The sequence below is a fragment of the Sulfurimonas limnophila genome (assembly GCF_059705345.1).
The window spans coordinates 2,129,094-2,183,458 of the sequence record NZ_AP046127.1; the positions used below are offsets into that span (position 1 = coordinate 2,129,094).

At 36.2% G+C, this 54,365-nt stretch carries 50 protein-coding genes, 1 tRNA gene and 2 rRNA genes (1 of these 53 only partly in view); 27 read left to right on the forward strand and 26 right to left on the reverse strand.

The annotated features are described in order from the left end of the window. From AC6H33_RS10845 to AC6H33_RS10855, 3 genes are all read right to left on the reverse strand, one after another. Nucleotides 1-1,021: ribosomal RNA gene (locus AC6H33_RS10845) — 23S ribosomal RNA — on the reverse strand (it extends 1,867 nt beyond the left edge of the window). Between the two features lie 312 nt (nucleotides 1,022-1,333). Beyond that, nucleotides 1,334-1,410 (reverse strand) — tRNA-Ile (locus tag AC6H33_RS10850). A gap of 240 nt (nucleotides 1,411-1,650) precedes the next feature. Beyond that, nucleotides 1,651-3,172: ribosomal RNA gene (locus AC6H33_RS10855) — 16S ribosomal RNA — on the reverse strand. Together the 16S and 23S rRNA genes with 1 tRNA gene alongside form the textbook arrangement of a ribosomal RNA operon. Nucleotides 3,173-3,683: 511 nt before the next feature. On the opposite strand from AC6H33_RS10855, the gene AC6H33_RS10860 reads away from it, so the two are divergent. Together AC6H33_RS10860 and AC6H33_RS10865 are read left to right on the forward strand one after the other, a co-directional pair. Continuing rightward, a complete protein-coding gene (locus tag AC6H33_RS10860; RefSeq protein WP_497604907.1) occupies nucleotides 3,684-4,382 on the forward strand; it encodes a Bax inhibitor-1/YccA family protein in 699 nt (232 codons plus the stop codon). Beyond that, complete coding sequence (locus AC6H33_RS10865; protein WP_497604908.1) at nucleotides 4,375-4,773, forward strand: thiamine-phosphate pyrophosphorylase; 399 nt, start codon at nucleotides 4,375-4,377, stop codon at nucleotides 4,771-4,773. The genes AC6H33_RS10860 and AC6H33_RS10865 overlap by 8 nt, the downstream gene beginning before the upstream one ends. A 132-nt stretch (nucleotides 4,774-4,905) precedes the next feature. Here the strand turns inward: AC6H33_RS10865 and AC6H33_RS10870 are convergent, their stop codons facing one another. The 5 genes from AC6H33_RS10870 to soxC all read right to left on the reverse strand — a co-directional run bounded on the left by AC6H33_RS10870 (nucleotide 4,906) and on the right by soxC (nucleotide 9,393). After that, on the reverse strand, nucleotides 4,906-5,928 hold the full coding sequence (locus AC6H33_RS10870) for an MBL fold metallo-hydrolase (protein ID WP_497604909.1): 1,023 nt from the start codon (nucleotides 5,926-5,928) through the stop codon (nucleotides 4,906-4,908). A 123-nt stretch (nucleotides 5,929-6,051) separates the two neighbouring features. Then, entirely contained in the window at nucleotides 6,052-6,345 is a 294-nt protein-coding gene (soxZ, locus tag AC6H33_RS10875; protein ID WP_497604910.1) for a thiosulfate oxidation carrier complex protein SoxZ, read from the reverse strand. A gap of 52 nt (nucleotides 6,346-6,397) precedes the next feature. Next, nucleotides 6,398-6,850 (reverse strand): thiosulfate oxidation carrier protein SoxY, encoded by a 453-nt coding sequence (gene soxY, locus AC6H33_RS10880; protein WP_497604911.1) that lies wholly within the window; start codon nucleotides 6,848-6,850, stop codon nucleotides 6,398-6,400. A 40-nt stretch (nucleotides 6,851-6,890) separates the two neighbouring features. Beyond that, a complete protein-coding gene (locus AC6H33_RS10885) occupies nucleotides 6,891-8,042 on the reverse strand; it encodes a c-type cytochrome (RefSeq protein ID WP_497604912.1) in 1,152 nt (383 codons plus the stop codon). Between the two features lie 13 nt (nucleotides 8,043-8,055). Further along, a complete protein-coding gene (gene soxC / locus AC6H33_RS10890; RefSeq protein ID WP_497604913.1) occupies nucleotides 8,056-9,393 on the reverse strand; it encodes a sulfite dehydrogenase in 1,338 nt (445 codons plus the stop codon). A 280-nt stretch (nucleotides 9,394-9,673) separates the two neighbouring features. Here soxC and AC6H33_RS10895 point away from each other — a divergent pair, with 280 nt between their 5' ends. Beyond that, the gene (locus AC6H33_RS10895; RefSeq protein ID WP_497604914.1) at nucleotides 9,674-10,120 is read left to right on the forward strand and encodes an MOSC domain-containing protein; all 447 of its coding nucleotides are present in this window, start codon (nucleotides 9,674-9,676) and stop codon (nucleotides 10,118-10,120) included. Here the strand turns inward: AC6H33_RS10895 and AC6H33_RS10900 are convergent. Genes AC6H33_RS10900 through AC6H33_RS10915 form a run of 4 tightly spaced genes read right to left on the reverse strand, consistent with a single transcriptional unit; the run spans nucleotide 10,102 to nucleotide 13,262 of the window. Then, on the reverse strand, nucleotides 10,102-10,794 hold the full coding sequence (locus tag AC6H33_RS10900) for a methyltransferase domain-containing protein (RefSeq protein ID WP_497604915.1): 693 nt from the start codon (nucleotides 10,792-10,794) through the stop codon (nucleotides 10,102-10,104). The two genes, AC6H33_RS10895 and AC6H33_RS10900, sit on opposite strands and share 19 nt — an antisense overlap. Next, nucleotides 10,791-11,588, reverse strand: coding sequence for a metal ABC transporter permease (locus tag AC6H33_RS10905; protein ID WP_497604916.1), 798 nt, complete (start codon nucleotides 11,586-11,588; stop codon nucleotides 10,791-10,793). The genes AC6H33_RS10900 and AC6H33_RS10905 overlap by 4 nt, the downstream gene beginning before the upstream one ends. A gap of 1 nt (nucleotide 11,589) precedes the next feature. Then, the gene (locus AC6H33_RS10910; RefSeq protein WP_497604917.1) at nucleotides 11,590-12,354 is read right to left on the reverse strand and encodes a metal ABC transporter ATP-binding protein; all 765 of its coding nucleotides are present in this window, start codon (nucleotides 12,352-12,354) and stop codon (nucleotides 11,590-11,592) included. Next, nucleotides 12,351-13,262: a metal ABC transporter substrate-binding protein gene (locus tag AC6H33_RS10915; protein WP_497604918.1), complete on the reverse strand. Its 912-nt coding sequence runs from the start codon at nucleotides 13,260-13,262 to the stop codon at nucleotides 12,351-12,353. The genes AC6H33_RS10910 and AC6H33_RS10915 overlap by 4 nt, the downstream gene beginning before the upstream one ends. Nucleotides 13,263-13,370: 108 nt before the next feature. Here AC6H33_RS10915 and secG point away from each other — a divergent pair, with 108 nt between their 5' ends. The 9 genes from secG (at nucleotide 13,371) to murU (ending at nucleotide 21,560) form a co-directional block, all read left to right on the forward strand. Beyond that, nucleotides 13,371-13,784: a preprotein translocase subunit SecG gene (gene secG, locus AC6H33_RS10920; protein WP_497604919.1), complete on the forward strand. Its 414-nt coding sequence runs from the start codon at nucleotides 13,371-13,373 to the stop codon at nucleotides 13,782-13,784. A 128-nt stretch (nucleotides 13,785-13,912) separates the two neighbouring features. After that, complete coding sequence (gene frr / locus AC6H33_RS10925) at nucleotides 13,913-14,434, forward strand: ribosome recycling factor (RefSeq protein ID WP_497605998.1); 522 nt, start codon at nucleotides 13,913-13,915, stop codon at nucleotides 14,432-14,434. Nucleotides 14,435-14,438: 4 nt separating this feature from the next. Continuing rightward, a complete protein-coding gene (gene pyrE, locus AC6H33_RS10930; protein WP_497604920.1) occupies nucleotides 14,439-15,047 on the forward strand; it encodes an orotate phosphoribosyltransferase in 609 nt (202 codons plus the stop codon). A gap of 25 nt (nucleotides 15,048-15,072) precedes the next feature. Then, nucleotides 15,073-16,179, forward strand: coding sequence for a glycoside hydrolase family 3 protein (locus AC6H33_RS10935; RefSeq protein WP_497604921.1), 1,107 nt, complete (start codon nucleotides 15,073-15,075; stop codon nucleotides 16,177-16,179). Then, on the forward strand, nucleotides 16,179-17,648 hold the full coding sequence (locus tag AC6H33_RS10940; RefSeq protein ID WP_497604922.1) for a sodium:solute symporter: 1,470 nt from the start codon (nucleotides 16,179-16,181) through the stop codon (nucleotides 17,646-17,648). The genes AC6H33_RS10935 and AC6H33_RS10940 overlap by 1 nt, the downstream gene beginning before the upstream one ends. Beyond that, a complete protein-coding gene (locus AC6H33_RS10945; RefSeq protein ID WP_497604923.1) occupies nucleotides 17,641-18,747 on the forward strand; it encodes an anhydro-N-acetylmuramic acid kinase in 1,107 nt (368 codons plus the stop codon). The genes AC6H33_RS10940 and AC6H33_RS10945 overlap by 8 nt, the downstream gene beginning before the upstream one ends. Then, nucleotides 18,740-19,681 (forward strand): aminoglycoside phosphotransferase family protein, encoded by a 942-nt coding sequence (locus AC6H33_RS10950; protein WP_497604924.1) that lies wholly within the window; start codon nucleotides 18,740-18,742, stop codon nucleotides 19,679-19,681. Before AC6H33_RS10945 ends, AC6H33_RS10950 begins: the two co-directional genes overlap by 8 nt. Nucleotides 19,682-19,749: 68 nt before the next feature. Beyond that, on the forward strand, nucleotides 19,750-20,874 hold the full coding sequence (locus AC6H33_RS10955) for a Wzz/FepE/Etk N-terminal domain-containing protein (RefSeq protein ID WP_497604925.1): 1,125 nt from the start codon (nucleotides 19,750-19,752) through the stop codon (nucleotides 20,872-20,874). A 23-nt stretch (nucleotides 20,875-20,897) separates the two neighbouring features. Beyond that, entirely contained in the window at nucleotides 20,898-21,560 is a 663-nt protein-coding gene (murU, locus tag AC6H33_RS10960; protein ID WP_497604926.1) for an N-acetylmuramate alpha-1-phosphate uridylyltransferase MurU, read from the forward strand. On the opposite strand, the gene AC6H33_RS10965 is transcribed toward murU, so the two are convergent. Continuing rightward, nucleotides 21,547-21,693: a hypothetical protein gene (locus AC6H33_RS10965; RefSeq protein ID WP_497604927.1), complete on the reverse strand. Its 147-nt coding sequence runs from the start codon at nucleotides 21,691-21,693 to the stop codon at nucleotides 21,547-21,549. The two genes, murU and AC6H33_RS10965, sit on opposite strands and share 14 nt — an antisense overlap. Before the next feature lie 74 nt (nucleotides 21,694-21,767). Between AC6H33_RS10965 and AC6H33_RS10970 the strand changes: the two genes are divergently transcribed. Continuing rightward, nucleotides 21,768-22,754 carry a lytic murein transglycosylase gene (locus tag AC6H33_RS10970; protein ID WP_497604928.1) on the forward strand — a complete coding sequence of 329 codons (987 nt, stop codon included), beginning with the start codon at nucleotides 21,768-21,770 and terminating at the stop codon, nucleotides 22,752-22,754. 12 nt (nucleotides 22,755-22,766) lie between these two features. Here AC6H33_RS10970 and AC6H33_RS10975 read toward each other — a convergent pair whose 3' ends face one another. The 5 genes from AC6H33_RS10975 to AC6H33_RS10995 all read right to left on the reverse strand — a co-directional run bounded on the left by AC6H33_RS10975 (nucleotide 22,767) and on the right by AC6H33_RS10995 (nucleotide 27,646). Then, complete coding sequence (locus AC6H33_RS10975) at nucleotides 22,767-23,009, reverse strand: high-potential iron-sulfur protein (RefSeq protein ID WP_497604929.1); 243 nt, start codon at nucleotides 23,007-23,009, stop codon at nucleotides 22,767-22,769. A gap of 89 nt (nucleotides 23,010-23,098) precedes the next feature. Beyond that, nucleotides 23,099-23,935: a D-hexose-6-phosphate mutarotase gene (locus AC6H33_RS10980; protein WP_497604930.1), complete on the reverse strand. Its 837-nt coding sequence runs from the start codon at nucleotides 23,933-23,935 to the stop codon at nucleotides 23,099-23,101. Continuing rightward, nucleotides 23,922-25,181, reverse strand: a complete 1,260-nt coding sequence (locus tag AC6H33_RS10985) for a sugar MFS transporter (RefSeq protein WP_497604931.1) — start codon at nucleotides 25,179-25,181, stop codon at nucleotides 23,922-23,924. The genes AC6H33_RS10980 and AC6H33_RS10985 overlap by 14 nt, the downstream gene beginning before the upstream one ends. Nucleotides 25,182-25,191: 10 nt before the next feature. Next, entirely contained in the window at nucleotides 25,192-26,025 is an 834-nt protein-coding gene (locus AC6H33_RS10990) for an HAD-IIB family hydrolase (RefSeq protein ID WP_497604932.1), read from the reverse strand. Between the two features lies 1 nt (nucleotide 26,026). Further along, the gene (locus AC6H33_RS10995) at nucleotides 26,027-27,646 is read right to left on the reverse strand and encodes a cation:proton antiporter (protein WP_497604933.1); all 1,620 of its coding nucleotides are present in this window, start codon (nucleotides 27,644-27,646) and stop codon (nucleotides 26,027-26,029) included. A gap of 154 nt (nucleotides 27,647-27,800) precedes the next feature. Here AC6H33_RS10995 and pyrG point away from each other — a divergent pair, with 154 nt between their 5' ends. The 5 genes from pyrG to AC6H33_RS11020 all read left to right on the forward strand — a co-directional run bounded on the left by pyrG (nucleotide 27,801) and on the right by AC6H33_RS11020 (nucleotide 36,099). Then, a complete protein-coding gene (gene pyrG / locus AC6H33_RS11000; protein WP_497604934.1) occupies nucleotides 27,801-29,429 on the forward strand; it encodes a CTP synthase in 1,629 nt (542 codons plus the stop codon). A gap of 12 nt (nucleotides 29,430-29,441) precedes the next feature. Then, nucleotides 29,442-31,055 (forward strand): single-stranded-DNA-specific exonuclease RecJ, encoded by a 1,614-nt coding sequence (gene recJ / locus AC6H33_RS11005; RefSeq protein WP_497604935.1) that lies wholly within the window; start codon nucleotides 29,442-29,444, stop codon nucleotides 31,053-31,055. A 245-nt stretch (nucleotides 31,056-31,300) separates the two neighbouring features. After that, the gene (locus tag AC6H33_RS11010) at nucleotides 31,301-32,776 is read left to right on the forward strand and encodes an NAD(P)/FAD-dependent oxidoreductase (protein WP_497604936.1); all 1,476 of its coding nucleotides are present in this window, start codon (nucleotides 31,301-31,303) and stop codon (nucleotides 32,774-32,776) included. 122 nt (nucleotides 32,777-32,898) lie between these two features. Further along, complete coding sequence (locus AC6H33_RS11015; RefSeq protein ID WP_497604937.1) at nucleotides 32,899-33,873, forward strand: MBL fold metallo-hydrolase; 975 nt, start codon at nucleotides 32,899-32,901, stop codon at nucleotides 33,871-33,873. An 84-nt stretch (nucleotides 33,874-33,957) separates the two neighbouring features. Then, nucleotides 33,958-36,099: a WD40 repeat domain-containing protein gene (locus AC6H33_RS11020; RefSeq protein WP_497604938.1), complete on the forward strand. Its 2,142-nt coding sequence runs from the start codon at nucleotides 33,958-33,960 to the stop codon at nucleotides 36,097-36,099. Here AC6H33_RS11020 and fliI read toward each other — a convergent pair. From fliI to rsmA, 4 genes are all read right to left on the reverse strand, one after another. Beyond that, a complete protein-coding gene (gene fliI, locus AC6H33_RS11025) occupies nucleotides 36,083-37,393 on the reverse strand; it encodes a flagellar protein export ATPase FliI (protein WP_497604939.1) in 1,311 nt (436 codons plus the stop codon). The genes AC6H33_RS11020 and fliI overlap by 17 nt on opposite strands. 27 nt (nucleotides 37,394-37,420) lie before the next feature. Continuing rightward, nucleotides 37,421-37,960 carry a GTP cyclohydrolase I FolE gene (gene folE / locus AC6H33_RS11030; protein WP_497605999.1) on the reverse strand — a complete coding sequence of 180 codons (540 nt, stop codon included), beginning with the start codon at nucleotides 37,958-37,960 and terminating at the stop codon, nucleotides 37,421-37,423. 192 nt (nucleotides 37,961-38,152) lie between these two features. Next, entirely contained in the window at nucleotides 38,153-40,096 is a 1,944-nt protein-coding gene (locus AC6H33_RS11035; protein ID WP_497604940.1) for a ribonuclease J, read from the reverse strand. Continuing rightward, nucleotides 40,080-40,871: a 16S rRNA (adenine(1518)-N(6)/adenine(1519)-N(6))-dimethyltransferase RsmA gene (gene rsmA / locus AC6H33_RS11040; protein ID WP_497604941.1), complete on the reverse strand. Its 792-nt coding sequence runs from the start codon at nucleotides 40,869-40,871 to the stop codon at nucleotides 40,080-40,082. Before rsmA ends, AC6H33_RS11035 begins: the two co-directional genes overlap by 17 nt. Nucleotides 40,872-41,071: 200 nt before the next feature. Between rsmA and hisF the strand changes: the two genes are divergently transcribed. Genes hisF through rlmN form a run of 3 tightly spaced genes read left to right on the forward strand, consistent with a single transcriptional unit; the run spans nucleotide 41,072 to nucleotide 43,452 of the window. Then, complete coding sequence (gene hisF / locus AC6H33_RS11045) at nucleotides 41,072-41,830, forward strand: imidazole glycerol phosphate synthase subunit HisF (protein WP_497604942.1); 759 nt, start codon at nucleotides 41,072-41,074, stop codon at nucleotides 41,828-41,830. 9 nt (nucleotides 41,831-41,839) lie between these two features. Then, the gene (locus AC6H33_RS11050; RefSeq protein WP_497604943.1) at nucleotides 41,840-42,385 is read left to right on the forward strand and encodes a phosphorylase family protein; all 546 of its coding nucleotides are present in this window, start codon (nucleotides 41,840-41,842) and stop codon (nucleotides 42,383-42,385) included. Next, nucleotides 42,382-43,452, forward strand: coding sequence for a dual-specificity RNA methyltransferase RlmN (rlmN, locus tag AC6H33_RS11055; RefSeq protein WP_497604944.1), 1,071 nt, complete (start codon nucleotides 42,382-42,384; stop codon nucleotides 43,450-43,452). Before AC6H33_RS11050 ends, rlmN begins: the two co-directional genes overlap by 4 nt. Nucleotides 43,453-43,961: 509 nt before the next feature. Here rlmN and AC6H33_RS11060 read toward each other — a convergent pair. Beyond that, nucleotides 43,962-44,867: an RluA family pseudouridine synthase gene (locus tag AC6H33_RS11060; RefSeq protein WP_497606000.1), complete on the reverse strand. Its 906-nt coding sequence runs from the start codon at nucleotides 44,865-44,867 to the stop codon at nucleotides 43,962-43,964. Nucleotides 44,868-44,958: 91 nt separating this feature from the next. On the opposite strand from AC6H33_RS11060, the gene purB reads away from it, so the two are divergent. The 6 genes from purB to AC6H33_RS11090 all read left to right on the forward strand — a co-directional run bounded on the left by purB (nucleotide 44,959) and on the right by AC6H33_RS11090 (nucleotide 52,376). Next, a complete protein-coding gene (gene purB / locus AC6H33_RS11065) occupies nucleotides 44,959-46,290 on the forward strand; it encodes an adenylosuccinate lyase (RefSeq protein WP_497604945.1) in 1,332 nt (443 codons plus the stop codon). Nucleotides 46,291-46,414: 124 nt separating this feature from the next. After that, nucleotides 46,415-48,778 (forward strand): ribonucleoside-diphosphate reductase subunit alpha, encoded by a 2,364-nt coding sequence (locus tag AC6H33_RS11070; RefSeq protein ID WP_497606001.1) that lies wholly within the window; start codon nucleotides 46,415-46,417, stop codon nucleotides 48,776-48,778. Then, entirely contained in the window at nucleotides 48,760-49,149 is a 390-nt protein-coding gene (locus AC6H33_RS11075) for a hypothetical protein (RefSeq protein WP_497604946.1), read from the forward strand. The genes AC6H33_RS11070 and AC6H33_RS11075 overlap by 19 nt, the downstream gene beginning before the upstream one ends. Nucleotides 49,150-49,241: 92 nt before the next feature. Next, a complete protein-coding gene (locus AC6H33_RS11080) occupies nucleotides 49,242-50,627 on the forward strand; it encodes a Do family serine endopeptidase (RefSeq protein WP_497604947.1) in 1,386 nt (461 codons plus the stop codon). Between the two features lie 14 nt (nucleotides 50,628-50,641). Continuing rightward, nucleotides 50,642-51,064, forward strand: coding sequence for a thioredoxin TrxC (trxC, locus tag AC6H33_RS11085; RefSeq protein WP_497604948.1), 423 nt, complete (start codon nucleotides 50,642-50,644; stop codon nucleotides 51,062-51,064). 34 nt (nucleotides 51,065-51,098) lie between these two features. Next, nucleotides 51,099-52,376 carry a citrate synthase gene (locus tag AC6H33_RS11090; protein WP_497604949.1) on the forward strand — a complete coding sequence of 426 codons (1,278 nt, stop codon included), beginning with the start codon at nucleotides 51,099-51,101 and terminating at the stop codon, nucleotides 52,374-52,376. A 19-nt stretch (nucleotides 52,377-52,395) separates the two neighbouring features. Here the strand turns inward: AC6H33_RS11090 and ppnP are convergent, their stop codons facing one another. The 3 genes from ppnP to ruvC all read right to left on the reverse strand — a co-directional run bounded on the left by ppnP (nucleotide 52,396) and on the right by ruvC (nucleotide 54,264). Beyond that, on the reverse strand, nucleotides 52,396-52,707 hold the full coding sequence (ppnP, locus tag AC6H33_RS11095; RefSeq protein ID WP_497604950.1) for a pyrimidine/purine nucleoside phosphorylase: 312 nt from the start codon (nucleotides 52,705-52,707) through the stop codon (nucleotides 52,396-52,398). 30 nt (nucleotides 52,708-52,737) lie between these two features. Next, the gene (locus AC6H33_RS11100) at nucleotides 52,738-53,703 is read right to left on the reverse strand and encodes a DUF438 domain-containing protein (protein ID WP_497604951.1); all 966 of its coding nucleotides are present in this window, start codon (nucleotides 53,701-53,703) and stop codon (nucleotides 52,738-52,740) included. Between the two features lie 81 nt (nucleotides 53,704-53,784). Next, complete coding sequence (ruvC, locus tag AC6H33_RS11105) at nucleotides 53,785-54,264, reverse strand: crossover junction endodeoxyribonuclease RuvC (protein WP_497604952.1); 480 nt, start codon at nucleotides 54,262-54,264, stop codon at nucleotides 53,785-53,787. Nucleotides 54,265-54,365: the final 101 nt, after the last annotated feature.

Here is a 54,365-nt window from a genome sequence, read left to right on the forward strand (position 1 = left end):
CTTTTCCACTTAGACAAGACTTTGGGACCTTAGCTGCTAGTCTGGGTTGTTCCCCTCTTGACGACGGATTTTATCACCCACCGCCTGACTCCCGAGGTTACACATGAAGTATTCGGAGTTTGATAGGGTTTGGTACCGCGGTAAGCAGCCCTAGCCCTGTCAGTGCTCTACCCCTTCATGCTACTGCTCGAGGCTATACCTAAATATATTTCGGAGAGAACCAGCTATCACTGAGTTTGATTGGCCTTTCACCCCTATCCACAAGTCATCCCGAGACTTTTCAACGTCAATGGGTTCGGTCCTCCACTGGCTCTTACACCAGCTTCAACCTGCTCATGGATAGATCACTCAGTTTCGGGTCTGCAGCATCTGACTAATTCGCCCTATTAAGACTCGCTTTCGCTACGGCTTCGCGTTCGCTTAACCTTGCCAGATACCACAACTCGCAGGCTCATTATGCAAAAGGCAGTCCGTCACACTTATAAATAATAGTGCTCCGAATGATTGTAAGCCATAGGTTTCAGGTTCTATTTCACTCTGCTCACCGCAGTTCTTTTCACCTTTCCCTCACGGTACTTGTTCGCTATCGGTCTAGTAGTAGTATTTAGGGTTGGAGGGTGGTCCCCCCATATTCAGTCAAGATAACACGTGTCCCGACCTACTCGTTCCTTAGTCTAGTACCATATAAATGTTTTCGCCTACAGGAGTATCACCCTCTATGCTCACTCTTTCCAAAGTGTTCGGCTAACAAATATATTATCACTAAGTGCCCTAATCCCGTTTCGCTCGCCGCTACTATGGGAATCTCGTTTGATTTCTTTTCCTTCAGGTACTGAGATGTTTCACTTCCCTGAGTTCGCTCCCCGTAGGGTAACATGATTCGCACCATGCTGGGTTGCCCCATTCAGAAATCCCCGGATCAAAGCTTCTTGGCAGCTCCCCGAGGCTTATCGCAGCCTAGTACGTCTTTCATCGCCTCTACTAGCCAAGGCATCCACCTATGGCCCTTAATATCTTTTTTTCTAATTTGCGTTCACTACCTTACTTAATGTAGGGCAGTATCCTGTTTAATTGTAGTTATTTAGTTGATATATTTATAATTGATTGCAGAAATGTAAAGATTGCTCTTTTTAATCTCTAGTTATCTTCTTATAACTATATGTTGACTTTAACAATAATAATTTAATGAACTTTTTGGTGTAAAACCAAATCTAAATACTCTATTGAGTACTTGGATTTAGTTTTTGGGTTTTTAAGATGAGTTGTGTTTAATTAGATTGCGAAGCATACTGTAGTATGTAAGCAAGCTAATTAAGCGCAAATCGCTTAAAAATGGTGGGTCTAAGAGGATTTGAACCTCTGACCTCACCCTTATCAGGGGTGCACTCTAACCAACTGAGCTATAGACCCATTTCTTTTGAACTCTTTTTATTTTACTCTTCGTTAGAACCTTTCATTCATTCGTCACATACTCTAGTATGCTCCTCACTCATTCAAGAACCTGCCTCAATTAAAACAAAAATCTTTTCAAAACTATATATCAATGAACAATGATCACTGAAAACTAAGCAAGTAAAAGACTAAAATAACTGTTTCTCTTGTGAGATTTTCTTGTATGTCAATTCAAATGAATGATTGACTCTACTCTAGAAAGGAGGTGATCCAACCGCAGGTTCTCCTACGGTTACCTTGTTACGACTTCACCCCAGTCGCTAATTCCACCGTAAGTGGTAGCCCCCCGAAGGTTAGCTTCCCAATTTCGGGTGAAATCAACTCCCATGGTGTGACGGGCGGTGAGTACAAGACCCGGGAACGTATTCACCGTAGCAATGCTGATCTACGATTACTAGTGATTCCAGCTTCATGCTCTCGAGTTGCAGAGAACAATCCGAACTGAGAGACGCTTTAAGTGATTGGCTCCACCTCGCGGTATTGCAACACTCTGTACGCCCCATTGTAGCACGTGTGTAGCCCTGGCCGTAAGGGCCATGATGACTTGACGTCGTCCTCACCTTCCTCCTTCTTGCGAAGGCAGTCTCCCTAGAGTGCCCAGCTTAACCTGCTGGCAACTAAGGACGAGGGTTGCGCTCGTTGCGGGACTTAACCCAACATCTCACGACACGAGCTGACGACAGCCGTGCAGCACCTGTTTTCAAGCTCCCCGAAGGGCACTCCTGCATCTCTGCTGGATTCTATCAATGTCAAGGCCAGGTAAGGTTTTTCGCGTATCTTCGAATTAAACCACATGCTCCACCACTTGTGCGGGTCCCCGTCTATTCCTTTGAGTTTTAATCTTGCGACCGTACTCCCCAGGCGGAACACTTAATCTGTTAAGTGCATCACCGCCCTGACAAGCAGGGCGACGACTAGTGTTCATCGTTTAGGGCGTGGACTACCAGGGTATCTAATCCTGTTTGCTCCCCACGCTTTCACGCCTTAGCGTCAGTAATGTTCCAGGAGATCGCCTTCGCTTTAGGTATTCCTAGTGATATCTACGGATTTTACCCCTACACCACTAATTCCATCTCCCCCTCCCATACTCTAGGTTGCCAGTTTCAAGTGCAGTTCTACAGTTAAGCTGTAGGATTTCACACCTGACTTGACAACCCGCCTACGCGTCCTTTACGCCCAGTGATTCCGAGTAACGCTTGCACCCTCCGTATTACCGCGGCTGCTGGCACGGAGTTAGCCGGTGCTTATTCATATGCTACCGTCATTTTCTTGACATATAAAAGGAGTTTACACACCGAAATGCGTCATCCTCCACGCGGCGTTGCTGCATCAGAGTTTCCTCCATTGTGCAATATTCCTCACTGCTGCCTCCCGTAGGAGTCTGGTCCGTGTCTCAGTACCAGTGTGGCGGATCATCCTCTCAAACCCGCTACCCGTCATTGCCTTGGTGAGCCATTACCTCACCAACTAACTGATAGGATATAGTCTGATCCCAAAGCGAAAAGACATTTCCCTCTCTAACTTATGTTAAAGAGGTGTATCTAGTATTAATCACCGTTTCCAGTGGCTATCCCAGTCTTTGGGGTACATTAACTATATATTACTCACCCGTGCGCCACTCGTCAGCAAACTAGCAAGCTAGTTCCTGTTACCGTTCGACTTGCATGTGTTAAGCACGCCGCCAGCGTTCACTCTGAGCCAGGATCAAACTCTCCATAATTGGTTTGTTTAATCTTTGCCCAAGAATTAAAATTCATTGGCTTTGTTGCCACTTATATAAATATATGTGGACTTTGTAAAGTATCTATTACTATAGATACCCAGTTGGGTATAAATAGAATAGACGGTTGTTGTTATTTAGTTTTTATAAGTAAACTTACTCGACTTAAATAATAACTAGTTTTAGTTATTAAAGTCTATTTACTTGCTTAGTTTTCAATGATCTCAAACTACCGTTATAAGCCTCTACTTGAAGCCTAGATACCTAAAGTTTAGGTCTCTGTGTTTGTGGATGGGAATTATAGACAAAACAATCTTTATTGTCAATACTTTTAGAAATGAATTTAGAAAGTTTTTTTCTAATGTTTAGTTTTTTGTACTATTTTAAGTTTTATACATTAATAAAATATATAAAAAAGTTATGTTGCTATCTATTAACTCTTTATATATAGAATTCTCTAACATACAAATAATATTATTTATTTTGTATTGCATATATATAAGGAATAAACATGGGACTTTATAATCGTGACTACGCAAGAGAGAATGCATCTAGCTTCAGCACTCATGCTAAGAGCGACGCACAGATTGTATCTTTTGTAAAAGAGACATACAAACTTTTTGCTGCTTCAATGATGGCTGGTGCTGTTGGTGCTTATGTTGGTGTACCTATGGCTGGAACTATTGCAGCTAATTTTTTCCCTTTACTAATTTTAGAAATTGGGCTTTTGATAGGACTACACTTTGTAAAACATAAACAAGGCATCAACCTTATGGTTATGTTTGGCTTTGTTTTTATGACTGGCTTAATGCTATCTCCTCTGCTTTCACATACGCTTGGAATGAATGGCGGTGGTGCAATAGTTGGAAATGCTTTTGTTATGACATCTGCTATATTTGGTGCAATGAGTTTTTATGCTATTAAAACAACTAAAGATTTTTCAGGCTATGGCAAGCCATTAATGATTGCTCTTGTTGTTATAGTTCTGTTTTCAATAGTTAACTTATTTATGGGAAGCCCATTAATATCTATACTTATATCTGGAGCTGCTGTTATTCTCTTTAGTATATTAGTAACATACGATACTCAAAATATAATCAAAGGTGCTTACGAAACTCCAATTGATGGAGCAATTGCTCTTTATTTAGACTTCTTAAATATATTTACTTCTCTTTTACATCTATTTGGTATATTTGGAAACGATGACTAACCAACTCTCGCCCGAGCTTTATCGGGTGATTGATGCAAATATAAATCGCCTAAAAGAAGGCATTAGAGTTGTTGAAGACATTATGAGATACAAAAACAACAACAAAGAACTCTCCCACAAACTAAAAAATCTACGACATCTTGCAACTATAAAAGAATCTCTGGAGCTATTAAAGTATCGTGATAGCGTAAATGATGTACTACGTAAGACAATAAAAAGTGAGATGAACAGATTTAATTTGAATGATATAATTTTTGCCAACTTTAAAAGAGCTCAAGAGTCTGCAAGAGTACTAGAAGAGTTATATAAGCTTTACAGCGAAGAGTATAGTGAGAACTTTAAACATATCAGATATGAATTGTATAGTCTAGAAAAAGAAGTTCTTTCTTAAGCAACTTAGCAGTAGCTAAATCAAGTGTTACATCTGCTATTTAAATTGGTAAATTAAAATTGATATTTTTAGGCGAGGGGTTATGAATGATAACTTGCTTAAAAGCAAGTTATCACTAGAGCTAATTAAATATTAATTAAGCCCCATATCATACTCTTGGTATGCTCTAGATACATTTACTGCATTTAGAAGATCATATAATTCTTTGTCTTTAAACTCTGCTAAAGGCACTTTCTCAACTATTTCCGTACTGTCAACACCATCTTCGATAGCAGCTTCAATTCTCTCTTTTGTTAAGCTAAAGTACTGAACAGACTCATCAGTAGCTGTTTTATCTATAATAAATCCATGTCCAGGAACTAAAGTAGTCCACTCTTTTGAATTAATTGTTTCAAGTGCAGCAAGTTGGCCCTCAACTGAACCATCTCTGTTTGACGTAATTCTTCCATTCATAACAAGGTCACCTGCAAGAATAACTTTATTATCCGGCATATAAAGGAAATAGTCTTCCTCTGAGTGTCCATTTCCAACAGAAACGTACTCAAAATTTACACCATCTACTGTAAATTTAATAGGCTCTTTTTCTTCATACCACTTATCAACAGGAATAATTTTAGTGCCCCTGATTGCATTTTCTGCCAGAGTCATAAACATTCTAGTTTTATCACCAGCCTTATAGTTCTTATTTATAGCTTCAGGCCCTATTATTTCTGCACCATGAACTTCTTTGTAGTAGTTGTTTCCTAACCAGTGATCATCATGCTCATGACTTAAGATAACTTTTGATACTGGAAGTTTTCCAGCAATTTTACTCATAGCTTCGTATGCTTGTTTTGCATATATATATGATGGTCCAGTATCCCATAATAAGTAGCTTGTATCTGCTTTTATATAACATGTGTTAGCCATATTTCCAGCATTTTCTTTTGTTGGAATTTCAAGTGCTCCAAAGAAACACCATACATTATCACTTACTTGCTTAGGTACTAGATTGTACTGATGCTCATCACTTACAGCAACGACTGGTGCTACTTTCTCAGCTACAGCCTGAGTAGTTTTACTCTCAGATTTTGTAGTGTCTGAAGAACATGCGCTTATAAACGGCATTAAAACAACTGCTGACATCATTAACGGATTTATCATTTTTTTTAGCATAAGAATTCCTTGTTTTAGTTTATTCTTGGAAGAATATAGTTCGTTTGTAGATTACAAACCAGATATATTCTTCTATATTTAATCTTCTTCCTCAAAAAAAAGAGGAAGAAATGAAATTTAGAATTACTTGATAACTGCTTTATCAGTTTCAGTAGCGCCTTTTTCATCAATTGTATCGATAACAAGTTCGTCTCCAGATTTAGCACCTGTAAACGTAAACATGAAATATGGATCTTTTGATAAGAATGGACCTGTTGATGCTTCCCATACAACTTTTCCACCTACTTTAGCAGTAACATGCGTAAGATAACTTACTGCAATTTTCTTTGCTGCAGCTTCTTCTTTTCCAACCATTGGGCTAGAAAGTAAAAGTTTAACTTCAGTAACGTCTTTTTTCAATTTTGCTTTAATTTTCATAATAGTCCTTTTTTATTTATTTTTATATAGATGTATTGCTTGTGGGGTTAAATCAACCTCCACAACCACCGATTGAAACTTCTACTTTTTGTACAGCTGAATATAATTTGCCATCTTTGCCTTTAGCAACTATAGTAACATTAGCAGTTTTTCTCATTTTAATTTTAGTTTGAAGATCTACAACACCACCTTCACCTAATTCAAATACAACAACAGCACTTCTTGGATTAGCATCTTGGAAAAGAGCGATAGTTGTAAGCGCTAATTTAGACTTAATACCTATTGGCACAGCACCACCGTTCTCAGCAAGCTTAGGAGCTTTAATTTCGATATCACCCTCAACAGTTGCAGATGTTCCAAACATAGCTTCAATAGCTTCTTTACTTGTAGCAGCTTCCCATGCTTTTGGAGCTGTTGCCACAAAATCAGTTGCGCTTAAACTAGCAGGTAAAACAGATGCAGCCGCAGCTACAGCACCTAAACTTAAAAATTTTCTTCTTTTCATTTTTTGTCCTTTATATTAATGTTAGTAGATCTAGCAAGTACTACTTACTAGATTCTACCATAAATTTAACAATATCTTTTACTTGGTCGTCAGTTAAATCCATAGCGCCACCCTTTGGAGGCATGCCGCCAACACCATTGATTGCGTTATGATTTACCATTTTCATACCTTGTTCTAAAACAGTTCCCCAAGCATTTTTGTCTCCAACAGCTGGTGCACCCATAGCATCAGTCTTATGACAAACTACGCATGCTTTTTTATATAACTTTTCAGCTTCTGAAACTGCGCCTTTACTTGCATCTTCTTTTGGAAGGTCTCTTACTACAGAATACGCAGGTACAACAGCACTAATTTCATTTCCAATTTTTGCAACATTTTCTTTTCCACAGTTAGTCATACAACGTGTTCCAACTGCACCAAAGTTTTTAGGATCTTTATAGAATGCTCTAACATTTTCTATACCATTTGGTCCATCAATGTTTGGATAGAAACCATCACGATTTGGCATAACTATCTTTTTAAAGTTATCTTGATTTAACTCTTCGATATCTTGGCCTTCAATTTTAATACCATTTTCTCTTAATAAATATGCTGTCATAGCATACATTTCATCTGGTGAATAACTTTTTGGATGTGCGTAAGGCATTGCATCACGGATATACCAAATTAGTGTACTAGCTTGTGGCCAGTATGAACCAATTGTTCTATTTGGAGCATCTTTACCTGGACATGTTCTTTGGTTAGATAGTGACTTTAAAGAACCTCCAGTAAGAGTTGGATAACCTTTTCCACCTGCACCGAATTCACCGTGACAAACAGCACAATCTTTATCGTAAAGTTCTTCACCATCATCAGCAGTACCGCTACCAACTGGTAAACCTGTACCATCTGGCATAATATCTGTATCCCAAGCTTTTAGCTCGTTTGCAGTTGGAACTCTACCAAAATTTACACCTGTTGTAATTTGGTCATTGATAGCATATGCAGTATACATACCATTTTGTCTCTTATATGTAACACCACCATCAATTGCATCTTTAGTTGGATTATACATACCGTTAGCGCCAGATTGAACTTTAGCTGATGAATTACCAGCAGAAGCATTCGAACCTAAACATCCAGTAAAAAACAGAGCACTGCTTGCAACTACAGAAACTCCTAAGATAATTAATTTATTATTTAATTTAATCATAATCTACTTCCCCTTACTTTGGACAATTGTCTGTTCTAACTTGAACGTTATGAACTGAGCCATCTTGTCTAACTTCCCAAGTACAAATTGAGTTTCTATGATAAACACCCTCTACGCCAATAATCGCTTTTTCTTGTGTAACTGAAGGCTGAACATATCCAGCGTCATCCATTCCACGAGATTGAAGTAATAAAGGTTTCCCTTCATATTTGTACATATATGAGAATCTTGTCCACGATTTTGGAAGGACTAGACCTTTAAGTTTTGCTTCAACATAGTTGTCTCCGCCATCAAAAGAGATATCTACTGCTGTAATAGTTCCATGACCACTCCAAGCAATTCCTTCAATTTCTACTAAGTCGCCTTTTTTAAGGTCAGTCCATGGTTTTTCAGGACATGGCGTTGTAATAATTGAATTTACTTCTAATGGATAGAAGTGTTGTATAGCTTTTCCACTTGCAGTAAGAACCGTATATTTAGAAGTTTCTTCTTTACAGTACCAAGGTTCTGCTCCAAACTCTAAACGTTTTAGCCACTTAACACATAAGTTTGCTTCCCAGCCTGGTAGCATTAAACGAACAGGATATCCTTGTTCTGGTCTAATTGCTTCACCATTTTGTGCCCAAACAATCATAGCATCATCTAATACTTTCTCAATTGGCACTGTTCTGCTCATCTCTGAACCGTCAGATCCCTCAGCTAGCATCCACTTTGCAGTAGGTTTTAAACCGATTTCATCAAGAATAGTTTTAAGACGAACACCAGTCCACTCAGCATTACTCATCATACCTTTTACGAATTGTAAAGAGTTGAATTGAGGACCTTTCCACTCAGCAGCACCATTTGCAGGACACTCCATGAAAAGGATTCTGCTCTCTGCTGGATATTTTTTTAACTGATCTAGAGTTAAAACGATTGGTTTCTCAACTAATCCGTGAATCATTAATCTAAATTTGTTTGGATCTACGTGAGCTACACCATTGTGAGTTCTTGTAAAATGCAAACCATTTGGAGTAATTATCCCCTCAAGTTCATGAAGAGGAGTCATTGATACCGCAGCATGCATGTCTCCAGCTGAAGAAAGAAGACTTGAAGTTCTTCTTACAATATTATGCTCATACTTTGATGGTATACCGTATGGATACTTATTAAGCTCATCACCTAATGTTGTTCCCCACTCCACATGGTGAATTATGTTTTCATCGTCAGCTGACAATTTTACTGGTGCTAAAATATTTGCAGCAGCGATTGCGCTTACAGAATACGCAGCAGTTTTCTTGAAGAAATCTCTTCTGCTTGACTGCTCTATATTTGTAGTAGTTTCTAAATTATTTTCAGAAATATTACTCATTTATATCTACCTCCCTCTCTTTAATCTTGTAGATTTTATAGTATGCAAAGCACACATGGTACAAATTTGTATGCATATTACAAAATGCAAGACGGAGATTATATATGAAATTAAATTAAATTGTCAAGACATCATATTAAAAATGTAATAATTTTCTCACATTTTTATATTTATACACAGTTGGTTACTTTTATGAGGTTTTTATCACTATTTGCAACACTATTTTATGTAACAAAAAATATGATAACATTGCAAATAAAATAACAAAGGGTGCTTTAGTATGTCAAACAAAAGAGTTGGACAAGTTTTAAATCTTTTTATATCAAAATCTGGCATATCTGAGAGATTTGAAAAAAACAAGATAAAATTAGATGAACTTGGCGTAAACGAAGATAAGTTTTATAACAAAAACGCTCAAAGATCTGTTTTAATCGCCTCAATAGATAGCTATAACCTTATTAAAAACTATAATCTTGAGATGCCATTTGGTTATCTAGGTGAAAACATTTTACTTGACTACAATCCTTACTCGCTTGAAGTTGGCGCTCTTTTAAAAATTGGAGAAGCTACTTTAGAGATTACACAACACTGTACTATTTGTAACCATCTTGCTGTTATAGATGTAAAAATACCTACGCTTTTAAAAAATGACAGAGGAATATTTGCCAAAGTTGTTGGCGAGGGAGAGATAAAAAGTGGCGATGAAGTCTATTTACTAGGCGTGTAAATAAAAGCAACTTCAAACTCTAGATAATTAAGCGGGTACTCTCTTAGCAACCTTTTGCTCTCTTTATAGTTTAGTATCTTTCTTGACCCGCTAACGCCGCTTCTCTTTATATATTGAAACATATCTCTAGTAGATTCAAATTCCAGCTTATAATTTACTACTTCAAAACTTGCGTCAAAGTACTTTTTTTGAATCTCTTTTACCTCATCAGCACTCTTAAGTATTGAACTAATTGATGCTGTCTCATTTATGCTTTTGAATGTTCCCGCCGTAAATATAGCCAATGCTATGGGTGCGTTTAACTTTTTTATCTTACTAAACAATCTATCTAAATCATCTGCCCATTGTAGAGCTGATGCTGAAAATACAAAATCAAATATATATGTAAGCATATTATCAAAAAGTTCATCTTTGTTAAAGTCAGCGTAAATAAGCTCTATTTTTTGAGATTTTGGATGTAATTCTAGCATTCCTTTTGCGAAATCTACCCCGCAAAAATATTCATATTCCCAATCAATAGCCCCTAATAGAGCTCCACTTCCACATCCTATATCTAAAATATTTTTAGGTTTTGTATTTATATGAGAGAGAAGTTTTTCTATAACCATATTTTGGATTATGTTATAACTTCCATATTCTAGGGCGCGTTTGGAAAACTCAGAACTAACGTTCATCTTTTATTAATTACCAAAGATAGTATAAAGATACAAAGTACACACATTACTATCGTGGCACCTGATGGAAGTGAGAAGTAAAACGATAGAGTCATACCAGAAATTACACTAGAGAGAGCAATCACAAGAGAGAAGAGCACTGTTTTTAAGAATCCTACTCTAAATTGAAGGGCTGCGATAGTTGGAATAATCATCAAAGCACTGATAAGTAAACTTCCAACAACCCTTATCGAGAGTGCGATAATAACAGCTACAATACTAACAAGTAAAAAATTCAGCAAATTTACTTTTACACCACTTGTTTTGGCAATCTCTTCATCATAAGCGATAAAGTAGAACTCTTTGGAGAAGAGCAAAAGAATAACTAATGATATTGCTCCAAAAATAGATATGACAACTATGTCTTCACTGCTTACAGATAAAATAGAACCAAATAAGTATGAAAAAAGCGAATTATTAAAAGCCCCTCCAAGTGAGACAATAATTATCGCTAATGCCAATGAACCAGAGAGTAAAATAGCGAGAATTGCATCACTGTAAATAGAAAATGCACTTCTGAGATACTCAACAAGCCAAGCAGATATGAGTGCAAAAACTACCGCCGACCAAAGAGGGTTATACTCTGCAACTAGCCCAATAGCAACTCCTAAAAGAGCTGAATGAGCCAGTGTTTCACCAATAAGAGAGTAGCGTCTTAAAACTATAAAAGTGCCACTTATTGATGCTAGGATTGCTATAATTATTCCAGCTATAAAAGCTCTTTGCATAAAATCATACTCAAACATTTCAAACATCTTAGTGCTCGTGCTTATGGTTATGTAGCAGATGCGCATCAATTCCATAAAGAGAGCTCATCTCTTCACAGCTAAGCGTCTGTTTTGGGTTATTGCAGATAATAGCTTTTTGGTTTATAGTAAAGAGCCTTGCTATATCATCTGCTATTACACCTATATCATGTGTTATAAAAACTATGGTAATTCCATCTTCTTTGTTTAACTTACTCAAAAGAGCATAGAATCTTTTTTGTGAAGCTACATCTACACCAGTGTTTGGCTCATCTAAAATCAATATTTCTGGTTTTGAAGCAAGAGCACGTGCAATCATGACTCGCTGTCTCTGCCCACCAGAGAGAGTTCCTACCATTTTTTCAGCCAAATCTAAAATATCCATCTTCACCATTGCATCACGAACTAACTCTTTATCCTTTTTGCTAAGTGGTGAGAAGAGTTTTCTTTGAGAAGTTCTGCCCATATTTACAATATCTAATACACTTGCAGGAAAAGAGCTATCTACATGTGAAGCGCGTTGTGGAACGTAACCTATTTTATGCCACTCTTTAAAATCCGAGAGTTTTTTCCCATAAATTTTTACTTCGCCACTTGTGGGGGTTTCAAGGCCTAAGAGCATTCTTATAAGCGTTGTCTTGCCACCTCCATTTGGTCCAATTATGGCGATGTACTCTGATGAGAAAATTTCAAATGAGATATTTGAGAGTATATTTTGCTCTTTTACTACAAAGCTCAAGTTTTTTACATCAAAAATAGGAACACTAAATTTCATTTGCACTCAAGGGCAGTAGATATCTTTTGTAAATTTAATTTCATAATATCTTCATAGCCAAGATTCTTCTCTGCTTCATCGGCAGTAATATTTCCAAGCGGTTGAAGAACATCTGCACTTACGTTTGATTCTTTTGCTATAGCTCTTATAGTTTTCTCATTTGCAAACTTCTCAAAAAAGATAACTTTTACTTTATGCTCTTTTATAAATTTTATCAGCTTTATCATATCTTTTGCACTCGGTTCTGCTTCTGGAGAGAGCCCACTTAACGCCTCTGTATGAAAGTTATATCTTTTTGCGAGATATGAAAAAGCGTTATGATTTACGATAATAGTATCTAATTTACACTCTTTTAATTTAGCTTCATAAGAGCTACCTAGGTTTTTAAGCATCTCTATATACGTATCTCTATTTTTAATATATATGTCTCTATTTTTTGGGAAAAGAGATATTAACTCTTTTGTTATCTGAGTTGATGCAAGTATCATATTTTGTGGGTCTTGCCAATAGTGTGGATCAACTCCATGCCCTAGGTGGTGTTGAGCATGTTTATGATGGTTGTCTGAGAGTTCTCTTAAATTTACAAAACCGCTAATGTCTACTGCTCTATTTTTAAATTCAAAACCATCTATCCAAGGTTCTAATCCTGCTCCACTGTATAAAACAAGTGAGCTTTTTGATATTTTGGCCATCTGCTTTGGGGATGGTTCATTGCTATGAGCATCAACTCCAAAAGGCATAATCATAAAGACTTCTGCGCTATCTCCTGCAATATTTTTAGCAATATCATACAGTGAAAATGTACTAGCAGCGATTCTGGGCTTTTGTTTTGACTCATCTGCCTGAAGCGGCACCAATGAGATTAGTGTAGAAAATAGTGCTGTTAAAATTGTGTTTCTTAAATTCATAAATATCCATAAAATTTTTTGAAATTATAGCAAATTTTACAAAAATTAAATTTTTTGGGTATAATTCGCCACTTTTAACATAGGGTAAACCCCCTACAAGGATATATAATGACAACTAGTTTTTTACTTATTGTTCAGATAATTTTAGTTGTAATGCTAGTTATTGCTGTACTTTTACAAAAAAGCTCAAGTATCGGTCTTGGCGCATACAGTGGCTCTAATGAATCTGTTTTTGGAGCAAAAGGACCTGCTAGCTTCTTAGCAAAAACAACTTTTGCTATTGGCTTTTTATTTGTAATAAATACAATAACTCTAGGTTATATGTACTCATCAACTGCTACTGAGTCTATTGTTGATAATATCACTGATAGTACAAATATTGCAGCTCCATCACCTGTTTCTGTTTCTGCTCCAGTTGCTGCTCCTGTGGCAGAGAGTGCAGTTGTAGCTCCAGCTCAAGAAGCTTCAGTAGTAGAGCAAATAACTCAAGAACAAAACAACACTTCTTCAACACAACAGTAGTTGCTCTTTAGCAACTGCTGCCCTGCTAAATTCTTTTTTTAAATATTTCTCGCTACAATTACGCCACTATTTTTACATGACAAAGGAACAATATGATAAACGAATTATTCAATGAGTGTGAGACAAAAATGAAATCAAGCGTGAACCACATGCTTAGAGATTTTAAAACACTTAGAACAGGAAAGGTTACAACATCTGTTTTGGATAATGTTAAAATTGACTATTATGGAACTTTGACTGCGCTTGACCAAGTTGGCTCTATTTTAGTAGCAGATGCAACTACGATTGTGATAAATCCATGGGAGAAAAACCTTCTTAACATCATAGATAGCGCTATCTCTAAAGCAAACATTGGAGCAACTCCAAACAATGACGGAAGCCAAATCAAGCTTTTTTTTCCAGCTATGACGGTTGAACAGAGACAAGAGTCTGTAAAACAGATGAAGGGCATGGGAGAACATGCAAAAGTTGCTGTTAGAAATGATAGAAAAAATGCTAACGACAAAGTAAAAAAATATGAGAAAGACAAAGAGATAACAGCAGATGAGTCAAAATCTGCACAAGACAACATACAAAAAATAACTGATAAATATATCACTGAAATAGACTCTATCTTAAGAGCAAAAGAAGTAGAAATACTAAAGGTATAAGCAGATGGATATTAAAAAAATATATATGGACTCAGATGCTCTTTTAGAGGGGCATTTTAAGTTAAGCAGCGGGAATCATTCGCAGTTTTACCTACAATCTGCTAAAGTTTTAGAAGACCCTAAAACAGCCAAACTTTTAGCAGATGCTTTAGCAGTGCAAATAAAAGAGAGTGGCTTAGAGATAGACACGGTATGTGCTCCTGCGCTTGGGGGTTTGATAGCTGGTTTTGCACTTGCAACTGCGCTTGATGTTCGCTCTATCTTTGCTGAGAGAGTTGATGGAGTGATGAATATTCGCCGTGGCTTTGAGATCAAAAAGGGCGAGAGAGTTCTTATGTGCGAAGACATTATCACAACAGGTGGCTCTGCTATGGAAGCTGCTGAAGTTGTAAAAAGTCTTGGAGGAGAGATTGTTGGTGTTGCGGCACTTGCAAATCGTGGTTTTTGTAGACGTCAAAACAGTGATGTTACAACAAAACCAAACTGTCGTCTTCCACAAGATGTGCCATTTTTTGCACTTGCTGACTTTACATTTGAGATGTACTCTCCTGAGGAGTGTCCGATGTGTAAATCAGGAAGTGAGGCTATAAAACCTGGCTCAAGAGGAAACTAAAGAGCGATTTACAAAGGCACTGTTTTTGAAACTACTGATACTCTCTCTTCTCTTTGTGCTTAATGTTTCAAACTTAAGCGCATCCCAAAGCTCTGTCGATGATGAGACACTAAAGAAGATGATTGGAAAGATGCTAATCGTTGGATTTGAGGATGAAACCATTGATGAAAATAGTAAAATAGTCTCTCTTATCAACCGCTATGAACTTGGCGGTGTTATACTCTTTGACCGCTTCTATAATGACAAAACAAAAGTAAAAAACATCAGCTCTGCAAAACAGCTCAAGCTCTTAACTATGAAACTACAATCCTTTGCAAAAAAACCCCTACTTATAAGTGTTGATCAAGAGGGCGGAAGAGTTGTGAGACTAAAACCAAAGTATGGTTTTGAAGCAACGCCTTCAGCTAAAGCTGTCTCTGAAAATGATGAGTATATGTCTAAACATATCTATAACGCTCTGGCGAAAACATTAAAACAAAGTGGTATAAATTGCGACTTTGCCCCTGTTGTAGATTTGGCTATAAACCCTCAAAACAGCGTAATATACGGCTTAAATCGCTCCTATGGTGCTACTAGTGATGAAGTTGTAAAGTATGCAAAAATATTTATGGATTCACTTGAAAATGAGGGCGTTATTAGTGTTTTAAAACATTTTCCAGGACATGGCTCATCGCTTGGTGATTCACATGAGGGTTATGTTGATATTAGCAAAACTTGGAGCAAAGCGGAGCTTGAACCATATAAAGAGCTGATAAAATCTAGTAAAGTTCCAATGATAATGAGCGCTCATGTCTACAACTCAAAACTTGATGAGAAATACCCAGCCACTCTTTCATACAGCGTAAATACAAAATTGTTAAGAGAAGAGCTTGGATTTAAGGGTGTCTTAGTGAGTGATGATTTGCAGATGAAGGCAATTTCGTCCAAATATAGTTTAAATGAAATTGTTATATTGTCCATAAACTCTGGTGTTGACATACTTCTTTTTGCAAATCAGTTAGCTACACAAGATATTGACGCTCTTGTTGAGACAATATTTAAAGAGATAAAAAATGGCAATATCTCAATGAAGCGAATAGAAGAGTCAAATGCTAGAATTGAACAACTTCATAAAACATATAAGTTAAAATAGTGCAAAGTGCCTTTTCAGCCCTTGATTGGCTTGTTTTTGCCTCATATTTTCTCGTTCTTGCTCTTAGCTCTTTTATCTTTAGCAGAACCAAAATAAGCTCTTCACGAGAGTTTTTTCTCTCTCCTAGCGCAGTTCCGATGTATGCGGTTGCACTCTCTGTTCTTGCTACTTCTCAATCAGCTGCTACTTTTTTGGGAGTACCAGAACTCTCTTATAGCGGTAATTTTACTTTTATAGGATTTTACTTCTCTGCTCTTTTGGCAGTTATCTTTATCGCTTATGTTTTAATTCCAAAATATTATGAGATGAGGGCAGTCACAGTTTATGAACTCCTAGAGTCACGTTATGGCAAAAGTGCGAAACAACAAGCTGGAGTTATGTTTCTAATAGGGCGAGTACTTGCTAGTGGCGCAAGGCTATACATTGGTGCCTTAGCTATCTCTATGATTTTATTTAACGATATTATTTTTGCTCATGTAGCAATCTCTATAATTATCTTGATGGTTGGAGCGCTTAGTTATACCTACTTTGGGGGTGTGCGTTCAGTTATTTTAAGTGATGTGATTCAAGCTGTAGTTTACATAAGCGCTGGGGTTGCGGTTGTGATTTATCTCTATCTCTCTTTAGAGAATATTGAGATATTTAAAACACTCAGCGAGGCTGGAAAACTAAAGTTTATAGACACTTCATTTGATGCTAACTTCAACATCATAGGGCTTCTTAGCGGATGGCTTCTTTTAAATATCGCAGCTTTTGGGCTTGATCAAGATATGACGCAAAGAGTTCTTGCATGTAAAAACAAAGATGAGGCGGCAAAAGCTCTTATCATCTCAATACTGCTTACTATTCCCGTTGTTCTGCTTTTTTTGAGTATCGGTGCTCTTCTTTATCTGTTTTATATGCAAAGCAGTGTAGCACAGAGTTTTGATGGCGAGAAGATAACAGTTTTTATGTACTACATACTAAATGAGATGCCTGAGGGGCTTAGAGGTTTGGTTACAGTAGGTGCGATTGCAGCAGCGCTCTCAAGTGCAAACTCAGTCCTTGGTGCTATGGCATCGGTTGGCGTTGAGGATTTATACAGACCTTGGAGATTGGCGCGTGGTGAGGTAGATGAGGAGCATTTTGTAAAAGCTTCAAGAGTAGCTGTGCTTATCTTTGCCCTTCTTTTATCTCTAATGGCTATGCTTAGTTACTTCTGGCAGCGATATAGTGACCTCTCCTTAATTGGCTTTGCTCTTGGGGTTATGTCGTTTGCATATACTGGTCTCTTAGGTGTCTATTTTTCAGCTATATTTACCTCTCGTGGAAACAGAACAACTGTTCTTATTGCCCTAATTATGGGCTTTATCACTGTTTTAGCACTTCAGCCATATATGTTTGGCATAACGATAGGATTTGCCTCTCAAATGGTTATAGGAACAGTTGTCTCGTTTTTGATTATGCAACTTGGAGATAGTCGTGAGTGAATTTTATATAGGTGTGATGTCTGGAACCAGTCTTGATGGGATTGATGTTGCATATTGTGAGATAGAAGATGAGGCTTTTGAAGCTATCTTGTGTGCTTCTTATCCATTTGATACAGAGTTAAAGAGTGATATTTTAGATGCTATAAACACTCAAACAACACTTAAAAAGATTGGTGAGATAGATACTAGACTAGGCAAGATGTACGCAGATGCACTAGAGAGATTTATAGATGAGAACGGTATCGAAGCGACTAAAGTAAGAGCTATTGGTCTGCATGGGCAAACTCTTTGGCATGAGCCTGAGAGCCAAAATCCATTCTCTATGCAGTTGGGAAATGCCAACATCATTACAGCTAGGCTAGGCATACCTGTTGTAAGTGATTTTAGGCAAAAAGATATTGCTCTTGGAGGTCAAGGAGCACCTTTTGCTCCAGCATTTCATCAATTTTTATTCTCTAAATTAGGCACGAATGTAGCCATCTTAAATATTGGCGGTATGGCAAATATCACGCTTCTCACCGAGCCTCTTATCGGCTATGATACTGGATGTGGTAATGTGCTTATGGATTATTGGATTTCACACTATAACGGAGCTTCTTACGACAAAGATGGAGAGTGGGCAAAATCTGGAACCCCAAATAGAGCTCTCTTAAGGGAGTTTCTAAGAGAGCCTTACTTTTTAAAAAGTGCCCCAAAGAGCACTGGTCGTGAGCTTTTTGGCGAGAAATGGCTTATAAAACAGCTAGGTAACTTTGCTAAAAAAAATCAAAATAGCCCTTACATAAAAGCGAGAGACATTCAAGCCACACTTCTTGAGCTAACCGTTATAAGTATCGCAAACGAGTTGAAAAAAAGTAAAACGACTCTACTTATTGGGTGTGGTGGAGGCATTTGCAATAGTCATCTCATGAAACGTTTGCAAGAAGAACTTAATGATATAAAAATAGTTTCAAGTGATGAGTATGGTGTAAGTAGTGAGTTTATGGAAGCGATGGCATTTGCTTGGCTCTCTCGTGAGAGAATCCATAAAAAATGTGTTAAAATTTCGTCCGTTAGCGGAGCGCTAAGAGATTCTATTTTAGGTGCTATTTATGAGTAAAATACAAGAGTGGTTAAGTGAGACTTCATTTAAAAACTACACTATTGAGAGTGCACTGGCAGATGCTAGTTTTAGGAAATATTACAGATTGCGAAACGGTGATAGAACTGCGATTTTAATGGACTCTTCTCAAGAACTGGATTCACTAAAATCTTTTATCAATATAACGCTGAAACTTTGTGCTGCTGAAGTGTGTTCGCCAAAAATCTTTGAACAAAATCAAGAAGATGGTTACTTAATATTAGAAGATTTTGGAACAACCCATTATCTAGATATTTTAAATAATCAAAACTATAAAGCCTTTTATACAAAAGCTATAAATTCAATCTTGAAGATGCAAAAGACAGATAGCTCCTCACTGCCTCTTTATGATAGAGCGTTTCTTCATTTTGAGATGGATTTAATGCAGGAGTGGTACTTAGAAAAACTCTTAAAAGTAAAATTAAGCGTCTCCCAAAAAGGGCTTTTAGAAAAGACTTTAGATGCTATAAGCAAGGTTGTTTTAGAACAGCCTCAGGGGGTGTTTGTTCATCGTGATTTTCACTCCAGAAACATTATGCTAAAGAGTGATAACAAGATAGGTATCATAGATTATCAAGACGCTATGAGTGGCGCTGTTACTTATGACTTGGCCTCTTTGCTAAAAGATTGCTATGTTGCTTATGACAGAAAAGAGATTAAAAAACTAGCCTTGGAGTTTCGTGATAAAAAAGGGATAAAGGTAGATGATGAAACCTTTATAAAATGGTTTGACTTTATGGGGATGCAAAGACATATCAAAGTGCTTGGAGTTTTCTCACGCTTGAGCATACGTGACAAGAAAAATGGCTATCTCAAAGATATACCTCTAACTCTGAAGTACCTCATAGATACAGCACAAAGATATGAGCAGACAAAAGAGTTTGCAAAGTTTTTGGATAGCGTAAAGGGTTAGTTTTAAACAGCAGAGCTCAAATGTCAAGGTCTATATAACTAATTTTCAAAAATAAAAAAGCAGTAATAATGAATAAAACACAAACATACATACAAGAAGATGAGATAGATTTAAGAGAACTTGCTAAGACCATATACAGATATAAAACACTCATCATATCAATCACACTAATCATCACGGCTTTTGCAACAATTTACGCTTATATGCAAAAACCTATATATGAAGTAAAAGCAAATATTCAAGTTGGACATATAGGCGAAAATCTGCTTGATACTCCAAAAAACATTGAAAAAATAGTCTCAGTTGTGTTTAATGTTGAAGATAAAAAAAAGGTTGACAACTTTACATCAGAAATCACAAGCGTAAGTGTAAATAAAGATGCACCTGATTTTATAGAACTCAGAGCAGAGGGCATATCAAATGATGAAGCTCTTAAAAAGAGCAGAGAAGCTTTAGACTACCTAAAGGGTATGCACCAGAGCAAGATAGAGCAGTATCTGCTAACTACAAAAAACAAGATTGAAAACAACAATAAAGCAATAGAGCGGATTGAAAATTATGAAACGCCAAATATAAAGCATGAGATAGAGCGAATAAAATCTCAGCAAATAGCTAAGATAGATGAAAAGATAACTATGCTTTTAAAAGTAGAGCTTCCTGCGGTTGAAGAAAAACTAACAAACTATTTGCAAAAAATCTCAGAGTACAATAAAGAGACACAAAAACTGGGCAAAACCATACAAAACTCATCTAATGAAACCTCAGTAATGATATCTTCCATGCAGATTCTAAACTACCAAACTATGCTATTAAACGCTTTAAACAAAACAGAAGATCTTAAAATAGAAAAAGAGAGTATCTTAAAAGAGCGTATTCCCAACCTAGAGAGAGAAAAAAAGAACTTAAGTGATGAAAACATCAGAAATCTACAATACAAAATTGATATCGAACTTCAAGAGAGAATATCTAAACTAAGAGATGAGATAGAACTTCTAAATCTTTATTTAACTCCAAACTATGTGAAAAATCATGAGTTGGTTGGTGATTTTTATATTAGCGAACACCCTATCAAACCAAAGAAAAGATTAATAGTAACGGTTGCATTTATTAGTGCCTTTATCCTCTCTATCTTTCTTGTTTTTATGATTGATTTTTTCAAAGCACCAAAAAAAGATGAAAACAGAGTGGCATAAATATTTAAAGGTGAGAGAAGCAAATGAGAGCCATGATACTAGCAGCAGGACGCGGAGAGAGAATGCGTCCACTCACAGACAAAATCCCAAAACCGCTTATAAAAATCCGCTCCAAAGCACTTATTGTGTGGCATATAGAGAAACTTGCCTATCTTGGGTTTAGTGAGATTGTTATAAATATAGCGCACCTTGGAGATAAAATCATCTCATATTTAGGAGATGGCTCCAAATGGGGAGTTAGTCTGCTCTTCTCTGATGAGAGAGAGAGTGGTGCTCTAGAGAGCGCTGGTGGAATCATAAAAGCACTCCCCTTGCTAGGAGATGATACTTTTTTGGTCGTAAATGGAGATGTTTGGTGCGATTATGAGTTTGAGAGTGATTTTGATTTGGGGGATGATTTGGCACATCTCATTTTAGTCACAAACCCTAAGCACAATCTCGCAGGTGATTTTGGGCTTGATAAAGATAGAGCTATAAATAACGCAGATATAAAATATACCTTCTCGGGCATAGGATACTACAGTCCAAAACTCTTTAACACTCTTTATGAAGCAAAATTGCCATTAGCACCTATTCTTCGTCAAGCTATCGATAATAAGAGAGTAAGCGCTTCTGTTTATGACGGTGTATGGCACGATATTGGCACACCAGAGAGATTAAGCGTGGCAGAGGCTACTTCTCTATAAACTGCCCGCACCCTTTTACTTCAGTCCCCTTGAAGGTCTTATAATCTTGATTTCCATCTAAATATGACTGAAATCTAGCACACTCCTTGCTCTTTAGACATATCTCGTTGTTACAAGCTTTATCTACTTCCATCTCTTCTCCTCTATTTTGTTTTTTAAACTCCGCTATTATACTAAAAAAGTAAAAAACAGGGAGTTTCACACATCATGAGAAAGTTATTTTTTATCCTAGCGATACCGATTTTTCTTTTTGCTAAATATGAGAACTGCTCTTTTAAAAATAAAAATTATGAAGATATATGTAAAAAAGCAGTAAATAGCGGAGTAACCTACGAATATGCAAATGAATTTTTACTCTCATACTTTAAAACAAAAAAATTTGATGAAGTAAGCTACAAATACTTACAGCCAGAGTATATAGCACAGCATAAAAAAAATGAGAAAAGAGCAAACAACACACTTGTAAAATATATCTCTGAAATGGTTATCCACTTAAGAGAGTATGAGGAAGTGTATGATTTTGTAGAAAAAGAGTATGGAGTAAATCGCGAAATAATCGCCTCTATCTTGATAAAAGAGACAAGACTTGGAAAGATAAAACCATCACATGACGCTTTTGTAGTCTTTAACACTCTAGTGCTAAGAGTAAAACCAAACTCACAAAGAGAAAAATGGCTCCTAAATATGGGCAAAACGAATATGGTCTCAATAATTACGCACTGTTATAAAAGAGGGGTTGCACCATTGGAGTGTAATCTTCCTAGTTCGTACGCTGGAGCTATCGGGATTCCACAGTTTATGCCAAACAGTTTTGTATATGCAAAGGGTTATAAAACAGAGATTGGAGATTTGACAAAAATGGAGGATGCAATCGTATCTGTTGCAAATTTTTTACATGAAAAAGCAGAATTTACGGCTATGCTTGATTGGAGTAAAATTCCAAACATAGTTGAATTAGAGTCTAAGTGGTACGATTTTGAATTTGAAAACAGTGATGCTTCCTTTGTATATGCCAGTAGCAAAAAAGGGGATAAAATCTACAAATGTTTCACATGTGGTAATGTAGAACTAGATTATGTGCGAGAGTACACTCAAAAAATCATGAGCTATAACAACTCTTCAAACTATGCCATTGGAGTTATGCGTCTAGCTTATGAGGCACAAAGAGAGCTACTGCTTACTAAAAGCAAGTAGCTAAAAATGTGACTATTTTTTCTTCATATAAATAGTACACCAACCATCAGGGCTAATTGAACCCTCGACCATCTTGCACTCACCAGTCTCAGGCAGATAATAGATACAATCTGAACACTTTTTTCCATCTAATGGTGTCTCTTGATATCTAAATACCTTCTTTGGTGCCTTTGCATAAAGCGGTGTCGTACTCCAAGTCACTAAACCCAACATAGCCATATACGTTATAAAACCTCTTCTTGATGAAATTTTCATAACACTATCCTTTAAAAGTAATTTTTACTCTACAAGAGAATATTCCTATTGCTCTTAAGCTATAATAAATTATTATATTTAAGTGGCTATTAAAAGATTTGTGCTATTAGTGTATGGGATTGCTTTGGCTCTATTACTCTTGTGTCATCAAAGGCATTCGCTGATTCTATACACACGAAATGTTCATACGCATCTTCTTTCATGGCACTCATTCTTGAAGTTTTTTCTATCCATGGATTCCAGACAACAACAGAGGCAGAGTTTGTGTTTTTTATATGAATCTCTCTGTTTTTATCCACTAATATTATCTTATTATTAACCTCTTGATAGACTCTGTCAACCTCTTCTTCAAAACGGATATTGCCTCCTTGAACCTCTTTTTGCCATGAGAGAGCATCAAGATATGGTTTTTTATCCAAGCCTTTTATAGCTACTTCAGAGATATGTGAAACACTGAAGTATGTGTGAAGAGCTTGGGATATTTTAAAAACCTTATCATCTAAGTTTGTAGTTTTTAACTCCATCTTTAGCTCTTTGGAAATTGTGATTTGAAGCTCTAAGAGAAACTTATAGTTCCAAATTTTGAGTGTTTGTTCACTGTTGCTCAGTCTAAAGAGAAGAGTAGTCTCACTATCATCTATCTCATTAGCACCTACAAACTCCCACATTGTAGTTCTTGCAAAACCGTGTTGAGGCAGAGTTTTATCTTCACTAAACCCAAACCATGGCCAACACAGAGGAACACCGCCACGAATTGCTCTGCCTTGCTCAAAATCGCTAATCTCGCTAAGCCATAAAATAGCCTCTTGCCCAACTCTTTGATACTCAAAGAGATGCGCACCTTGAAGCGCTACTTTTGCTGTTGCAGAACTGTTTTGAACCTCTATATACTCAAATCCATTAGAGAGTTTTTTATGCGTTATCACTGTTTTTCCAAGATGAGATTTTATGCCCTGCGACAGCATAATAGAGTATAAAAGCATAAGAGAGTATGCCAAGAAGATATGCTGTTTGCATATTTGAGACCAGCTGAGCAATTTTGCCAAAAAGAAGCGGAAGAAGCGCTCCTCCCGCTATTGACATGATAAGCAGTGCGCTCCCCCTTGGAGTATGTTTGCCAAGCCCATCAAGCGCTAATGGCCAGATAGTCGGCCATACAAGAGCATTTGCAAAACCTAAAAGTGCGACAAATGTTATAGTATCTGGAAGAGTCCTAACTCCACTCCACCCCCATAAAATCTCAGATGAAGTATGAGAAGTTGATGATGAAAATACAACACCGAGTAAAAACAAAATACCAAAGAGGGCTGAGCCTACAAGTGCGGTTTTTTGTGAGATATATTTAGGTATAAAAATAATTCCCGCTACATATCCAAGCACCATAAAAAACATGGTAAAAGAGGTAAGAGTGCTATAACTCTCAACTCCAATACTTTGCGCATAAAGAGCTATCGTATCTCCTGCGATAACCTCTATACCGACATAAAAAAAGAGAGCGATTGAGCCTAAAATAAGGCGTGGAAATTCAAATATAGAACTTTTTTCACCACTTGAAGCATCATCTTTTATTGTGAGATTTTCTAGTGATGAGCGCTTGATAAGAACAATAAGAGCTACCAATATAAGCGCCATAACAATATATGGAACTATAAGTTTTTGGGCAAGAGCATCTCTTGAAGCTTCGCTCATCACATCTTGTGTACCAACATCCAAAAAGAGCAAAGCGCTAAAGACGATAGGCGCCAAAACTCCAGCACTTTTGTTTATGATTCCCATTATGCTTATTCGCATAGCCGCACTCTCTACTGGACCCAGATAAACGATATATGGATTTGAAGCGCTTTGAAGGATTGTAAGCCCTGTTCCTAAGGTAAAGAGCGCGATTAAAAAGATGATAAATTCAGCACTTAGCGCTGCTGGTATAAAAAGAAGAGCGCCAAACGCCATCACTCCAAGTCCTAGAGCCATGCCATCTTTATAGCCAGTTTTTTCCAGAACATACGCCATAGGAAGAGCCATCACAGTATATGAGATATAAAAAGCAAATGTTACAAAGAGTGCTTCAAACTCATTAAGCTCACATACTATTTTTAAAAATGGGATTAAAGAGCCGTTTAACCACGTTACAAAGCCAAAGATAAAGAAGAGAGTACCCATGATAAACATAGGCATAAACGAGCTTTTAGTAGACATTTTTTAGACTATCAAGATAGTGTGCTACAGCGTCTTCATCATTTGTATGTTCTAGCACAATCTTTGCTAATTTTTTTACACCATCTTGTGCATTTGCTACGGCAACAGAAGTTCCAGCTATCTCAAACATTCCAACGTCATTGAAGTTATCACCAAATACTGTTAATTTATTTAAGTAAAAACCCATATGTTCACTCACGCTTCTTATCCCGTGAGACTTATCTGCATCTTTATGTAAGATAGTTAAAAAGTAGCATCCAACGTAAGCTTCTGGAGCCAGTATATACTTAAATATATTGCCAAAGATTGCTTCTAAGTGTTTTGCCAACTCTCTAAGAAGTACCTCATCGCCAAAATAGACGATTTTAAAGTTCTCTTGCATCGCTCTGATATCTCTGCACTCGCTTAAGTTATCATCACCTTTATATCTCGATAGTACACTTTTTTGGTGCTCATTTAACGTGCTTGAGTATAAAAATGCCTCATTTAGGTTTTTATCTCTCAATGCTAAAACAAAAGGGTAGATTCCAAACTTTGCACCCTCATCTATTATGGCATCTCCTGCGTCTTTTGCTATAAATTTTGAATCTATTATCTTTTTATCTACAGTTGCAATTAACGCACCATCTAGAAGTATCATCGGAGCATTTATCTCTACATCACGTAAAAACTGCACTGTTTTTTTATATGTTCTAGCTGTTGCTATGGTTGCGATAGAGCCCTGCGCCATAGCGTTCCATCTGCTTTTAGTAAAATCGCTGAGGCTTAAATCAGTTCGTAAAAAAGTGTGGTCCAAATCAGTAATATATATATTTTTCATCATCTTAAAACTTTAAACTGCATGTAGCCATTTTTTCAACAAGCAGTCTAGCTACCTCAACTTTGTCATCAACCATAGATGTTATCTCCAAATCTTCAAGATTATTTATATCTTCCATTGTGGAAACTTTTACAATCAGATTTACATGTTTTGTATGTTTTAGTATCGCTTCGCAAATCGCTCTTTTTTTCTCTATATTATCAAGCGTTACGATTACACCAGCAGAGCCCTCTGCATTAAGGGCTTCAAGAAGAGAGTGTTTTGCCATATCTCCAAGATATGCCTCTTTTTTGTCTGCTAGAGCCTCTTGAACATGTTTTGGGTTATTATCGATTATGACATAGTGAGCATCTATCTTATCGAGGTACTGTGCTACAAACTTTCCTGTAATACTGTATCCGCAAACTATTACATGATTTTGTCTTGATGTAAAGGCAGAAGTTTTAAGTCCAAGATACTCATAATTTGTCAGATAGCTTACAAATCTATTTATTTTTGAGATAAAAAATGGAGTAATTACCATCGAAAAGATTACTATAAGAACAAAAAGCGACTCCAACTCTTTGTTTAAGAGTCCGCCCATACTTGCAACGGCAAAAATTACAAAAGAGAACTCTCCAACCTGAGAGATAGCAAGTGCAGTTTTTAGGGAGCGTGAATGTGAAGAGGTAAGGCGCAAAATAAGATAGGTAACAGCTGTTTTTAAAATCATAACAAGCGCAAACAGACCAGCGATTGTTCCAAAATTAGCTATAAAAAACAGTACATCTATCTTCATACCCACAACAATGAAAAATGTACCAAGTAAAATATCCTTAAATGGCCCTATATCTGATTCTACTTTGTGATGGTATTTTGTCTCGGCTATAATCATACCTGCAACAAAAGCCCCAAGAGAGTATGTAAAGCCCATATATGAGGCTAAAAGAGCCGCGCTCACAACTATAAAAAGAACAGAGCCCATAAAAAGCTCATCTACTTCACTTGAAGCGGAGAAGTGCAGAAGCCATGTCATAACTCTTCTACCAACTATAAACATAAGACCAATAACCAGCACAGCACTTATAGCAGTATCTCTTAAGATTATAAGCACACTCTGATCTGCATTACTTGTTAAAAATCCTAAAAGAATCAAGATAGGAATAACTGCAATATCTTGAAAAATAAGTATCCCAGTTGCTTGTTGTCCATATGGACTATGAATCTCTTTTGAGCTCTTTAGATAGCTAAGAACAACAGCAGTAGAAGAGAGGGCAAATGCCAAAGATAGGATAAGTGCTGAGATTGAATCCAATGAAAAAAGATAGTGACTAACTGCATAAACTATAAGAGTTGTAAAAGCTACTTGCAAGGAACCATTTAAAAATATCTCTTTTTTCATGCTGTACATTCTTGCAAGAGAGATTTCAAGCCCTATTGTAAACATCAAAAAAACTATACCAAACTCACCAATATGCTCAAGCGTAGAAGAGTCATTCATATGTCTTAAATCAAATAAATATACAATTACTGTGCCAGTAAAGATATAACCAATTATCTGTGAAATACCAAAACGTTTTAAAATTAGGTTGAGTATAGTTGAGACACCAAGTGCCATAACTATATATAGAAGTGTTGAATCCATGAAAATCTTTCAGATATTTTTTATAGTTTTTATTTACACCATAATGAGGTTAAAATTATAGCTAAATAACCTTTTTGTATGGGTCCCTTTATTCTTAATTTTAAGAGATACTACACTATAATTGCCACTTTAATTGACATTTTGGAGCTATTTTATGACTAAATATATTTTTGTAACAGGTGGTGTTTTAAGTTCTCTTGGAAAAGGGATTACAGCTGCTAGTATTGGCACTCTGCTTAAGCACTCGGGCATACAAGTAGGCATGTTAAAAATAGACCCATATATAAATGTTGATCCTGGGACTATGAGCCCGCTAGAACACGGTGAGGTTTTTGTCACAAAAGATGGAGCTGAAACCGACCTAGATATAGGAAACTATGAAAGATTTTTAGATACTTCATACTTAAAATCAAGCAACTTTACCACAGGACAAGTCTACTCATCGGTAATTGAGAGAGAGCGCGCAGGTGGATATTTAGGACAGACTATTCAAGTTATTCCTCATATCGTTGGCGAGATTGTAAAGCGCATAAAAGAGGCTGGAGAGGGTCACGATATACTTATAGTAGAACTTGGCGGGACTGTTGGAGACATTGAAGGACTTCCGTTTATGGAGGCGATTCGCCAGATGAAACATGATGATGAAGTTGAGGGAACTTTCTTTGTGCATGTAACGCTTATCCCTTTCATTAAAGCAGCTGGAGAGCTAAAGAGTAAGCCTACACAGCACTCTGTTCAAGAGCTTCGCCGTATCGGTATAACTCCACAAATGATAATTGCAAGAAGCGAAAACGCACTTCCTAAAACATTTAAGAAAAAACTGGCAATGAGCTGTGATGTATCTTCAGATAGCGTAATTGAAGCACTTGACGCGGCTAGTATCTATGATGTACCTATCTCATTTTTAAGACAAAATATCTTAAAGCCCATATCAAAAGAGTTGGGGCTAGGTGAACTCAATCCAAATATGGAAGAGTGGGACTCTCTTGTAAAGAAGATAGTTCAACCAAAAGATCGCGTTGTTGTTGGTTTTGTAGGGAAATATCTTGAACTAAAAGAGGCTTACAAATCTCTAACTGAAGCTCTTATCCATGCAGGAGCACATCTTGATACTCGTGTTGAGATTCACTGGGTTGATAGTGAGAAGATAGAAGAGAGAGGAGCAGAAGCACTTCTGGGCGACTGTGACTCTGTTTTAGTTGCTGGTGGATTTGGAAATCGTGGTGTTGAGGGCAAAATTAAAGCAATTGAGTATGCAAGAGTAAATAAAATTCCTTATCTTGGTATCTGTCTTGGTATGCAATTAACACTTGTAGAGTATGCAAGAAATGTACTTGGATATGAGGGTGCAAACTCAGTTGAGTTTGATGAAAATACTCCATATCCTATGATTTATCTAATAGACAACTTCTTAGATCAAAGCGGAAACAAACAGCTCCGTACTCACAAATCTCCAATGGGCGGAACGCTAAGACTTGGAGAATATCCATGTGATACGCTTGAGGGCTCTATCATACGAAAAGCATATCATGGAGAAAAAACCATATATGAGAGACATCGCCATAGATATGAAGCAAACCCAACTTACCGCAAAGCACTTGAAGATGCTGGTATGATTGTTACAGGGGAATCTGATGGGCTCATAGAAACTGTTGAGATAAAAGATCATCCATGGTTCCTAGGTGTTCAGTTTCATCCAGAGTTTACATCAAGACTGCAAACTCCAAATCCTTCAATCCTTGCATTTGTTGAAGCAACATTAACTATATCTCAAGAAGAGTAGTACATTTTTAAAATGTCTCTTTTTCTAAAGAAACTTCGTTTTGATGATGTTCCTACTCTTAGCAAAAGCTCTATCTTTGAACTTCTTAGCCAAAGATTTCAGAGCCAAGAGAAGAAGCTCTCTCACATCCCAGATCCATCACTTTTAAATGACGCGCCAAAAGCTGCAAAGAAAATAGCAGATGCCATAAGAGAGAAGAAAAAAATAACTCTTGTTGGAGATTATGATGTAGACGGTGTAAGTGCTACTGCTATCATGGTTGATTTTTTTAGACAAATTCCATACCCTCTTGAAGCCATTATACCAAACCGATTTAGCGATGGTTATGGTGTTAGCCCAAATGTTTTAAAACGTATAGATTCGGACTTAATAATAACTGTAGACAATGGAATAACAGCAATAGAAGCAGCAGATATTTGCGCACAAAGAGGCATCGAGTTAATCATTACAGACCATCATACACCACTTGACACTCTCCCTTGTGCCTATGCGATAGTAAATCCAAAACTCTCAACATGCAAATACCCATTTCAGGAGATATGCGGTGCTCAAGTTGCATGGCTACTTTTAGCACTGCTAAAAAAAGAGCTAGAGCTAAACATAGATATGAGAGCTTTTTTAGACATTCTTTGTATCGCAATAATCGCTGATATAATGCCTCTAACAGATATAAATAGACCTCTTGTAAAAGAGGGATTAAAAGTTTTAATGAGTTCAAACAGAGCCTCATCTATCATCATAAGAGACTTTTTAAATAAAAAAATTATCTCATCTGAAGATATAGCTTTTCAGATAGCACCTCGTATAAACTCAGCAGGAAGATTGGAAGATGCCTCAATTGCATTAAAATTTTTTACAGCGCAAACTATAAATGAAGCTTATGCACAGTTTGAGATTTTAAACTCACTAAATGAGTCAAGACGTGAACTTGAAGCAGAAGCAACAAAAGAGGCTCTAAGCGTTGCAAATGGAGATGACAAGGTTATAGTTGTAGCAAAAGAGCTGTGGCATGAAGGAGTTGTCGGAATAGTAGCAGCAAGAGTCGCAGAGTACTACTCAAGACCAACTATTGTTTTAAGTCTCGAGAATGGAGTTGCCAAAGGCAGTGCAAGAAGTATTGGAAATGTAAATATCCACAAGCTCATAGAGCAAAATTCTCACTACTTAACAAAATTTGGCGGTCACAAGATGGCGGCTGGATTGGCTCTTGAAGAGAAACATATAGAAGCATTCAGAGTTGCCATAAATGAGAGTGCTTCAAAACTAAACCCTGATGATTTTTTATCACTTGAAGCAGTGATGGGGGTAGTTCCCAGCGACCAGATAGACCTAGAACTTTTAACTCTGCTTGAGAGTTTTGAGCCATATGGTGAAGCAAATACACGCCCACTTTTCTTGATAAGAGATGCTTTAATAGTTGAAGTAAAAACTTTTGGAAAAGATGGCTCTCACTCAAAAGTAAAAATCAGACAGAAAAATGACGAAACCACTGCACTTGAGTTGATACAATTTAAAAAAGTTTTGACTCTATCGACTTCAGACAAACTTACATGTAGTTATCGAGTAGTTAAAAATGAGTTTAATTCTAAAATATCAGCACAACTTATAATAGATAAAATTTATTAAACAATTTATACCATAATTATAAAATATTGATATTTGATTTGTTATGTTAAAAAGAGTTATATTAATGTGATATTCGAGTAGCTTATTATAAATAAAATGAATAATTATTAATCTAAAAAATTAAGTAAAAAAATGATACATAAACAGATTTTATGGACTCAATCGTATATAAATATAGCATTTTTAAAACTTTCTTAAGCCACAAACTTGTAGAATTGACAACTCTATCATAAAAAGGAAAGTGCATGAAAAATAACAAGATCTTAGAAGAGATTTTAAACGAAGTTGATAAGCATCCAGAGATTATGTCTCGTCGTGACGCTCTTAAGTATTTAACGGTATCACCACTAGCTGCATCATTAATGGCGAGTGCTACTGTTGGCGCTGCAACTGCATCTGCATCTGCGGACGTTAAGGGTAAAATAGTAATACTTGGTGGTGGTTTAGCTGGTATGAGTACTGCTGCTCGCCTTAACAACACTATCTCAAACGCAGATATTACAGTAATTGAGCCAGATCCAATCTCTGTTTCATATCAACCAGGACAAACTTTAGTTGCGTCTGGTGTTTGGAAAATAGATGATATCGTTTATAAAAGAGACGATTTTGTTCCAAGTGGCGTTAAGCTAATCAAAGGAACTGTAACTTCAGTTGATCCTGAAAACAACAAAGTAGTTGTTGATGGAAGCCAAGAAGTATCTTATGATCAACTTATCGTTGCTGCTGGTGCAAACCTTAACTATGCTGCTATCCAAGGTATAGAAGGCGAAATTACATCTTCTGGAAAAGATAATGCAGCTACAAAACAGACTATCACAAAAAATGGTCTACACTCTCTATATTTCCAAGATGGTGCAGTAGCAACATGGGATGGTATTCAAGAACTTATTTCAAAAGCAAAAGCTCATACGGGTTCTGAAAAAATTCAAGCACTCTTTACTAACCCAAGAGGTGCTATCAAATGTGGTGGTGCTCCACTTAAAATCATGTATTTAACACATGCTCGTCTTGTAGAAGCTGGTGTTCGTGACAAAGTTGAACTTACTTTCAATACTAACAATGGCGCTTTATTTGGTATTCCAGATTATAACGCTCCAATTGTTAAACAATTTGAAACAAGAGGCTTTATAGCTAACTATAAGCATAACCTAGTAGCAGTAGATACAGCTACTAAAACAGCAACATTTAACAAATGGCGTATGGAAAAACAACAATTTGAAGATGAAATGGGTGAGCCAATTTTCAAAGAAGTTGAAGTTAGTGAGCCAGTTGAATTTAAATATGACTTTATGCACGTTGCTCCTCCGATGAAATCTCCAGATGTTGTAGGCAAATCAAAAATCGGCTCTGGTGGCTGGGTTGCTGTAAACAAAGAGACTCTTCAATCTTCATTCTTCCCTAATATTTGGGCAGTAGGCGATTGTGCTGGTGTTCCAATGGGTAAAACTGGTGGTTCAGCTCGTAAGCAATACAAAGTTATTGTTGAAAACGTAGTTGCAGCAATGGGTGCAAAAGAACTAACAGCTAAATATGATGGATACACTGTTTGTCCACTTATCACAGGTCTTGGTACTGTTATGCTTGCAGAGTTTAACTGGAGTAAAAAACCAACTCCTTCATTCCCTCTAGACCCAACTCAAGAGAGATGGATTATGTGGTTATTAAAAGTTTATCTTCTTAAGCCGATGACTATCCACGGTATGCTTTCAGGTAGAGCGTAACCAACCTTCTTCTTTTTTCCCTCATCTTGAGGGAAATTACTTCACATTCTTGCAATTTTAAATTAAAAAAAGTATAATTATTTTGTGATAATTTTATCAAAAAAATTAATTAGGAGATATCAATGAGAAAAATAAGTTTAATAATTGCAATGATTGTTACATTTTCTTTATCGTTACACGCATTTACATTAGGAAAGCTCGGTAATTTCGAGTTTAAAAAAGTTACTAAAAATGTATGGATTATGCATGGTCCTCCAATGAACCCAAGTGTTGAAAATGAGGGTTTTATGAACAATCCATCATTTGTAGAGGGTGAGCATGGAACTATCGTAATTGATCCAGGCGGAAACTACAATGTAGGTAAAAAGATTGTAGCTGAATATAAAAAAGCTACAAACAAACCTGTACTTGCTATCCTAAATACTCACAAGCATGGAGACCACTGGTTTGCTGGTAAAGCATTTCAAGAGGCATTTCCAGATGCACAGAGTTATGCGCACCCAAACATGATTAAAGCATCAAAAGATGGTGAAGCTAGAGTATGGTACAACATATTAGAAGGCCTATCTAAAAATCTAAAAGGCACTGACGGACCTTTTGCTTTCCCTACTAAAGTTTTAAAAGATGGTGATGTTCTTAAAATTGATGGACAAACTTTTAAAGTTTTTCATCCTGAACGTGCACATACTGATACAGACATCCTGATAGAACATACTGAGTCTAATACATTGTGGCTCGGCGATAACCTAATGGATTGTCGTCTTGGCGGTATGGATGAGAGTTCTAGTGTATTTGGAAATATCGAGCTTCTTGAAGATATACTTGCACAAAGAAAAGGTTACAAAAAATATGACCTTTATGTTCCAGGGCATGGTCCTTCAGGCGAAATGCATAAAACTATTGATCCGTTCTTAAACTATTTTAAAGTTGTTCTAAAATGGGCAAAAAAAGGTTATGCTGATGGCAAAGAGAGTTATGAAATTAAACCAGAAGTATCTGCCGAGTTAAAAGATTACCATGATTGGGATGAGTTTGATCGCCAAATGGGAAAACACCTAATGAAAGCTTACTCTGAAGTAGAAGCTAAAGATTTCTAAAAAATTAAGCCATTTTTATGGCTTAATTTAACTCTCTCACTCAATATTCAGTTCAAATACTACATATTTTATCTATAATATTTAATGCTTAAAATATATGAATGCCTAAGTGCAAAATCTGATATTGTTGCGCTTAAAGCCCTAGATGACTCATTTGTAGCTTACTGTACAAAACTTCATGGCATAAAAATATTTGATACTGATGGGTGTGATATTAAAAGAAGCATAGCTAATGGCTATCTTAATTCAACCGCTACCGCTTATGCTTTTAGCCCAAATTCTCAATACTTCTCATTTGCTGCCTCTACCTTTATATATATCATTGACATAGAGAGCAAAAATATAGTCCAATCGATTCAAACATACGATGAAGAGATAGAGATAATAAGCTTTGATCCCTCTTCAACGTATATAATTGCTGGAACAAAAAATGGAAGAGTCCTTCAGTATAGAGCAGATCAGACAAACTTGCTCTCAAGACTCTGCTCTTTTCCACACAAAAGAGAAGAGCTTGGTTCTAAAGCAAAAGAGTATACAAACTTTGTAAGTGCTTTTGCTTTTTATAAAAATCAGTTTGCATGCAGCGGATATGGTGGCGCTATTTTTATTATTGACATTAATACTCAAACAAATATAGATGTCCTAACACACAACAAAAGTCGCCTTGATGCTTTGTGCTTTTTAGATGAAAATAGACTAGTATGCGGAAACAGTGATGGCACTATCAGTATAGTGTTTCTAAATAATCCACATAATTATAAAATTATAAGAACCGCTATTACTGGCATACAACAGCTCATAATTATGTCAAACCCTGATTATCTTATGGTAGTTGGCAAATCAAAAACTATAATGATTATAGATACAAAAAACTATAAAATTACTCATAGTAACTATATAGAATTTGAATCTCAAGTACAAAGAGTGGATATTGTTAACGACAGCTCATTAATAGCTGCTCTTTATGATAACACGATAGTAAGTGTTGAGCTACCAGGCATCGCAAAACTAAAATCTCTTATTCTTCATAATTCACTAGAAAAAGCATTTGAGCTTATAGCAAAAGAGCCTATGTTACATGCTTCAAAAGAGCATAAAATGCTTGAAGAGAGATTTCAAACAAGTTACGAAAACGCAACAAAAGCACTTATTAACCAAAATATCGCCCTTGCTTCTCAAATCCTTGATGTCTATAAAAATGTAAAATCTAAACAACAAAAGATTAAAGAGCTCTTCGATGCTTTTAAAAATTATCTTAGATTTCAAGCTCTATTTTTAGAAAAAAAGTACCCTCTCGCTTATGCTATGTGCTCAAAATTTGAACCACTAAAAAATACACTTCAGTATCAAAAAATGGAGCAGGTATTTAAAATAGCCTTTTTAAATGCTCAAAGACATATTATGCAAAATAATATCCAAGGCGCGAAGGCACTGCTTAGCCAATACAGCACTGTGCTTTCAAAAAAACCTCTGATAAATCTACTTCTTACACAAAACAAAGAGTTCGTATCGCTTTTAAAAGCTATTCAAAAAAAAGACTTTAACACTATAAACCAACTAATAAGCATGAATGAACTCTTTAAAGAGATTCCAAACTATATTGCAATGAATAATCAAATAAGAGAGACTCTTGATGATGTACAGGCAGCTATAAAAAAAGGAAGCGTTGAAGATGCAAAAAAACTTCTTCTCTCTCTTGAGGGTATAGATAAAATTCAAGATGAACTAGAAGATCTTCATAAAAAATGCAGATATATGCAAGTTTTACAAAAAGCTTATGATGATAGTAATTTTATAGAGTGCTATGAAATTTTAGATTTGCATAAATATCTAAAAACAGTGGAGCTCGGGGTTCTTTTAGAAAATCACTGGTCAAAACTGATGCAAAAATGTGAAGAGTATGCTCTTAGCGGAAATATAAAATATATTAAAAAAACTCTTGGAGAGTTAATTTCTCTGCACAGCAGACGCAATAAAATTGGTGATTTATTAAGAGTCAGCTTTCATGTAAGAATCCAAAAACTTTTTGAGAAAAAAGATTTTAAAGGCTCAGAAGCAATCATCTATACCTATATAGATATTTTTGGGATAGATAGTGAAATAGCTCATTTGATGAAAGATTTTGAGAAGATTTCAACGCATAAACTTGCGATAACAGAGGTTCAATCACAAAGACCAAGAAGAGATAGCTGGAGAGATTTTGATATTATTATGAAAGATTCATAAGCCCTAAGAGCGTCTCTATTGATTCATTAAAATCACTCTGAGATGATGAGTTTTGCATCAAAAATTTCTCCATGTTACCCTTTTTACTAATAGCTTCATCAAGCTCAGGATCACTGCCTTTTGTGTAGGCACCTATTCTTATGAGAACTTCATTCTCTTTTAAAAGCGTGTATAAGCGTCTAAATTTTTGTACTGCCCTTAGGTGTTCTGGCGTGATTATATCGTTCATAACCCTTGAAGCAGAGTTTAGTATATGCACTGGAGGATAGATTCCAAAGTCTGTCATCTCACGAGATAAAACTATGTGTCCATCTAAGATAGAGCGTGACTGATCTGCGATGGGGTCTCCCATATCATCTCCCTCTATTAAAACTGTAAAAAATGCTGTTATAGAGCCTTTGCCCTCCTCTTTTCCAGCACGTTCCATTAGTTGTGGAAGCAGTGTTAGTGATGATGGCGGATACCCTTTTGAGGTTGGAGGTTCACCAAGCGCTAAACCTATCTCCCTTTGAGCCATAGCAAATCTAGTAACAGAGTCCATGATAAAGAGCACGTCCAAGCCTTGGTCTTTAAAAAATTCTGCAACGCTCATGGCAGCAAACGCCCCATACTTTCTCATAAGTGGCGAATCATCAGAAGTTGCCACTACTATAACTGTATTTTCTAGATTTCCGCCGAGATTTTTCTCAATAAACTCTGGAACTTCTCTACCACGCTCTCCAATAAGTGCTACAACCTTTATGGGAGCATTTGCACCACGCACAATCATTCCCATTAGAGTAGATTTTCCAACCCCACTCCCAGCAAAAATACCTAGTTTTTGACCTTTTCCACACGTTAAAAGCCCATCAATACTCTTTACGCCAACACTAAAAACTTCATCAATCATACCACGCTTCATAGCAGCAATTGGGGCTTTTATGATAGGAGAGAGTTTTGAACTGTTCACACTTCCTTTTCCATCAATTGGACGCATAAAAGGGTCTACAACACGCCCCAAAAGAGATGAGCTTACTGGTATGTTTAACCCTGTTTGATCTAAAAAAACTCTATCTCCTGAGCGAAATCCCTCAACAAAACTAAATGGCGTTATAAAAAAAGTAGACCCATCTATCTCTGTAACCATTCCGATGGTCTCTTGAGTGCTTTCGTTTGAGATAATTTTTACTATGTCGCTGATGCTCACACTAAGCCCGCGCGCAGTAATAACCGTTGCATTTATCTTGACAACTTCCCCAAATGCAACAGAGTATTTTTTATTTGAGATTTTATTTTTTATAAGTGAGAGAGGCATTAAATATCTCCCCGAATTGCTAAGCGCTTAATAACGTGAGCCATTAGGCGAATTTATCAAAGAGAAAAACTCACTTCTTGTTTTTTCATCTTTTTTAAATAATCCGCGAAGGGCTGAAGATGTAGTAGTTGAGTTGATTTTCTCAACCCCTCTCATCTCCATGCACATGTGTCTTGCCTGAACTACAACTGCTACACCTTTTGGCTTAATAGTATTCATAATAGCATCAGCAATCTGCTCTGTAAGTTGCTCTTGAATCTGCATACGACGAGCAAAAACATTAACAACACGAGGTATTTTTGATAATCCTACAACCTTGCCATCTGGAATATACGCTACATGCACACGCCCAATGATTGGCAGGAGATGATGCTCACACGTAGAGTAAAATTCAATATCTTTTAGAAGCACCATCTCATCATTTGAACTTGTAAAAAGAGCAGCGCTTAATATCTCTTCTGGGTCCTCTTTATAACCGCCGAAGATAAACTCGTAAGCCTTCTTAACCCTTTGAGGAGTTTTTAGAAGCCCTTCTCTGTCTGGATTTTCCCCGACATGAAGCATCATAGATTTTACTGCATCTTCAAATTGTATATCTTGTTTTTCTGACAAAACTATGCCTTTAGTATATTTTTTATAAGTGATAGAGTATCAAGAAATAGCTGAGAAAATGATGTATTTATAAATATGATTTTATTTATTGCGGAATAACTTTTAGAAGGCGCAACAGATACTAATATGTATCTGTTGCGTAGCTAATTACATCACAAAGATATGAGGAACAATTAGCGGGTATTTTTTCATTTTTCTATAGATATGCTTTCTAACAACTTGGCGGAGGTCATTTTCTAATGCTCTTGGGTTTTCGATAAGCCCCTCTTTTATGTTAGTTAAGAAAAGTTCTAAAACATCTTCCATCTCTTTGGCGAATGCTTTATCTTGCTTATCTGCTACAAGCCCAAATGATGTTACAAGTGGTTTAGATAGCATAGTAGAGTGTTGTCCATCTATCTGCGCAACTATCATAACGATACCATCAAGTGCAAGTTTTTGACGATCTATGACAATATCATCATCTATCTTATGATTATTTTGATTGTCAATATATGTTTTTCCTGTTCTTACAGTTTTTACTTTTCTCATATATTTTGGAGCAATTTCAACAGTATCACCATCGTTCATGATGTAGATATTTCTCTCTGGAACGCCACACATCATCGCTGTCTCTTTATGCTTCATAACATGGTTATACTCACCGTGGATTGGTAAAAAGAACTTAGGATTTACAAGACGCAGCATAAGCTTTTGCTCTTCTATAGAAGCATGTCCAGATACATGGATATCTCTATCATTTGCTACTTTTGCACCAGCACGTTGCAAGTGGTTAAGCATCCCTGAAATAGAGCCTTCATTACCTGGTATAGCACGAGATGAAAGAACAATCAAGTCAGTAGGTTTGATCTTTACATGTCTGTGTTCGCCTATTGACATTCTAAATAATGCAGAACTAGGCTCTCCTTGAGAACCTGTTGTAACAATCAAAATCTCTTTATCATTCATAGAAGCAATTTGTTCTGGTTCAACAAAAATATTTTTTGGAAGTTTTATATAGTCATACTGCATTGCAACTTCAATATTTCTCTCCATTGAACGTCCAATTACACAAACCTTTCTTCCATATTTAACGCCATACTGAATAGCTTGGTAAACACGGTGAATATTTGAACTAAATGTAGAGAGTATTACTCTTCCTTCAGCTTTTGAAAATACTCTATCAAGAGCAGGAGCAACACTTAGCTCTGAAGGAGTTGGAGCTGTATTGTAAGAGTTTGTAGAGTCACTTAAAAGACATAAAACTCCTTTATCTCCATAATAAGCAAGTCTATGTAAATCAGCTGTATAGCCATCAACTGGTGTATGATCTATCTTAAAGTCTCCAGTATGAATAACTGTTCCAGCACTTGTTGTAATTGCTAAAGAAGATGAATCAATGATAGAGTGTGTCATATGCATCCACTCTATCTCAAAATCATTACCTACTTTATATATTTTTCTCTTCTCAATAGGGTTAAAATATTGTTTAAACTCTTTTATATGATGCTCATCAAACTTACCTGCAATCATTGCAAGTGGAAGTGGAGAGCCATAAATTGGGAACTGCATCTCTTTAAAAAGGTACGGCATCGCACCGATATGGTCTTCGTGAGCGTGAGTTATAATTACCGCTTTAATCTTATCTTTTATCTCGCGAATATATGTAAAATCTGGTACTAATATATCAACACCGTGCATATCTTCATCTGGAAAACTCATACCAACGTCTACAAGTATCGCCTCATTTTGAGTCTCAAATATAGTTATATTTCCGCCGATTTCACCAAGTCCGCCTAGCGGGGTAATACGAATTTTTTCTTTTGAATTCAGATCTAATTTATAATGAGGATTCAGTCTCTGCTTGTGAGCTTCTTGATTAAGTTCTACAAATGCTCTAAGATTTTCATCGACTGGCAAACTTTGACGACGGCGCCCTTTTGAGCCACCTTTATTTTTATTAAAAGCATTTGCATTAGTTGCTGCTGCTGGTTTGTTGGCATTTTGGTTATTTGGCCTACTACTATCATTGTTATATTTTTTGTTATTGTTATATTGTTTACGATTTTCTTGAGAAGCGTCTTTTACGCTTTGTTCATTCTCTTGTTCCATCCAAACTCCTTGTTAATTTATAGAGTTGGTGATAGTCATTTGTAGAGACTTGATGGGGACGAATCGTTTGTGCAAGAGATAGCTTAAGAAAAGCTTCTTGAAGTATACTTTTTTCATACTTGGATGATAGATTTTTCATAAGAGTTTTTCTAGGCTGCGTAAATGCAACTCTAAGCATATCCTCGAAATCCTTATCGCTTCTATCACTATTTTTTTGTATTAAAAAAACAGCAGAATTAATTTTTGGCTGTGGCTCAAATGCACTTGGCGGAACTATCACAACTATATGTGCTTCTCCTACACTCTGAGTTATTACACTCAAAGAACCAAACACTCTATCACCTTCGTGAGCACAAAATTTTTCTGCTACCTCGAGCTGTACCATTACAAGTATGTTTTTACATTTTGGATCTGCGAGGGCTTTTAGAATTATGTTAGTCGCTATATAGTATGGCAAATTTGCCACCAAATCATACGACTCTTCTATAAGTTCACTCTTCCAAGCAGTGAGTACATCCCCACAATGTATGTGGAGCTGCTTGGTTGCGATCTCTTTTTCAAACTTAGTTTGTAACACTTTACACAAATCGGTATCGACCTCAAAAGCATCTACACTTTTGACATCTACTAAAAATTTAGTTAAATCACCTAAGCCAGGTCCAATCTCTACGATTTTATTATCGTTATTGGGCATCGCTTCGATTATTTTTCGTAAAACGCTCTCATCTTTTAAAAAATTCTGCCCGAATTTCTTTTTAGCTACTATGTTTTCCATTGGCTTGCATTTTATACTAATTTTGCTTATATTTAGTTAATTTTGTCGTAAAATTTATATATTTGCCATTTTCTTCTATTTTAGAACAAACTGCTCTATGTTTCACATGAAACATTTAACCTCTTTATGTATAACTTAATCAAAAAGTAAATATAAGGCAGGGGGTGTATAATTCCACTATATTATAAAAGGTGTAGCTCTTGAACTATTTTGCTAAAAGAATCATCCCATGTCTTGATGTAAAAGATGGACGCGTTGTTAAAGGTGTAAATTTTGTAGGACTTAAAGATGCTGGAGATCCAGTAGAAGTTGCAAAGCGATACAACCAAGAAGGCGCTGATGAAATCACTTTTTTAGACATTACTGCTTCAAGTGACAATCGTGATACTATAGTTGATATAGTTGCGCAAGTTGCTCGCGAGATTTTCATACCTCTTACTGTTGGTGGAGGAATAAGAAAACTAGAAGATATCTACAAACTTTTAAATGTTGGATGCGATAAGGTAAGTGTAAATTCTGCTGCTATACAAAGACCACAGCTTATAGATGAAGGTGCAAAAAGATTTGGCTCACAGTGTATTGTAACTGCAATAGACGTTAAAAAAACAGGCGATAGATATAATGTATATCTCAATGGCGGAAGAGTTGACACTGGTATTGATGCGGTTGAATGGGCAAAAGAAGTAGTAGAACGTGGAAGTGGAGAGATACTTTTAACTTCAATGGATGCTGATGGAACAAAAGCTGGATTTGAGCTAAACATAACCGAGCAAATCAGCAGGGCTGTAAATGTTCCTGTTATTGCAAGTGGTGGCGCTGGAACGATGGAACACATAAAAGATGCTTTTCTTCATGGTGCAGATGCGGCACTTGCTGCAACTATATTTCACTACAAAGAGATAGATATAATGGATTTGAAGCGTTACCTACATGATAATAATATTCCAGTTAGATTATAGGAGCAAGATATGATTATATGTGCTGGCAATAGTGAGACATTTGATTTTGCAACTCCGATGGGAGTAGGGCTTATTGAAATGACTATAAATCTAACAAGAGCCGCCCTTTTTGATAAACCTGAATTTTTACTCTTTGTAGGAAGCGCTGGAAGTTATGGCGAGCAAAATTTATTTGACATTGTAGAGTCGAAAACAGCAGCAAATATTGAGTTGGCGTTTTTAACTAATGATGCTTACACTCCTTTGGATAATGTTATATCTACTAACATAGACCAAACAAAAAGAGATGTTATAGTCAACTCATCAAACTATATTTCTACAAATAAAGAGCTAACAAACAAGTTTTTAAAGCTAGGTATAGGTATTGAAAATATGGAATTTTTTGCTGTTTTAAGTGTTGCAAAAGAGTTTGATATACCTGCTGGTGGAGTTTTTTGTATAACAAACTACACTAACAAAGATGCACATAGTGACTTTTTAAAAAATCACGAAGAGGCGAAAAAACTTCTAGAACTACATGTGAAAAAAAGAGTCAAGGAGCTAACAAAAAGATGAAACCATCACTACTTGATTTTACACTAAAAGAGCTACAAGCAAATATAAAACCATCATTTAGAGCAAAACAGATTTATGGCTGGCTGTATCACAACTATGCACAAAACTTTGATCAGATGAAAAATATTCCTCAAGTACTAAAAAATGAACTTGCAAAAAGCTATATAGTTGATCCTCTTAAAGTTGTAAAAAAAGAGATTTCAAACGATGGCACTATAAAGTATCTATTTGAACTTCAAGACGGAAAAACTATCGAAACAGTTTGGCTAAAGATGAAAGATGAGCTTAAAGACGAAGATGGAAATGTAACTCAAGAAGCAAAATATACAATCTGTGTCTCAACACAAGTTGGGTGTAAAGTTGGATGTGCTTTTTGTTTAACTGCCAAAGGTGGCTTTACAAGAGACCTTACTGCAGCAGAAATAGTCGCTCAAGTCGTAGCTCTAAAGAGAGACAACGACCATAAACATAACAGAATGATAAACATAGTCTATATGGGGATGGGCGAACCTCTTGATAATCTCGCAAATCTTTCACGTGCAATAGAGATTTTTAAGGAAGAAGAGGGCTTATGCATCTCTGGTAAAAGACAGACAGTATCTACAAGTGGTCTCAGCAATAAGATAGATAGACTTGGGGAGATGGATTTGGGCGTTCATATCGCTATATCTCTTCATGCTGTTGATGATGAGCTTAGAACCGAGCTAATACCTATGAATAAAGCGCACAACATCTCATCTATCATAGAAGCCGTAAAACGCTTTCCTATTGATACAAGAAAAAGAGTTATGTTTGAATATCTAGTTATAAAAGATAAAAATGATGATTTAGGCTCTGCAAAGAAGCTTGTCAAACTTCTTACAGGTATCAAGGCTAAAGTAAATCTTATCTATTTCAATCCTTATCCAGATACTCCATATGAGCGCCCACACAAAAGCGATATGATAGCATTTCAAGAGTATCTGATTAATCATGGACTTTTATGTACCATAAGAGACTCTAAGGGCATAGATATAAGTGCTGCATGTGGTCAGCTAAAAGAACAGACACAAAATGAGCTTAAATGAGTTATGTAGAGATATTTCAAATAGTTTTTTTGGTGATAGTGTTTTTAGTTGGGGTGATAGGATTTATAAAAGCTGCTACAAAGTAAAACTTCTTTAAAAAAAGTTACTTTCTTTAAAAAACAAGACTTCATTAAAAAAGAGTAAACGACCAACACACCAGGGAGGTCGTTTATGAATACAATCATACCTTACAATTATTAATAAAATCTCAAAAAAATACTTAAAAAATATTTCATTATAAAAAAAAGTTATTATTATTTATAAAATGAGTATTATTCACACATTGCTCTATTATGTGAACAATGCTAGAGCAACTACTCTATAAATTTTAAAATTTGTTACTGATTTAAGAATAAATTTATATAAATTCAGACTGAAACATAAAAAACAATATCTCTACTATACCCCATAAAGTAGGGCTTTTTAACGTTGTTATTATATGGTGTTATTAAAATAATCACAATGTCTCTAAAACATACAAAAGTTATTCACATATATATAAGTAAATTTTAAACTTTCATATTATCAAAACAGATTTCTTCAAAATTCACACTGCTTTTGATATTGTAGTTTTTTCCATAAAGTTCAAACTCTAACTCATTTGCATGTAGCAATAATCTTTTTGCACCACTTAGTTTAACTCTCTCATCTATAGGCAATTCTCTATCTAAATACTTAACTAAGCTCTCTTCACGCTGACCATAAACTGGGTCTCCAACTATGGGATGTTTCATGTGAAACATATGGACTCTTATCTGATGCTGTCTTCCAGTATGAGGAGAGCACTCTACTAATGTTGTATTTGTCTCAGAAAAATATTTTAATGGCTTTACAAACGTTAAAGACTCTTTACCGCCTGAATCAACTTTTACCACCATTCTAACAAGAGGGCTATTCTTATCATCGTATCTTAAAAGTGGAGCATCAATGCGGAGCTCTTCTTTTAGTTCACCATGAACCATTGCAAGATATTTTTTCTTCATATCTCGCTCTTGAAACATCATCTTTATATCTACTTCGCTCTTCTTATCCTTTGCACACAAAACAAGTCCGCTTGTCTCTTGATCTATCCTATGAGCTATGTTTGCATCCATTCCAAACTGAGCTTTTAACTCATCTATCAAAGAGTACTCAGTATGTCTGCTTTGAGGATGGATAAGCATTCCGCTTGGCTTATCAAAAACAACAAACCTCTCTTCTATCAAATGCGGAGTTAAACCTTTTGATATAGGTTTAAAATGTATAAACTCTACCTCACCCTCTAAATAGTCCGATGGTTTTGTTATCGGTATATTATTTACAAGGACTCTTCCTATCGCTATAAATCTTTGGATATCTCTTTGAGAAAGTGAAAGTTCTCTTTTTAGAAAAGTGAGGGCTCTCTCTTTTTCTGATGCAAATATTTTTTTAATCACAAATGGCAATATTTAATCCTTCTATTAGCGTATTTTTTGTAAAATGATTATCTTAACTTTACACAAATTTTACAATAATCAGGTTGAATAAATGATAGAGAGATACTCAAGAGAAGAGATGAGTTCTAAATGGACTATGCAAGCAAAATATCAAGCTTGGATGGATGTAGAAAAGGCGGTTGTTAAAGCTTGGAATAGATTGGGACTTATCCCAGATGAAGATGCTAAAAAGATAATTGACAATGCTGGTTTTAGCATTGAGAGAATTGATGAGATTGAAGCAGTAACTCGCCACGATTTAATAGCATTTACAACTAGCGTATCTGAAACTCTCGGAGAAGAGAGCAGATGGTTTCACTATGGTATGACAAGTTCGGATACAGTTGATACTGCAGTAGCACTTCAGATGAAAAGCTCTTTGGAGTTGGTTATAGAAGATGTGAAGATGATTATGGAATCTATCAAGAAGAGAGCGATGGAACATAAGATGACTTTGATGGTCGGACGTTCTCATGGTATCCATGGAGAACCAATAACATTTGGCCTTGTGTTAGCTGTTTGGTATGATGAGATGGCTAGACATTTAGAGAACCTTGAGCAAACACTTGTTGTTATAAGTGTTGGACAAGTTAGCGGGGCGATGGGTAACTTTGCTCACGCTCCACTAGAACTTGAAGAGTATACATGTGAAGAGCTAGGACTTAAACCTGCACCAGCTTCTAACCAAGTTATTCAAAGAGATAGATATGCAAGACTAGCAACTGCACTTGCATTAATGGCAAGTAGTATTGAGAAGTTTGCAGTACAAGTTCGTCACTGGCAAAGAACTGAAGTTTATGAGTGTGAAGAGTATTTTGCAAAAGGGCAAAAAGGCTCATCTGCAATGCCTCATAAACGCAACCCGATACTAACGGAAAATATAACAGGTCTTGCTAGAATGATAAGAGCTTATGCGATTCCCGCTATGGAAAATGTAGCACTTTGGCATGAGAGAGATATAAGTCACTCATCAACTGAGAGATTTTGGTTGCCTGATAGTTTTATAACAACTGACTTTATGTTACACCGTATGAATAACGTTATAGCGAACCTGACTGTTTACCCACAAAACATGATGAAAAATTTAAACCTAACAGGCGGGTTAGTATTTTCTCAAAGAGTTCTACTAGAGTTGCCACTTAAAGGTGTTAGCCGTGAAGATGCTTACCGCATAGTTCAAAGAAACGCTATGAAAGTTTGGGAAGAGATACAACAAGGCAAACCTACAACAAATGAAAAGGGTGAGAGTCTTTATCTAAATCATCTTTTAGCGGATGAAGAGTTGAGAGCATCTCTTAGCGAAGAGGCAATTCGTGAATGTTTTAATTATGACTATTACACCAAAAATGTAGAGAGAATTTTTGATAGAGTTTTTAGAAAATAAATGACATAATTGCGCTATTATTTGTTTAATGCAATTAAGAGTTTAGAATAAACATCAAAATTAAAATCGGCGCTAAGTATAATTATTTATAATAGCGCTCTCATATAGCTTAGGAAATTAAATGATAACAATTATAAAAAGAAACGGTAGAACTGAAAAGCTAGATATTTCTAAAATCCAAAAATATACTTCTGCGGCAGTTGAGAACTTAAGTAATGTATCTCAGAGTGAGTTAGAAGTTGATGCACAGATTCATTTTCGTGATGGAATTACATCTAAAGAGATACAACAGACTCTAATAAAAACTGCTGTTGACAAGATAGACATAGATGCTCCAAACTGGACATTTGTTGCATCGAGACTATTTTTATTCAATCTCTACCATGAAGTAAACGGATTTACTGGCTACTGCTCTTTAGAGAACTACTTTGAGAGAGGCGAAAAAGAAGGCAGACTTTTATATGGTTTAAAAGAGATGTATAACCTTGAAGAGTTAGAAAAGCATATAAAACCAGAGCGTGATATGCAGTTTAACTATCTTGGAGTTAAAACACTCTATGACAGATACCTTATAAAAGATAGAAGTGGCAACCCGATAGAACTTCCTCAACATATGTTTATGGCAATTGCTATGTTCTTGGCACAAAGAGAAGCCAAAAGAGAGGAGTGGGCAGTCAAGTTTTATAACATGATTTCTACTTTTGAAGTTATGTTAGCGACTCCGACTCTTAGTAATGCAAGAACAACTAGACATCAATTAAGCTCTTGTTATATAGGTTCAACTCCAGACAACATAGAGGGGATTTTTGACTCTTACGCTGAAATGGCGATGCTCTCAAAGTTTGGCGGGGGAATTGGCTGGGATTGGACAAACGTTCGTTCAATGGGTTCATACATAGATGGGCATAAAAATGCTGCTGGTGGAACTGTTCCATTTTTAAAAATCACTAACGACATTGCAGTCGCTGTTGATCAGTTGGGAACTAGAAAAGGTGCTATCGCTGTTTATATGGAGCCATGGCACATTGATATAAACGACTTTTTGGACTTAAAGAAAAACTCAGGTGAAGAGCGCCGCCGTGCCCATGACCTTTTCCCAGCACTTTGGTTAAATGATTTGTTCATGCAAAGAGTAGAAGAAGATGCGATTTGGACTCTTTTTGACCCATACGATTGTAGAGAACTCACAACTCTTCATGGGGAAGAGTTTAACAAAAAGTATAAAGAACTTGAAAAAAATGAGAGCATTATAAAAGAGAAATTAAAAGCTAAAAATCTTTGGAAAAAAATTCTTACCTCTTACTTTGAAACAGGTTCACCTTTCTTGTGTTTTAAAGATAACGCAAATAGAGCTAACCCTAACTCACACTCTGGGATTATTAGAAGCTCTAACCTTTGTACAGAGATTTTTCAAAACACAAACCCTAACCACTACAAGATAAAATTTATTTTTGAAAATGGTGATAGCGTTAGTTATGAAGAAGAAGAGATTATAGAGGTTGATAGTGGACTTAAAAAACCTGCTAAAAAAGTAACTGCACTTGATTCTATTGGTGGAAGAGAGATTTATGTAGTTGAGAAAGAGAAGATAAATGGCGACACAGCTGTTTGTAACTTGGCCTCTGTAAATCTATCACGCGTACACACAAAAGAAGATATTGACAGAATTGTACCTATTGCAATTCGCGCTCTTGATAACGTTATAGATTTAAACTTCTACCCTATAGAAAAAGTAAAACGTACTAACATGAAAACAAGAGCGATAGGTCTAGGTGTTATGGGCGAGGCTCAAATGTTAGCGCAACAAGGCATATCATGGGGCACAAAAGAGCACTTTGACAAGATTGATGAAGTTATGGAGAGTGTTAGTTTTAATGCCATCTCAGCCTCTAGTGACATCGCATTAGAAAAAGGCTCTTATAGTGAATATGAAGGCTCAAAATGGAGCAAAGGCATTATGCCAATGGATCATGCTACAGCTGAAGTTAAAAATTTAGTTGACCGTGGCGGACTTTTTGCTTCGGCTTATGAGTGGGAAGAGTTACGTTCAAAAGTTAAGAAGCAAGGTATGAGAAACGGCTATCTTATGGCAATCGCACCAACTAGCTCTATCTCTATACTAACTGGAACAACTCAAGCAATTGAACCTGTCTTTAAGAGAAAATGGTATGAAGAGAATCTATCTGGGCTTATACCAGTCGTTGTACCTGAACTATCTCCTGAAACTTGGGCGTACTATACTCCTGCGTATGATTTAAACCAAACTCTGTTAATAAAAGCAGCAGCTATTCGTCAAAAATGGTTAGATCAAGGACAGAGTTTAAATATCTTTATAACACTTGACAAGGCTAGTGGAAAGTACTTAAATGAAATCTATATGTTGGCTTGGAAGCTTGGTTTAAAATCTACATACTACTTACGTTCACAATCTCCAGAGATGGCAAGTGACGTTGAAGACAGAAGCATGGAGTGTGTAGGTTGTCAATAAATAACTTAGTACCTCTATCAAAAAGCTCTCTGGAGAGCTTTTTAAAGAGGTTTGATTATTTTAGAGACTCAGAGCTTCGACAAATAGAGATAATCTCTCCTAGCGTCATTAAAATTACTCTAGCAGCTCAAGATAGCGCTAGAGGATTTGACTGGATAACAGTTACATTTGAGTTCAGCGCAGTTAGTGATGCAAAAATTATTGAAAATTCGAAACTTACACATATAAATTTAGATGAAGGCATAACACTCCTTTATCAAGATGAGCTGTTTGCTTTTATGGTTGGGGCTTATAACAATCTCTCAGACGCACAAAGTTCAATCTGCTACGTAAAATCATCTTCACTAAAATATCAAGAGGGTTTATTCTAAAACCCTCATATTTACCTTTCGTTAGCCCTTCATTATCACTTCGTAAACCATTTAGTAATAACATATTAAGATTAAAAAACAAAGGATTAAAGGTGAAGAAGCTTTTTTTATTATCACTTATAGTAGCAACATCTCTTTGCGCTAAAGATGGTGTTGAGTTTAAATATGCGCCACAAATTACAGAGCGCCAATATCCAACGAGCCAAAATAAGATACTCTCTTATAACAATATTTTAGAGAATGTAAGAACAAGTATTGTAAATATCTCTATAAAAAAAGAGATAAGCGGTGCTGGATTAAATGCAAATCCGTTTTATAACGATCCATTCTTTAGAGAGTTTTTTAGAGGTTATGGGCAAGTTCCACAAGAGAGAATTGAACAATCACTTGGTTCTGGAGTTGTTGTCTCAAAAGATGGATACATTATCACAAACAACCATGTAGTAGATGGTGCCAATGAGATAATAGTAAGTATAGCTGGTGGTAAAAAAGAGTATGCTGCAAAACTTATCGGCAAAGATGAAAAGAGTGATTTGGCAATTATAAAAATTGAAGCAAAAGATTTAAATGCAATAACGTTTTTCAACTCAGATGAGGTAAAAGTCGGTGACGTTGTTTTTGCACTTGGAAACCCTTTTGGAGTAGGCGAGACAATTACACAGGGAATAGTATCTGCAACTGGCAGAAGCGGTATGGGCATAGTCGAATATGAGGATTTTATACAGACTGATGCTTCTATAAATCCTGGAAATTCTGGTGGCGCACTTATAAACTCTGCAGGACAGTTAATAGGTATCAACTCTGCGATTATCTCAAAATCAGGCGGAAATGTAGGCATCGGGTTTGCAATTCCCTCCAACATGGTAACAATGGTCGCAACAAGCCTTATAGATAATGGAAAATATACAAGAGCATATCTTGGAGTAAATATCTCGGATATAGACAGCGACATGAGCACTCTTTATAACAACAACTACGGAGCGTTGATAACAGGAGTTGAAGAGAATTCACCAGCAGCAAAAGCAGCTCTAAAAAGAGGAGATTTAATTATCGCCATTGATGATAAAAAAATTACAAGTGCAAGTGAGTTAAAAAACACAGTTGGCGCATTTGCTCCATCAAAAGAGGTGAGCGTAAAGTACTTAAGAGATAAAAAAATACTCACTACAAAAGTAGCTCTTGGTACAAATGAGAAAAGTATCACTAATGGAGAGCTTGAGTACAAAGGCTTAAAACTAGGTCTATTAAACAAAATGCAAAAAGAGCAAAAAAGCATCTCAGCAAATGGTGTTTTTGTCATTGACGTAGATGAAAAAAGTGAAGCTTTTAAAGCTGGAATAAGAAAAAATGACTTGATTATACAGATAGAAAACAGTGAAATTTCAACTTTGGAGGAGTTTAAAAAAGCAACAGACTCTAAAGAGAAAAAGAGAATCTTTCTATACAGACAAGGCATAATATTTGCCGTTGCACTATAAAAAAGGAGAGATAGATGAGAGTAGTTTGTCCACATTGTAAAAGTGTAAATAATATTCCACAAAAAGATAGTTATACAAAAGCAAATTGCGGAAAATGTAAAGAGTCACTTCTTAATACAAAACCCATAGAGTTAACAACTGTTAACTTTGACGAAATCATCGTAAATAGCGATATTCCAGTGGTAGTTGATTTTTGGGCTCCTTGGTGTGGTCCATGTAAAATGATGGCTCCAAACTTTGAAAAAAGCGCTAAAAATTTTCCGCTCAAAGCTCTTTTTGTCAAAGTAAATACTGAAAATGAGCAAAATCTTGGAGCTAGATTTGGGATACGAAGTATCCCAACCATCATTGTTTTTAAAAATGCCAAAGAAGTTCACAGAGTCTCAGGCGCACTTGATGAGAGCGCCCTAAATAGATTAGTTGCACAATTTATATAGTATAATTATTTTTGATAACTATAAAAGGGTAAATATGAGCAGAGATACAGTAACACTAACAAACAATCGTGATGGTAAAAGTTATGAATTTCCTATACTTGACGCAACTGTAGGACCTTCTGTTATAGATATATCAACTCTGTATAAAGAGACTAACATGTTCACATATGATGAGGGTTATACTTCAACTGCGTCATGCAAATCTGATATAACATATATCGATGGGGAAGCTGGAAAGCTCATGTACAGGGGCTATGATATAGCATACCTAGCAAAAGAGAAGAGCTTTTTAGACAGTGCTTATCTGCTAATAAATGGGGAATTACCATCAAAAGAGGAGCTAGAAAATTTCGCTTTTGAGATGAAAAAACGCTCTTTTGTGCATGAGGGAATAAAAAAACTCTTTGACTCTTTTCCAGATTCAGCACACCCAATGGCAATACTCTCAGCTGGAGTCTCAGCACTTTCTACTTTTTATTTTGACCATTTAAATATAAAAAATAAAGAAGAGTATTGTGAAATGGCAAACAGAATTGTTGCCAAAATCCCAACTTTAGCAGCATTTTCGTATAGATACTCAAACGGACTGCCTATAATATACCCAGATATGAACAAAGGTTTTACCGAAAACTTTCTCTATATGTTAAGAGCTTATCCTCATAGCTATGTTGAGCTAAAACCTATCGAGATAAAAGCACTTGACACTATATTTACCCTTCATGCAGACCATGAACAAAATGCCTCAACCACAGCTGTTAGAAATTTAGCTTCAACTAACGCTCATCCTTATGCAGCTATAAGTGCTGGAATAGGCGCACTTTGGGGTAGAAGCCACGGCGGAGCTAACGAGAGTGTTATACGTCAACTAGAGATGATAGGAAGTGTTGATAGAGTAGATGAGTTTATAGCCCGTGCAAAAGATAAAGAGGACTCATTCAAGCTTATGGGATTTGGGCACCGTGTTTACAAAAACTTTGATCCACGTGCAACAATTCTCAAGAATCTTCGCAATAAACTCGTAGAAGAGCTAGGCATTAGCAGTGAGCTCATAGAAGTTGCCAACAAGATAGAGCAGATTGCACTAAGTGATGAGTATTTTATCAGTCGAAATCTATATCCAAACATTGACTTCTACTCAGGACTCATACTTCAAGCACTAAAAATTCCAAAAGAGATGTTTGCTGTTATTTTTGTTATAGGCAGAACACCTGGATGGATAGCACAGTGGAGTGAATTAAATCAACAAAAAACTGTAAAAATTGCAAGACCTAGACAACTATACAGAGGCCCGATAGAGAGAACTCCAAAGTAGTATTACTTTGGAATTTGAGTTATTTTATATACGAACAGCAGTAATCAGTAACTGTTTTGATTTTTAGATCAAATGATGAATTTGCAGGAACGTTAAAACTCTCAGGTGTAGATAGAGTTTTCCAATCTTCGCCAGGAAGTCTGATATCAAGCTCTCCAACCATCATCTCCATAATCTCGGCTTCAGCAGTATTAAAAGTATACTCACCTGGCATCATGATTCCAAGAGTTTTTCTCGTACCATCAGCAAACTCAACCGTTCTGCTAGTAACTTTTCCGTTATCATAAATATTTGCTTTTTTTACAACTGTAACATTTTCAAATTTTGACATCTTTTTTCCTTAATTTTTTAAAATTATACCCTATTCCCAATCTAGGAGTCTTTGTTGACCCTCTAAACCTCTGATGTGAGTAACATCTTGAGAAACCTCTATAACGCCTTTATAAGCACCCTCATCGTCTCTAATAGCAAAATAACGAATGTGAATAAATTTCCCTTTAAACGTTATCCAAAACTCAGCTTCATCTCTGCGACCTGCTTTAAACTCTCGCAAAATCATTAAAACCTGATCAACACTCTTTGGAGGATGGCAAAACTTTACTTCACGGCCGATAATTCCTGCACTTCTTGGAAATACTCTATCATCCCCGCGGTTATAAAAGATAACAATATCGTTTTCATCAACGTAAGTTATATCAACAGGCATAAATTTCAAAAGCCAATTAATCTGCTCAGGTAACATGTAGCCTTCATCTAACTTGATTCTATCCTCAAGTGAAAATGGCAGTTTTCGCTTTTGCTTATCTTGTGAAGGATGAATATATTCGCCTTCTACATGTGGAGGATATGCTGCTGGTGCTTGATCGAACATCCAACCTATCTCTTCATCTCCAGCTCTCATCTCTTTCCAGTCATCTTCATCTAACATATTCATTGCATTTGGAAGAAGTCTTCCCTCTTCAACTTGCATGATATGTTCTAAATTTCTAAAAACAACTTGTAGCTGTTGCATCAATGCGCTCATGTTTTTCTCTTGCACTAACGCTCTTGCAGTTTTAATCTCCGCTCTTATATCATCATGAAATGCCCACATACCTTGTGATGGTGATGTCCAACCATATTTTTCCAAATATGGAAAAAGTTGATTCTCTTTTCTTGCAAAGTGCTTTTCCACCAAGCAAAGCTTGTTAAATTTATCTTCAAACTCTGCAAAATTCTCTACTATATTTATACTATTGATACTTCCAATGAGTCCTCTCATCAGCATATTTTCTTCCAGATAAACTTTTACTGGATGTCCATCTGGCAAATTAACATATGAATTCATAATACTTGTTCCTTGAATTTTTAATTATGAAAATTATAACGTTTTAAAAAATTCTCTCTTTGATTTATAACAAGATGGGAGTTATTGAAGTTTTAGCCTAACTCTTTGTGAATGTGTTATAGCAACTGCTATTGCGTCCGTTATATCAAGCGGTTTTATCTCTTTTTTGATATTTAAGAGTCTCTTTGCCATAAACGCAACCTGCTCTTTTGTGGCTTTTCCATTTCCTGTTAATGCTTTTTTTACTTGAAGTGCAGTATATTCGCTAAATTGTCCAAACTGCTGAATTAACATAAGCATAATTGCACCACGAAATTGTGCTAGTTTTATAGTTGTTTTTGGATTGTGTGCATAAAAAATATCTTCAATTGCCACTTCATCTATTTTGTGACTCTTAAATATCCCCTCAAAAGCTTCAACCATCTGTGGAATCTGAAACTGCAACTCTTCTGCTTTAATTTTTATAAGTCCAGCTTCAATAAGTGCTATCTTTCCTTTATCTAAAGAGATAAGAGCGTAACCCATTTTTCTAGTTCCTGGGTCTATTCCTAAGATTGTCATGCTTCTTCTTTCACATATAAACTATACGCTATTCACATAGTTTTAACTTTGTTTATGGGAATTATAGCTACTATTCACATAATATAAATAAAAGGCGTTAT

Excerpts from the sequence above, each read along its gene's own strand:
- AC6H33_RS10900 (WP_497604915.1), bottom strand. The coding sequence starts at position 10,794 with ATGAACGTTAGTTCTGAGTTTTCCAAACGCGCCCTAGAATATGGAAGT.
- AC6H33_RS10870 (WP_497604909.1), bottom strand. The coding sequence starts at position 5,928 with ATGCTAAAAAAAATGATAAATCCGTTAATGATGTCAGCAGTTGTTTTA.
- AC6H33_RS10950 (WP_497604924.1), top strand. The coding sequence starts at position 18,740 with ATGAGTAAAATACAAGAGTGGTTAAGTGAGACTTCATTTAAAAACTAC.
- ruvC (WP_497604952.1), bottom strand. The coding sequence starts at position 54,264 with ATGACAATCTTAGGAATAGACCCAGGAACTAGAAAAATGGGTTACGCT.
- frr (WP_497605998.1), top strand. The coding sequence starts at position 13,913 with ATGAAATCAAGCGTGAACCACATGCTTAGAGATTTTAAAACACTTAGA.
- folE (WP_497605999.1), bottom strand. The coding sequence starts at position 37,960 with ATGATGCTTCATGTCGGGGAAAATCCAGACAGAGAAGGGCTTCTAAAA.
- soxY (WP_497604911.1), bottom strand. The coding sequence starts at position 6,850 with ATGAAAAGAAGAAAATTTTTAAGTTTAGGTGCTGTAGCTGCGGCTGCA.
- AC6H33_RS11015 (WP_497604937.1), top strand. The coding sequence starts at position 32,899 with ATGAGAAAAATAAGTTTAATAATTGCAATGATTGTTACATTTTCTTTA.
- ppnP (WP_497604950.1), bottom strand. The coding sequence starts at position 52,707 with ATGTCAAAATTTGAAAATGTTACAGTTGTAAAAAAAGCAAATATTTAT.
- AC6H33_RS10955 (WP_497604925.1), top strand. The coding sequence starts at position 19,750 with ATGAATAAAACACAAACATACATACAAGAAGATGAGATAGATTTAAGA.
- AC6H33_RS10985 (WP_497604931.1), bottom strand. The coding sequence starts at position 25,181 with ATGCCTATGTTTATCATGGGTACTCTCTTCTTTATCTTTGGCTTTGTA.
- recJ (WP_497604935.1), top strand. The coding sequence starts at position 29,442 with ATGTCTCTTTTTCTAAAGAAACTTCGTTTTGATGATGTTCCTACTCTT.
- AC6H33_RS10990 (WP_497604932.1), bottom strand. The coding sequence starts at position 26,025 with ATGATGAAAAATATATATATTACTGATTTGGACCACACTTTTTTACGA.
- AC6H33_RS10975 (WP_497604929.1), bottom strand. The coding sequence starts at position 23,009 with ATGAAAATTTCATCAAGAAGAGGTTTTATAACGTATATGGCTATGTTG.
- AC6H33_RS10995 (WP_497604933.1), bottom strand. The coding sequence starts at position 27,646 with ATGGATTCAACACTTCTATATATAGTTATGGCACTTGGTGTCTCAACT.
- AC6H33_RS10860 (WP_497604907.1), top strand. The coding sequence starts at position 3,684 with ATGGGACTTTATAATCGTGACTACGCAAGAGAGAATGCATCTAGCTTC.
- pyrE (WP_497604920.1), top strand. The coding sequence starts at position 14,439 with ATGGATATTAAAAAAATATATATGGACTCAGATGCTCTTTTAGAGGGG.
- AC6H33_RS11035 (WP_497604940.1), bottom strand. The coding sequence starts at position 40,096 with ATGGAACAAGAGAATGAACAAAGCGTAAAAGACGCTTCTCAAGAAAAT.
- AC6H33_RS10865 (WP_497604908.1), top strand. The coding sequence starts at position 4,375 with ATGACTAACCAACTCTCGCCCGAGCTTTATCGGGTGATTGATGCAAAT.
- AC6H33_RS10885 (WP_497604912.1), bottom strand. The coding sequence starts at position 8,042 with ATGATTAAATTAAATAATAAATTAATTATCTTAGGAGTTTCTGTAGTT.
- AC6H33_RS10965 (WP_497604927.1), bottom strand. The coding sequence starts at position 21,693 with ATGGAAGTAGATAAAGCTTGTAACAACGAGATATGTCTAAAGAGCAAG.
- secG (WP_497604919.1), top strand. The coding sequence starts at position 13,371 with ATGACAACTAGTTTTTTACTTATTGTTCAGATAATTTTAGTTGTAATG.
- rsmA (WP_497604941.1), bottom strand. The coding sequence starts at position 40,871 with ATGGAAAACATAGTAGCTAAAAAGAAATTCGGGCAGAATTTTTTAAAA.
- murU (WP_497604926.1), top strand. The coding sequence starts at position 20,898 with ATGAGAGCCATGATACTAGCAGCAGGACGCGGAGAGAGAATGCGTCCA.
- AC6H33_RS10915 (WP_497604918.1), bottom strand. The coding sequence starts at position 13,262 with ATGAATTTAAGAAACACAATTTTAACAGCACTATTTTCTACACTAATC.
- AC6H33_RS11090 (WP_497604949.1), top strand. The coding sequence starts at position 51,099 with ATGAGCAGAGATACAGTAACACTAACAAACAATCGTGATGGTAAAAGT.
- AC6H33_RS11010 (WP_497604936.1), top strand. The coding sequence starts at position 31,301 with ATGAAAAATAACAAGATCTTAGAAGAGATTTTAAACGAAGTTGATAAG.
- AC6H33_RS10895 (WP_497604914.1), top strand. The coding sequence starts at position 9,674 with ATGTCAAACAAAAGAGTTGGACAAGTTTTAAATCTTTTTATATCAAAA.
- soxC (WP_497604913.1), bottom strand. The coding sequence starts at position 9,393 with ATGAGTAATATTTCTGAAAATAATTTAGAAACTACTACAAATATAGAG.
- AC6H33_RS11050 (WP_497604943.1), top strand. The coding sequence starts at position 41,840 with ATGATTATATGTGCTGGCAATAGTGAGACATTTGATTTTGCAACTCCG.
- pyrG (WP_497604934.1), top strand. The coding sequence starts at position 27,801 with ATGACTAAATATATTTTTGTAACAGGTGGTGTTTTAAGTTCTCTTGGA.
- soxZ (WP_497604910.1), bottom strand. The coding sequence starts at position 6,345 with ATGAAAATTAAAGCAAAATTGAAAAAAGACGTTACTGAAGTTAAACTT.
- AC6H33_RS11020 (WP_497604938.1), top strand. The coding sequence starts at position 33,958 with ATGCTTAAAATATATGAATGCCTAAGTGCAAAATCTGATATTGTTGCG.
- AC6H33_RS10910 (WP_497604917.1), bottom strand. The coding sequence starts at position 12,354 with ATGAAATTTAGTGTTCCTATTTTTGATGTAAAAAACTTGAGCTTTGTA.
- fliI (WP_497604939.1), bottom strand. The coding sequence starts at position 37,393 with ATGCCTCTCTCACTTATAAAAAATAAAATCTCAAATAAAAAATACTCT.
- rlmN (WP_497604944.1), top strand. The coding sequence starts at position 42,382 with ATGAAACCATCACTACTTGATTTTACACTAAAAGAGCTACAAGCAAAT.
- AC6H33_RS11100 (WP_497604951.1), bottom strand. The coding sequence starts at position 53,703 with ATGAATTCATATGTTAATTTGCCAGATGGACATCCAGTAAAAGTTTAT.
- purB (WP_497604945.1), top strand. The coding sequence starts at position 44,959 with ATGATAGAGAGATACTCAAGAGAAGAGATGAGTTCTAAATGGACTATG.
- AC6H33_RS10970 (WP_497604928.1), top strand. The coding sequence starts at position 21,768 with ATGAGAAAGTTATTTTTTATCCTAGCGATACCGATTTTTCTTTTTGCT.
- trxC (WP_497604948.1), top strand. The coding sequence starts at position 50,642 with ATGAGAGTAGTTTGTCCACATTGTAAAAGTGTAAATAATATTCCACAA.
- AC6H33_RS10905 (WP_497604916.1), bottom strand. The coding sequence starts at position 11,588 with ATGTTTGAAATGTTTGAGTATGATTTTATGCAAAGAGCTTTTATAGCT.